Raw genomic sequence first — 52,382 nt, 5'->3', positions numbered from 1 at the left:
TGCGCGACCTCCACGTGGTCGGCCGCCACGGCCAGGAGCAGTGCGGTGCGGCCCCGGCTGTCGCGGGCGTCGACGTCGGCGCCTTCGATCACGGCCTCGCGCACAGCGGCGGCGTCGCCGGTCACGGCGGCTGTGAGCAGCTGTTCCTTGAGCACGCCTGATCCTTTCACGCCGGACCGTACGGCTACCCGCAGGACGCTCGTGACACGTCAGAGGGTGCGGAACTGGCGGCTGGCCGAGATCGCGCCCGAGGTCGTCGTGGTGAACGTACGCATCGACCCCGCGAAGTTCGACAGGTCCCACTCGGCCGGCCCGTGGTACCAGTAGAGGTTGTCGGCCTGGTGCCCGTTGCCGGTGACCGAGGCCACCACGCGCGACCAGTGCTCCACCCCGTCGAAGATGACGGCGTACGGCAGGTAGCGGGAGAACAGCTCCACCCGGTGCTGCTCGGGCACCTCGCCCAGCTCACCGGAGAACAGATACTCGCGGAACCCCAGCGTGTGGGCCAGCGCGGCCGACCCCTTGGCGGTCTTGGCCGGCATGTACTGCCCGCCGACGGCCAGCGCGCCGCCCGCGATGATCACGGCCAGCCCCAGCAGCCCGTACGTGGTGAACCAGGCCAGCGCCACCGTGGCCAGCACGCCCACGCCGATGAGCACCACACCGATCAGGGTCCACCGGGTGCGCTCGGTGTCGGGGCGGCGGGCGAACCAGCCCTGCGTGACCACGTCGCGGTAGAGGGCGTCGCGGACCTCGCCCAGATGGCTGGCGAAGGAGCCCGACAGCTGCGACAGCAGCACGGCGTCACGGCCCTCGAAGATGGCGTCGTAGAGGGCCTGCTCGTACGGCAGCAGCGTGCCGGCCGGCGCTTTGGGCAGCCGTACCAGCATCCAGTCGGGCGCGTCGTAGGTTTGGCGTGGCTGCTCGTCGATCCGCAGGTAGCCGCGGACCGCCAGGTCCACGATGGTCGCCGTCACGTCCACCACGTCGGCCTGTTCGTCCACCAGCGTGCCGATCTGGCCCGGCCGGACCCCGTCGGGCGGGGAGAAGTGCCCGTTCTGCACCGGGTCGATCGCGCCCTTCTCGTGGTCGGCGACCCGGGCGTCGCGGCCGCGCGTCCAGTAGAGCAGGCCCAGGCCGCCGAGCATCAGCACCAGGAGGCCGGCCAGGGCGCCACCGGTGACGGTGTCGAGCGTGAAGGCGCTCGCCAGCGAGAAGCGCCTCTCCAGGATCGGCCCGCCGCCGCTCGCGCCCTTCGGGTAGCCGACGACGACGGTGAGCGCCTGGCCGGCGGCGAGGTTCTCCTGCTCGAAGTCGGCCTCGGTGCCGGTGTGGTTCATGGAGGCCGACGTGCAGCCGATGGCGGAGGTCAGCTCGCCGGCGAAGCACGACAGCGCCTGCACCGGGCCCGGCCCGCTCACCTTGACGGTGGCCTTGGCGACCGGGGTGTCCCAGCCGTTGACCGCGAACCAGCGCAGCTCCTCGACGTCGCCCGAGGCGGTCACGGCGCCCTTGACGTCGTACTCGACGGTGGCCGGGGCCGTCACGGTGAGCACGTCGCCGGTCAGCTTGCCGCCCTTGACGTTGGAGATCTGGTAGAGCCGGTCGTTGTCGTCGTCGTAGCGGGTTCGGGTGAGGAACGTCCGCCTGAGCTCGCCCGTGCCTCCGGTGATCTTCTCGACGACGTGCAGCGTGCCACCCTTGCCGAGGGTCAGGGTGATCTCGTCGCTGATGCCGGCCTCAGCCATGGCGGGCGCGATGGAGGTCAGTGCCAGAACGGCCGCGACCAGTCCGGCCAGCGTGAGCCTGATTCCCGTCATGGCCGCAGATCGTAGCGGTTCGTCCCCTGTTGGGGTGAGTGAGCGACAGGTTCGTGATCAGCCGAGCGTGATGCCGCCGCTCGGCACACGCTCGTCAGGACGCCCCCCGGCGCGGGCCCGAGCAGCGCTGCTTGACGGGCCGCGGTCGGTCGTGGAAGGACGGAGCTGACAGCGCTTCCCTCGCGCCAGGAGACCCGATGAACGAGGCCATCGAAGCGATCAGATCGGGCGACATGCCCACGTTCCGGCGCCTGCTGGCGGAGGATCCCTCGCTGGCGCGCGCCCGGCCCGACGGTCAGCGCACACTCCTCCACACGGCCACCGACTGGCCCGGTCACCTGCCGCACGCCACGGCGACGATCGCCGCGCTGGTGGCGGCGGGCGCCGACGTCGACGCGCCGTTCGCGGGCGATCACGCGGAGACGCCCCTGCACTGGGCGGCCAGCAACGACGACGTGGCCGCCGTCGACGCGCTGCTCGACGCTGGAGCGGACGTCGACGCGCCGGGCGCGATCATCGGCGGTGGCACGCCGCTCGCCGACGCGGTGGCGTTCGGCCAGTGGGCGGCGGCCCGCCGCCTCGTCGAACGCGGCGCCCGCGTCGAGCCCCGGCACGCGGCGGCCCTCGGCCTCGCCGACCAGGTCACGGTCACCGATCAGGAAGAGCTCGACCTCTGCTTCTGGTACGCCTGCCACGGCGGGCGGCGCGAGATCGCCGAGCGGTTGCTGACCCAGGGCGCCACCCTCGACTGGGTGCCGCCCTGGGAGCGGCTCACGCCCCTGGACGCCGCCCAACGTCACGGCTTCACCGACCTGTCGGCCTGGCTGCGCGCCCAGGGCGCCCACTCGGCCACGGCCCTGTAGCCGCAGTTCTGTAGCCACGGCCTGCAGCCACGGCCCTGTCGCAGCGGCCTGGCGGTGGGCCGGGCCTCGGCGACCGCGTCCCCGCCCATGTGGCCGCGACCCGGCGACTCTTGGCCGTGGCGCGCCGAAGCCGGGGAGGTGGCCCCGAGGCGCGGGAGGTCAGCTGGAGATGGCGATGCGGAGGCGGCGGAAGCCCCGGCCCTTGCTCTCGATCTTGGCCACCTTGATGTGGCCGATCTGCTTGGTCGAGGCCACGTGGGTGCCGCCGTCGGCCTGGGTGTCGAGGCCCACGATGTCGATGACGCGGACCTCGGGCACGTCCTCCGGCACCAGGTTGGTCGCGGTGCGGATGATGTCGGGGATGGCGAAGGCCTCCTCGCGGGGCAGGACACGCACGTCGATGCGGCGGTCGGCGAGGATCTCGGCGTTGCAGGCGTCCTCCACCGCCTCCTTGAACCCTGGCGGCACCTCCGGCAGGTTGAAGTCCATGCGGGCGGTGAGGACGTCCATGTTGCCGCCGGTCACCAGCGAGCCGTAGTCGCGGAACACCACGCCGCACAGCACGTGCAGGCCCGAATGGGTGCGCATGAGGGCCGAACGCCGCTCGTCGGCCACCGCCGCCCTGACGGTCGTGCCCACCGGGGGGAGCGGGTCGCCCTCAGCCGGGATCAGGTGGAGATCGTCGCCTTTGCGTACGCCGACGATCCGGGTCTCCACGCCCTGCCAGAGCAGAACTCCGTGATCAGCGGGCTGGCCGCCCCCACCTGGGTAAAATGCCGACCTGGTCAAGACGATCCCGTCGGGTGCCGAGTCGAGGACGACGGCCTCGAAGTCGCGAAGGTTCTGATCGGACAGTTCGAGCCGTCGCGTGCGCCCGTGGAGGTCGATGGTCATGTAGTGCAGCCTAGAACCATCGAGGTGGCCATGCCCGGCTTGGTGCGGCACCCCCTGATCGCACCGGCCGCGGTCATCTTGGCGATTTGTGCGGCTATATCGGGATGTTCCGCCGATCCCGAGAATCCGCCCACCTCGGCCGCACCGGCGAACACATCCGATGCCAACGGGTCCGGGGCGGGACAGGCCGGGCCGTGGCCGGCGCCGGTGATGATGGTGATCGGTGACAGCTTCACCGTGGGCTCCGGCCCGGTGCCCAGTTGGCGGGCCTACGCCTGTGAGGCCGCCCGTCTGCTCGGCTGGCAGCCGGTCATCGCGGGCGCGGGCGGCACCGGCTATCTCAGCAGGGGGCGCGCCGGCCGTACCTTCCAGGAGTCGTTCGAGGCGGAGCTGGCCTGGCGGCCCGCACCGGACGTGCTGGTCATCTCGGGAGGTCACAACGACCTCCGCTGGGCCACGCCGGACGTGCGCCGCGCGGCCGCGAGGCTGGCCGCCACCGCCGGGGCCCGCTGGCCGCACACGAGGATCGTGCTGATGGGCCCGATCTGGCTGGACACGCCCCCGCGCAAGGCCTATCGGATCCGTGACGCCGTGGCCGAGGCCGCGCGGGAGGCGGGGATCGGCTTCCTCGACCCGCTGGAGCGGCGCTGGATCACCGGCGCCCACGAGAAGGTGCTGCTGCCGGACGGCGTGCACCCGACGCGGTCGGGCCATCTGCTCCTGGCCCGATGGCTGGCAGGGGAGCTGAGCGCCTAGCCGGCTGCGACAGGCGTGGCTACGCGGTGGTCACCAGGGCCCGTAGGGGCCGCTGCTGCTGCCGCCGCGGCCCATGCCCTTGACGGCGGGCTTCACGTCGACGATGTAGATGACGGAGGCGATCACCGCGGCGATGGAGAAGATGCTGACGGCGCCGAGCCCGATGAACTGCATGCCACCGACCATCGAGAACGCCAGCAGGAACGACCACGCGCCGGCGCCGGAGAACAGGGTCGCCAGGCCGAGGATGATCAACCAGATGTTCTTCTTCAGCTTGCCCGCGGAGGTGAAGGCGGCCTGCGGCACGCGCAACGCGTGGACCAGCGCGTAGACGGACATGCCGAAGATGCCGACGGAGAGCAGCAGGAAGAGAAGGTTGAGGCCACCGTTGATGAGGTTCATGTGTTCGCTCCGCCCAATGCTCGCGATGAATCGGCTTCAGCCTAACGGGCGTGCCCGTCCGGCGGGCACCCCGGCGACGAAAGGCCCGCCTCCCTCTGGGAGACGGGCCCCGCGTGTCGCCGGTCAGGCCTTGGTCTTGGTGGTGCGGGCCGGCTTCTTGACCGGGGTGGCGACGGGCGGCTCGGCGGCCACCGACACCTCCTCCAGCTCCAGCGCGGCCTCGCCGCTCACCTTGCTGACGGCCTTGCGGCCCCGGGAGGCGAAGTCCTCGTAGACCTCGTTGGCCCGGTGGGTGATCTGGTCGGCGTACTCGCGCGCCTTCTCGGGGAACTCCTTGGCGAAGCCCTCGGCCTTGCCGGCGTAGACGCGGGCCTTCTCCGGCAGGTCCTTGGCGAGGTCGGCGCGCCGCGACTGCAGCCTCTGCAGCTGCTCGGGCAGCTCACGCAGCTTCTCGACGGCGAAGTCGCCGACGCCCGCGACGGCGTAGAACGGCTTGGACTCGGTGAGCTTCTTGACTTCGGTGGTGAGCGGCATGGGTTAACCTTCCTTGGTTTCCTGGTTGACGGTGCCGTTGCCCCCGGAAGCCGCGTAGGGCTCAAGAGCGGCGAGGAATTCCTCCGGCAGCGGCGGCTCGTCGTCCGTCACGGAGTCGCCCCGAGGATGAGCCTTCTGGGAGGTCTGCTCGTCTTCGGGGTGCTTCTCCTTGCGGAACGACTCGTAGATATCGATCAGCACCTGACGTTGTCTCTCGGAGAGGTGCGCGTCGGCCCTGATGGCGGTCACCACGTCACTCGGCGTCTCCCGGTCCTCGATGAGGCCCGCCTGCACGTAGAGCGCCTGTGAGGAGATTTGCAAGCCCTTGGCGATCTGGTTGAGGATCTCCGCGCTCGGCTTGCGCAGCCCCCGCTCGATCTGGCTCAGGTAGGGGTTGGAGACCCCCGCCGCTGACGCGAGCTGGCGCAGGGAGATCTTCGCCTGCTGCCGTTGCTCGCGGATGTACTCGCCGATCGAGCCGACCTTCGGTAGTGCCATAGGGCTTATTCTGCCCCGCACTGCTTGCAATTGCAAACGGTCTGGTTAACACCAGCAAGCGTTAAAGCTGGTAGACCCACAGCAGGGACGCGGACGTGACCAATGTCACGGAGCAGGCCAGCAGCATGTAGCGCAGGCCCGGAGCCAGGTCGGGATCGGGCTTGATCAGGCGGTCCACCCGCGCCATGACGTGGTGGGCGTGCAGGCTGATCATGCCCTGCGGCGTCGGCATGGCGCCTGCCGTACCGAATCTGAGCAGGGCGGTGGCGAGCCGGCGCGGTGAGCAGTAGCGGCGGGCGCGGTCGTCGGCGGCCATCTCGACGAGCAGCTCGACCTGCGACTGGGCGTCGCTCACCACCTTGGACCAGGGCAGAGCCCGGCGCAGCGCGGCGAACGGCAGCAGGACGAGGTCGTGACGCTCGCGTACGTGGGCCGCCTCGTGCGCGAGGACGGCCGTCAGCTCGTCCTCTGACAGGAGCTTGAGCGCGCCCTCGCTGACCACCACCTGCGAGCGCAGGCCGGGCACGCAGTAGGCGGCGGCGCTCGGATGGTCGAGCACCCGCACACCCGGCAGGACCGGGTTGTCGTGGGAGATCAGCGCGAGCAGCGCGCGGTGGCGCCGGCGCGCCCGCAACGCCTGCACGCCCGCGGTGAGCAGCACCACGACGAGCACGGTCAGGCAGGTGATGCCGGCGACCATGGCCAGCAGGTGAGCCAGGTCCCACGGCTCGCCCGGAGCCATGCCCTGGGCGAACGCGAGCAGGCCCGGCAGCACGCCCACCTCGTAGGGCTGGACGGCGTAGGCGAGCATCGCGCCGGTGGTGGCCAGCCCCCAGGTCACGCCGAGGGACTGCCAGAGCAGGATCGCGACCCGGGGGGACCGAGAGGTCCAGCGGGCGGTCGTGAAACGCCAGGCCCCGAGCGCGCACGCCACAGCGAGCGCTGCCAGCGCCGCTGCCGTGATCACTCGTCCTCCAGCTCCGTGAGGGCTCTTCGCAGGATCTCCGCCTCCGGGCCGGACACGGCCTGGGCGAAGCGGGTGAGGGCGGCCGACCGGTCGCCCGTCATGTCCAGTGCTCCCAGCATAAGCTCGGCGACGTACGCGTCGCGGCTCTCCGCCGGAGAGTAGCGCCACGCGCGGCCGTCACGGGTGCGCTGGAGGAAGCCTTTGCGGGTGAGGCGGTCGAGGACGGTCATGACCGTGGTCGGGGCCAGGTCGCGGTCGGCGATGAGCCTGCCGACCTCGCGGGCGGTCAGTGGGGTGTCCTCCGCCCAGAGGATGTCCATGATGCTGCGTTCGAGCTCGCCAAGACCCTTCACACTCTCCAGCGTAGTACTACAACGTGTCGAGCATGCAGCGGGGAGCTGGGAAACCTAGTGGACGGCGGCCCAGGGAAGGGTGATCTCACCCAGGCGCCACCTGGCCACACCGCCGAGCGGCGGGTGCCGGAACACCGGCCACGACCCGCTCAGCGCGCTCACCGACGCCAGCCAGCGCTGCCGCAGCCCGTGAGCGCCGTAGGGGGCGGTGACCGCCCAGGCGTGGTCGAAATCACGCAGGAAGGCGTGGATCCGCTCGCCGGGCACGTTGCGGTGGATGAGCGTCTTGGGCAGCCGGTCGGCCAGGTCCGAGGGCCGTTCGAAGGCGTCGAACCGGGCGGAGAAGGTGATCGTGCGCGGCCCGCCGGGCGACAGGCCCACCCAGACCGCGCGGTGACCCGTCTCGGAGCAGGTGCCCTCCACGAGGGCGCCGCCGGGCGCGAGCCCGCCGCGCAGCACGTCCCACCAGTGCCACGCCTCCGCCTCGCCGTACTGGCGCAGCACGTTGAAGGCGCGCACCAGCGCCGGCGGGCGCGCGACCGGCAGCTCGAAGCCGCCGAGCGCGAAGCTCAGCCCCTCGCGTTCGTACGGCTTCGCCAGCGCGACCCGCTCGGGGTCGATCTCGATGCCCACGACCTCGACGCCGGGCACCACCCGGCGCAGCCGGGTGAAGAGCTCGAGCGTGGTGACGTGGGAGGCGCCGTAGCCGAGGTCCACCACGAGAGGGCGTGAGGCGGCGCGGAGCATCGGGCCGTGCACGGCGGCGATCCACCGGTCGGCCCGCCGCAGCCGGTTGTGCGCGGTCGTGCCCCGGGTGATCGAGCCGGCCGGTCTAACCACTGACGCGGTGCACCTTGTGCTGGGCGGCCTGGGCGCGGGGGCGCATCACCACGCGGTCGATGTTGACGTGGGCGGGCCGGGTCACGCACCAGGCGATGGCGTCGGCCACGTCGTCGGAGGTCAGCGGGTCGGGCACGCCCTCGTAGACGCGGGAGGCGGCCGTGGCGTCGCCGCGGAAGCGGGTGACGGCGAACCCCTCGCTGCGCACCATGCCGGGCGCGATCTCCACGACGCGCACCGGCTCGCCGACCAGTTCCAGCCTGAGCGTGCCGGCCATCGAGGACTGGGCGTGCTTGGCCGCGACGTAGCCGCCCCCGCCCTCGTAGGGGGTGAAGCCGGCGGTCGAGGTCAGCAGCACCAGCACCCCGTCGCCGGAGCCGATCAGCCTGGGCAGCAGCGCCCGGGTCATGCGCAGCGTGCCGAGCACGTTGGTGTCGTACATCCGCTGCCAGTCGTCCACCCGGCTCTCGGCGACCGGCTCCATGCCCAGCGCGCCGCCGGCGTTGTTGACCAGCACGTCGCAGCGGTCGAGCGAGGCAGCGAGCGCGTCGACGGACTCCTGGGAGGTCACGTCGAGCGTGAAAGGCGTGATCGAGGGCACTTCGGCGGCGAGCTTGTCGAGGCGTTCGCGCCGTCTGGCGCCCGCCACCACGTGGTAGCCCTCGGCGGCCAGCCGGCGGGCCGTAGCCTCGCCGATGCCGCTGCTCGCGCCGGTCACCACAGCCGTCTTCGTCATGGCCTCCATCCTGCCAGGCCGTCCCAGAGCCACCCCCGCTGTCACCACATATCGGGAATGTCGAAAAGATCTGCGTAGTTGTAAGTCGCTTGGAGGTGGTGTCGGGTGAGGCGACGACGGGTCGACCGGGTCGCGACCATCAGCATGCACACGTCACCGCTGGAGCAGCCGGGCACCGGCGACGCCGGCGGGATGAACGTGTACATCGTCGAGTCCGCGAAACGGCTCGCCCAGCTGGGCGTCGAGGTGGAGATCTTCACCCGGGCCACGGCCAGGGACCTGCCACCGGTCGCCGAGCTCGCCCCCGGGGTCCTGGTCCGCCACCTGACCGCCGGGCCGTACGAGGAGCTGGACAGGGGCGACATGCCCGGCCAGCTGTGCGCGTTCCTGTCAGGGGTGCTGCGCACCGAGGCCATGTACGACCCCGGACGCTACGACGTCATCCACTCGCACTACTGGCTGTCCGGCCAGGTCGGCTGGCTGGCCAAGGAACGCTGGGGCGTGCCGCTGGTGCACACCATGCACACCATGGCCAAGGTCAAGAACCAGCTGCTCGCCCATGGCGACAAGCCCGAGCCGCAGGCCCGCGTGGTGGGCGAGGAACAGGTCGTGGAGATCGCCGACCGGCTCGTGGCCAACACCACCGACGAGGCCCGCGAGCTCATCGACCTGTACGGCGCCGCCGAGGAGCGCGTCGCGGTCGTGAACCCCGGTGTCAATCTCACCGTTTTCCAGCCCGCTTCACAGACCATCGCCCGGCGACGGCTCCGGCTGCCGAGGGACGCCCGCGTCCTGCTGTTCGTGGGCCGGATCCAGCCGCTGAAGGCGCCCGACGTGCTGCTGCGCGCCGCCTCCCGGATGCTCATCGACGACCCCTCGCTGCGCGGCCGGCTGGTCGTCGCCTGCGTGGGCGGCCCCTCCGGCAACGGCCTGGCCAGGCCGTCCATCCTCACCGAGCTGGCCGCCGAGCTGGGCATCTCCGACGTCGTCCGGCTGGTGCCGCCGGCGCCGCAGGCCGAGCTGGCCGACTGGTACCGCGCCGCCGACGTGACCGTCGTGCCCTCCCACAGCGAGTCGTTCGGCCTGGTGGCCCTGGAGTCCCAGGCCTGCGGCACCCCGGTCGCCGCGGCGGCCGTCGGAGGGTTGCGCACCGCCGTACGGGATGGAGTGTCCGGCGTGCTGGTCGACGGCCACGACTCCGACGCGTGGGCGAGCGTGCTGCGCCGCTTCGTCACCTCGCCCCGCTGGCGCGACAGCCTGTCGACGGGCGCCCGCGCGCACGCGGCCGGCTTCGGCTGGCAGGCCACGTCCGCGCACCTGCTGGAGGTCTACGCCGACGCCGTCGCCCACCTCCGCCCGGTGCCCGTCGCGATCAGCTCGTAGGCTGTAGGTCATGCGCGAAGTCGTCGAAGCCGCGCTCAAGGCCGCGGACGTCTCCTACGACGAGCCGCGACCCGGGGCGTTCCTGGCGAAGCTGCCCGGCCAGCACAAACTGGCCACCATGACCTGGCTGATCGTCGGCGAGCAGGCGCTGCACATCGAGGCGTTCTTCTGCCGCCAGCCCGACGAGAACCACACCGAGTTCTACCGCTGGCTGCTCGGCAAGAACGGCGGCATGTACGCCGTCCACTTCTCGCTCGACGCCGTCGGCGACGTCTACCTGGTCGGCCGGCTGCCGCTCTCGGCCATCACCGAGGACGAGATCGACCGCGTCCTCGGCTGCGTGCTCACCTACTCCGACGAATGGTTCGACCGGGCGCTGGAGCTGGGCTTCGCCTCCTCGATCAGGCGCGAGTGGGAGTGGCGGGTCAAGCGCGGCGAGTCGCTGGCCAACCTCCAGGCGTTCGCGCGCTTCGCCGACCCCGACCGCCCCTGACCGACACGAACCATAGGATTGGGCCCATGGCGACTTTGGTGCTGCTGCGACACGGCGAGAGCGACTGGAACGCGAAGGGCCTGTTCACCGGCTGGGTGGACGTGAGCCTGTCGGCCAAGGGCGAGGACGAGGCCCGCAGGGGCGGCGATTTGCTGGTCGAGGCCGGGGTGCGGCCCGACGTGGTGCACACGAGCCTGCTGACCAGGGCCATCCAGACGGCCCAGCTCGCGCTGGGCGAGGCCGGCCTGGAGTGGCTGCCGGTGCACCGCTCCTGGCGGCTCAACGAGCGCCACTACGGCGCGCTGCAGGGCAAGAACAAGGCGCAGACGCGCGAGGAGTTCGGCGAGGAGCAGTTCATGCTCTGGCGGCGCTCCTACGACGTGCCGCCGCCCCCGATCGCCGACGACGACGAATACTCCCAGGCGGGCGACCCCCGCTACGCCCTGCTGCCCCCGGAGCTGATGCCCCGCACCGAGTGCCTCAAGGACGTCGTCGACCGCATGCTGCCCTACTGGTACGACGCGATCGTCCCCGACCTGGCGGCCGGCCGCACCGTGCTCGTCGCGGCCCACGGCAACTCCCTGCGGGCCCTGGTCAAGCACCTCGACGGCATCGGCGACGAGCAGATCGCCGGGCTCAACATCCCGACGGGCATCCCGCTGCGCTATGACCTCGACGCCGACTACCGCCCGCTGCGGCGGGGCGGCGAGTACCTCGACCCCGAGGCGGCCAGGGCGGCCATCGAGGCGGTGGCCAACCAGGGCCGCTGAGCGGCCTCAGACCCTGTCGGCGGGGCGCGAGCCGGTCACCATGTAGACGACCGACTCCGCGACGTGCACCGCGTGGTCGGCGTAGCGCTCGTAGTAGCGGCCGATCAGCGTGATGTCGATGGCCGGCTCCACCCCGTGCTGCCAGTCCTTGGCCAGGATGTCCTTGAACAGCCGCCGGTGCAGCCGGTCCATGGCGTCGTCGTCCTGGTCGAGCTCCATGGCCGACTCCACGTCCCGGGACGCCACGCAGCTGCCCGCCTTGGTGACCAGGTTCTCGGCGATCTGCCCCATCTGCACGATCGTGGAGCGCATCTCCGGCGGGATCGCCGAGTCGGGGTGCCGCAGCCGCGCGACCTTGGCCACGTGCACCGCCAGGTCGCCCATGCGCTCCAGGTTCGTGGCCATGCGCAGCCCGGTGACGACCATCCGCAGGTCCACCGCCACCGGTTGCTGCCGGGCCATCAGGTCGAAGATGGACGTCTCGATGTCGTCGAAGACCGCGTTCACCACCTCGTCGCGCGAGATGACGCTCTCCGCGAGCTGGAGGTCGGCGTCGAGCAGAGCGGTCGTGGCCCGGGAGATGGCCGAGCGGACAAGTCTGGTCATCTCCACCAGTTTGTCGGTCAGGGAGTCGAGTTCCTCGTGGTACGCGTCGCGCATGCCGCCACCGTATTCGCGGGTCGATGAACGAACTTCGACACCGAGATGAACTTTGCGGGAAAGCCCCCTTCATCCCCTGGTGAGAGGTCTGTCGCCGGCAATCAGCCGCCTACCATCGAAGACATGAGTGAGATGGCCATGAGCTTCGCGGCCCTGGCCGGCTTCGTCGTGGGCGCCCTGGCTGTTCTCGTCTACCGCAACCAGATCGAGGCCCCCCGCCGGGCCGAGACGCCCGCGGAGACCGACCCCGCCGTGCTGCCGCAGGGCATCGCGTCGGTGCTCGCCGTGCTGCCGTCCTCGGCCGTGGTGCTCGACGCCCACGACCGCGTGCTGCGCGCCAGCTCGGCCGCCCGCGCGTTCGGTCTGGTCAAGGGCGACCGGCTGATGGCCGCCGAGCTCCTCGCCCTGGCCCGGCAGGTACGAAGAGACGGCGAGATCCGCGAGACCGAGATCGACGTCGCCGGCCACAAGTTCGGCCAGGAGACCACCAACTTCGCCGTCCGCGTGGCCCCCCTCGGCAGCCACGGCCAGGTGCTGGTGCTCGCCGAGGACCAGACCGAACGCCGCCGCGTCGAGGCCGTGCGGCGTGACTTCGTGGCCAACGTGAGCCACGAGCTGAAGACCCCGGTGGGCGCGCTCAGCCTGCTCGCCGAGACGGTCCAGGACGCCGCCGACGATCCCGAGGCGGTCACCCGCTTCGCCGCCCGCATGCAGCACGAGGCCGCCAGGCTCACCTACCTCGTACAGGATCTGATCACGCTGAGCCGGATCCAGGGCGCAGAGGCCATCCCCACCCCCGGCCAGGTGCCCATCGACGAGGCCGTCCACGACGCCATCGACTACTGCAACACCCGCGCCGGCGCCAAGGACATCACCCTCGTCAGCGGCGGCACCGAGGGCCTGCGCATCTGGGGCGACGAGGAGCTGCTCGTCACCGCGCTGCGCAACCTCATCGACAACGCCATCGCCTACAGCCCCGAGCACACCCGGGTCGTCATCAGCACCAGGCCGGCGGGCGACTCCGTCGAGATCAGCGTCAGCGACCAGGGGATCGGCATCCCCGAGGAGGCGCTGGAGCGCATCTTCGAGCGGTTCTTCCGCGCCGATCCGGCCAGGTCACGCGCCACCGGCGGCACGGGCCTCGGGCTCGCCATCGTCAAGCACGTCGCCGCCGCCCACGCGGGCGAGGTCTCCGTCTGGAGCAAGGAAGGCTCCGGCTCCACCTTCACGCTGCGGCTGCCCGCCTTCGGCGGCACCGCGGTGGCCGTACCACCCTCGATCTCCCTGGAGGCCGCCCCATGACCCGAGTGCTCGTCGTGGAGGACGAGGAGTCCTTCTCCGACGCCCTGTCCTACATGTTGCGCAAGGAGGGCTTCGAGGTCTCGGTCGCCGCGACGGGGCCCGAGGCGCTCGAGACGTTCGACCGCAACGGCGCCGACCTGGTGCTGCTCGACCTCATGCTGCCCGGCCTGCCCGGCACCGAGGTGTGCCGCTCGCTACGCCGGCGTTCCAAGGTGCCCGTCATCATGCTGACCGCCAAGGACAGCGAGATCGACAAGGTCGTGGGCCTCGAACTGGGCGCCGACGACTACGTCACCAAGCCGTTCTCGTCACGCGAGCTGGTCGCCCGCATCCGCGCGGTTCTGCGCCGCCAGGGCGACGCCGTGGAGGAGGTGGAGAGCGCCGTGCTCGCGGCCGGGCCCGTGCGCATGGACGTCGACCGCCACGTCGTGGCCGTGCGGGGCGACCAGGTGCAGCTGCCGCTGAAGGAGTTCGAGCTGCTGGAGGTGCTGCTGCGCAACGCCGGCCGGGTGCTCACGCGCGGCCAGCTCATCGACCGTGTCTGGGGCGCCGACTACGTGGGCGACACCAAGACCCTCGACGTGCACGTCAAACGGCTGCGCGCGAAGATCGAGTCAGACCCGGCCAACCCGCGCTGCATCCTCACCGTGCGGGGGCTCGGCTACAAGTTCGACGCCACCGACGGCTGACGGACACGTGTTCCGGGCGTGGCTCTAGGCCGGGCCCGGAACAAGCGCTTCCGTGTGCCGGTGGGCGTCAGTGCGCGGTTTCCTCGGCGTGCTCGGCCGACGGCGTGGGCGTGGGCGTCGGGGCCGGGGTGGCGCCGGGGGCCGCGGGATACTCCGCGAACTCGCGGCTCCGGGTGACCACAGGCACGTTCATCGACACGCGCCCGGCGTTGGCGAACTGGAGGTCCAGTTTGACGCTCTCGCCGCCTCTGAGGCTCTTGGAGAGGCCCTCCACCATGATCTGGGGCGTCGGCTTGCCCGTGTTGACGAGCTCGTTGACGGGGAGCTGGATGGGCGCCGTCACCTTCACCGTGCCGAGGTCGCCGGCCGAGACCGCCTGCAGGGTGTCGGCCTTGTCCGCGGTGTTGAGGATGTTGAGGTAGACCGGGGCCGAGCCGCGCCACGCGAGCTGCGCGCCGGAGTCGGGGCCCAGGATGAAGGCCTGCGGGATGTGGATGTCGCGGGCGCCGTAAACGCCCGCCTCGATGAGCACGCCGGCCTCGTTGGGGGCGTACGCCTTGTTGGTGTCGGCGTCGAATCCCGCCGAACAGCCGGCGACTACGGGGGCCACCAGGAACGCGGCGGCGGCGACAATCCAACGACGGCTGGTCACGGGCGGGTTCTCCTTGGTTCGCGCGTGCGTGTTCGGGCAGCGCCTACCATATCGACCCGTTTCCATGGTCATATCCGCGCCCCCGCAGGTCATTAGGTATGTCCGCATATGCGATTCATAGAGTTGACCGCTTGTCAACCCCTAATATGCCGCTTTGACCTGCAGTTATGGTGATTTCACTGTTCCGGGAGCCTGTGGATGCGTGGTACTCTGGAGTACAGCGGAAGGGGTACTTGTCACATGACTTTCCAGGTCGGCGACACTGTCGTCTACCCCCACCATGGGGCTGCTCGGATCGAAGCAATCACGAAGCGATCCATCAAGGGTGAGGAAAAGACCTACCTGGTGCTCAAGGTCGACAAGGGCGACCTTACCGTCCAGGTGCCGGCGGAAAACGCGGAACTTGTCGGCGTGCGCGATGTTGTCGGTCAAGAAGGCCTTGAGCGGGTTTTCGATGTCCTTCGCATGCCGCACACGGAGGAGCCGACCAACTGGTCCCGTCGTTACAAGGCAAATCTGGAGAAGCTCGCCTCGGGCGACGTCAACAAGGTCGCCGAAGTCGTTCGGGACCTGTGGCGGAGAGACCGCGAGCGCGGTCTGTCCGCGGGTGAGAAGCGCATGCTCGCGAAGGCGCGGCAGATTCTGGTGAGCGAGCTCGCCCTCGCCGAGAAGACCAATGAGGACAAGGCCGAAGCACTACTCGACGAGGTCCTCAACTCCTGAATACGAACTTTCCACGGGTGGGCGTCGGTGTCGACGTCCACCCGTTCGCTTCCGGTCGTGAGCTCAACCTCGCCGGTCTGCACTGGCCCGGTGAGATCGGTCTCGCGGGCCATTCCGACGGCGACGCCGCCGCCCACGCGGCCTGCGACGCCCTGCTCTCCGCCGCCGGTCTCGGCGATCTGGGCGGCCTGTTCGGCACCGCCGATCCCCGCTGGGCGGGCGCCTCGGGCCTCACGCTCCTCAAGGAGACGGCGCGCCAGGTGCGTGCCGCCGGTTTCGAGATCGGCAACGTGGCGATCCAGGTGATCGGCAACCGGCCGAAGCTCGCGCCACGCCGGGTCGAGGCCGAGCTGGCGCTCGGCGCCGCTCTGGGGGCCTTCGTCAGCCTCAGCGCGACCACCACCGACGGGCTCGGGCTGACCGGGCGCGGCGAGGGGATCGCGGCGATCGCGACCGCGCTCGTGGTCAACCTTCCCGCGTCCTGAGGCGTCCTTTTCAGGGATGCGTTGAGGGTGTCCCGGCGGGTGCCGCCTCCGGCCCGCCAAGCAATGGGGCGACGGTCCGTCACTGGCGCGGTACGGACCGTCGCCTTCCTCATGCGTAGTGTGGTGATTTGTCGGGTACTTCCCTTTAGGCAGCAACGTCTCGGGGGGAGTACACATGATCGGCGCGATTGTCTCCGCCATCATCATCGGCGCCATCGTCGGCGCGCTGGCACGGCTGCTCGTGCCCGGCAAGCAGCACATGTCCATCGGCCTGACGCTGATCGTCGGCATCGTGGCGGCGCTGATCGGCACTCTGATCGCCCATGCGTTCGGCCTGGCCGACACCAGAGGCATCGACTGGATCGAGCACCTGCTTCAGCTGGGGCTGGCGGTGATCGGCGTGGTGCTCGTTGTCCGGATAGGCATCACCCGAGCGGGCAGAACACGACGAACCGATACCTGACCTGCCATTTTATAGGACAGTCGCATAATCGTCTGTTACGGGGTACTGACCTTTCCGTGAAGGTGAACGGCTCACCCTCATGGGGAGGTTTCGTACCATGACAATCCAGTCCATCCTTGGCGCCATCGTTATCGGCGCCGTCGTTGGCGCCATCGGTCGTCTGCTGCTTCCCGGCCGGCAGGCCATCGGGTGGATCCTCACCATCGTCGTCGGCATCGTTGCCGCCCTGCTGGGCACGCTCATCGCACAGGTTATGGGAGTCGAGACGACCTCGGGCATCGACTGGATCGAGCTGGTCATGCAGATCGTTCTCGCGATCGTCGGCGTCGGCCTCGTCGCCGGGCTCAAGCGCGGTAGCGGCACACGAGCCTAGATCCTCCGAGACACCTGGTTCTCACCAAGACACACGAAAGACCCGCCCGGGTGACCGGGCGGGTCTTCGCGCTGCCTCCCTGGGAGCTAGGGCTGCTCATTCCTCCGGAGGGAGCGGCGTGCTGCGGAGGCGGCCGGCGGGCGCGTCGGCCGTCGACCGGTCGGGCCCGTCCGTGTCGTGGATGACCGGGTGGGGAGCGGTGTCCTCCATGTCGCTGCCGCGTAGCCCGCCCTCGGTGGTGTCGGCGGCCTCCGGGCCGTGCTCAGGATCGGCGTCGCCCGTCTCCCCGGCCGGCTCGGTGAGCACGCGTACGGGCTGGGTGTCGACATCTCTGTCGGCCGGGGTGCGCGGGTGCACCAGGACGTCGGTCGGCTTCACCCGATCGCCCCACCGCACCGGGCGGCGCTCCCGTGGCTCCTCGGCCTCCACGGGCCTGTCCTCCGCGGGCCTGTCCTTGTCGTGCTCGTCCCGGGCCGCGTCGGCGGGCGCCGTCGAAGATGGGTCCTCTGTCACGTCGGCGCCGGCCTTCGTCGGCGGGTGCTCTGTCCCGGCGGCGTTGGTCTCCGTGGGCGGGTGTTCTGTCGCGCGGGGGTGGGCCTCCGTGGGCGCGTCCCGCGCCGCGCGGGCGGGCGCCTCCGGGTGCGGATGCCCCGCCTCGGCGGCGGGCGGCGGTGGCAGGTGCTCCGGTGCGTCCCCGTGCTCTGTCATGGCGGAGTGCTCCGGCCCGGCCTTCGCCGCCGCGGTCCCTCCGCCCAGCGGCACGGCGAGCTCGCGGGCCTCGCGGGTCTCGATCTCGGGCGGGCTCTCGGGCGCGTACGCGGCCTCAGGGGAACGTACGGCGGGCTCTGAGGCGTCGCCGATACGCGCGGGCTCCGAGGTGGGCCAACTCGTCACGCGCTCGGAGATGGGCGGAGTCTCGGGAGCCGCCGTGGGGCCGACCACCGGTGTGGGCTCCAGCACCGGCTGGGCCGTGGGGACGAGCGGGGGAGGCGCCTCGGCGCCGCCGCCCCGGTGGAACGGCACCAGATCGTGCTCCGCCGTACGGTCGTCATCGTGCTTGACGGAGCCGCGGCGGTCCTGGACGTGCTTGATGAGCAGTAACCACAGCCACAGGGCGAGAGCCAGCATGACCCACGGCGCGACGGCCACGCCCACGGTGGCCGGTCGGGTCGCGACGTCCAGCCTGAGCGCGGTCGTGACGTCGACCGCGGCGGCGGCCACGATGAGCAGGACCAGCACGGTCGCCGTCTGGACCCGCACCAGCAGCCGGGCCGAGCGCAACAGCAGCAGGCTGATCAGCGCGACCACCAGGAGCGCGTCGAAGGCCGCCGGATAGAGATAGGCGAGGTCGGCGCGGGCCTCGCCCCGGATGGCGAGCGCCCGGAGGTCGTCGAAGGAGAGCGCGCACGCGGCCCCGGTGAGGGCGGCGACGGCGACGCCGGCCAGGGCGATGCCCAGGCGGCGCAGAGTGGTGGGGGGAGTCACGTCCATGGCGGTTCGAGCCTACAGAAGAATGGGGGCCACGACCGATCGAGGAGGAAGAGATGGCCGAGCTGTCCGAGGATGTCCGGGCACTGTTCGACGCCCCCAACTACGCCACGGTGACCAGCCTCAATCCGGACGGCGGACCACAGAACACGGTGGTGTGGGTGCGCACCGACGGTGACGACGTGATCTTCTCCACCGCGGCGGGGCGGCAGAAGCCGCGCAACTACGAGCGCGACCCGCGGACCAGCCTGCTGATCATCGACCCGGCCAATCCCTACAGGTACGCGGAGGTGCGCGGCAGCGTCACGCTGGAGGACGACCCGGAGGGCGACCTGATCCAGGAGCTCTCGCTGAAGTACACCGGAAAGCCGTGGGAGGACAAGCCCGGGGTCAAGCGGCTGATCGTCCGGGTCAAGCCCGAAAGGGTCACCCTGCGCGGGTGATTATCAGGCATGCGAGCGCGGCTGAGGCGTTAGCCTTTGGTACGTGAGCCTGCACATCTACGACACCAGCGCGCGCGCCATCCGCGAATTCGTTCCGGTCGAAGCCGGCCGGGCGTCGATCTACCTGTGTGGGGCGACCGTGCAGGCTCCCCCGCACATCGGGCACATCCGCTCGGGTGTCAATTTCGACGTCCTCCGGCGTTGGCTGACGCGTTCCGGATATGACGTGATGTTCTGCCGCAATGTCACCGACATCGACGACAAGATCATCAGGGTCTCGGCCGCGGAGAGCGTGCCCTGGTTCGTGGTGGCCGAGCGCAACCAGCGAGCCTTCACCTGGGCCTACGACACCCTCGGCTGCCTCCCGCCGACCGTCGAGCCGCGCGCGACCGGCCACGTGCCGGAGATGATCACGCTGATGGAGCGGCTGATCGAGCGGGGCCACGCCTACGCCTCCGGCGGCGACGTCTACTTCGACGTCCGGTCCTACTCCGACCAGTACGGCAAGCTCTCCAACCAGCTGCTGGAGAACATGCGGCCGGCCGCCGACACCGACGACGAGTCGTGCAAGCGCGACCCCCGTGACTTCGCACTGTGGAAGGGCGCCAAGCCCGGCGAGCCCACCTGGCCCACCCCGTGGGGCCCCGGCCGCCCCGGGTGGCACCTGGAGTGCTCGGCGATGGCGACCAAATATCTCGGGCCGACGTTCGACATCCACGGCGGCGGCATCGACCTGATGTTCCCGCACCACGAGAACGAGATCGCGCAGTCCCAGGCGGCGGGCGACGGCTTCGCCCGCTACTGGATGCACAACGGCATGCTCAAGATCGGCGCCGAGAAGATGAGCAAGTCGCTCGGCAATTCCCTGCTGATCCCCGAGATGGTGCAGAAGGTCCGGCCCGTCGAGCTGCGCTACTACCTGGCCGCGCCGCACTACCGTTCCTCGATCGAATACTCCGAAGAGGCGTTGCAGGAGGCCGCGGCTGCCTACCAGCGCATCGAGGGGTTCGTGACGCGGGCCGCCGAGGTCATCCACGACGTCGACGCGCACGCGCCGCTGCCCCAGGCGTTCGCCGACGCCCTCGACGACGATCTCGGCACCCCGCAGGCGCTCGCCGTGGTGCACGAGGTGGTGCGCGAGGGCAACGTCGCCCTGGCCCACGGTGACAAGGAAGCGGTGGCGCGGCTGCTGGCCGAGACGCAGAACATGCTCGACGTGCTCGGTCTCGACCCACGTTCGCCGCAGTGGCGTTCGGCCGGCTCCGACCTGAAGCCGGTGGTCGACACGCTGGTCGCGGTCGCGCTGGAGCAGCGCACGGCCGCCCGTGAGCGTAAGGACTACGCCGCGGCCGACGCCATCAGAGACCGGCTGGCGGCAGCGGGCATCACGGTCGAGGACACCCCGCACGGGGCCCGGTGGGAGCTCACCCGCTAGTCGACCGGGGCGAAGGCACGACGTTCGAGGGTCGCGTACGAACGGCCGAGCACGGCCGCCGGCAGCCTGGTGACCAGCCCGGCGTGGCGCTGGAGATGGCGCCGCTCCTCGGGGGTCGCGAAGCGGGCCCGCCACGGGAGCGCCCAGGTGACGCGCTTCAGCCAGCCGGTTCGCGGCATGCGCCGCTTCGCGCACGCGTAGCATCCGGCGCCCACGTACTCGGCGACCAGGGGCAGTACGTCCCGCTCCTGGTAGCGGAGATGATCTTCGATCTTGCGGCTGAGCACGCGGAGTACGGCCGCGAACGCCGTGACACCGGCGGTGGGAGTGGCCGCGAAGTCGTTCGCGACGGCGCGCAGGTCTTCCAGCAGCGGAACCACGATCGCGTGCTCCGCGAAGTGGGACCGCAGATCGATGGCCTCACCCGCCAGCTCGCCGACGAGCGGCCACAGCACCTCGGCCTCCCAGTCGTGGTGGCGGGCGAGCTCCTCGCTGAGGAGCTTGACGTAGTCGCGGACCGCCATGGCCTGGTCCTTGTCGACCGTCGTGGGGCTCTCGTCGAGCTCCCGGGCGAGGAGGGCCAGCCTGCGAAGATCGTCACGCAGTGCCCGATGAACGACCCGGACACCGGTGAGGTCCGGGAACGGCTCGTCGGCGCGGCGGCGTCCGGCGTCATGCGCACACGCCCTTCGGCGGGAGTCGTCCATTCGCTGGTCCTGCCAGGTCGATGGGGTCGTCCGGCCGATGCTCCGGTGAGTCGCCGGTGTCTGTTCGTGCGGGTGCATGTCTATTCCTGTCCTCCGGTGAGGTGAGCGGTGAGCAGGTTGAGCGCGCCACGCACGGCCCGCTCGAACGGCTCCGCCGTGCCCGCCGACATGGCCAGCACGTAGCCGCCCTGCACCACGGCGGTGATGGCGGTGGCGGCATCCGCGGGAACGAGAGCCTCGGAGAATTCCCCGCGCTCGCGTCCCTCCACGAGCAGTTCCCGGATGCGGTCGTTCAGCCAGGTGAAGGTCTCCTCCAGCGGTGCGCGCAGGGTGGGGCTGGCGACGATGTCGGGGTCGGCGGCCAGCCGGCCGATCCTGCAGCCGCGCAGCACGTCCCGCTCGCGCAGCAGGTAGGCCGCGATGCGCTCGTAGGAGGTGCCGGGCGAGGAAAGGCGTTCGGCAGCCTCGGAGCACAGCTGTTCGGCGCTGCGGCGGATGGCCTGGAGCGCGAGGTCCTGCTTGCCGGTGAAGTGGTGGTACATGCTGCCCTGACCGGCCTCGGCCCGTTGCTGGATGGCCTTGGGGCTGGTGCCGACGTATCCGCGCTCCCAGAGCAACTGCTGCGTGCTCTGGATCAGTCGCTCGGCGGTGTTCATCCCGCTATCGTACCTACTAGTAGGTACAAAAGCCTAATTTGCTATAAAACGGGCGATACTCCCTGGTTTTGAGGCGGTCGGTGATCCGTGATGACCTGCCGCCCGGCCGTGGCGCCGCCCGGCGCGGTCGCGCCGGCCCTCGGCTCGAAGGGCGTGAGGGGGGTGGCGGCCCGAGTACCCTTGATGCCATGGCAGCTGGGGGTAGGGCGTCGGGCAGACCCGCGAAGAAGAAGGGCCCGTCCAAGGGCACCGGAGGTCAGGGACGCCGGGGGCTCGAGGGCAAGGGGTCGACCCCGCCCGCGGAGATGCGCCACTGGTACAAGGACAAGGCGCGCACCGAGCGGGTCGCCCGCGAGGAGCGAGGCGGTCGCCGCCCCGCGCCCACGCGGCAGAGGCGCTCCGAGGACGCCCCCGAGTACATCGGCGGGCGCAACCCCGTGCTGGAGGCGCTGCTCGCCGGCGTGCCCGCCAACGCCCTCTACGTCGCCCAGCGCATCGACAACGACGACCGCGTCCGCGACTCCATCAAGATCGCCACCGAGCGTGGCATCGCCCTCCTGGAGTCCAGCCGCGACAAGCTCGACCGGCTCACCGAGGGCGCCATTCACCAGGGCATCGTCCTGCAGATCCCGGCCTACGACTACGCCCACCCATCCGAGCTCGTCGAGCTGGCCCACGACGCGGCCGAGACGCCGCTCGTCGTGGCCCTCGACGGCGTCACCGACCCCCGCAACCTCGGCGCCATCGCCCGCTCGGCCACCGCCTTCGGCGCCCACGGCCTGCTCATCCCGTCCCGCCGCGCCGCGGGAGTCACCGGAGGCGCCTGGAAGACGTCCGCGGGGACCCTCGCCAACCTCAGGGTGGCGCGCGCCGCCAATCTCACGGCCGCACTCCGCGAATACCGCGATGCCGGGCTGTTCGTCGTGGGCCTCGACGGCGACGGCACCACCGACATCGGTGACGCCGACCTGCTCAACGAGCCGCTGGTCGTCGTCGTGGGCTCCGAGGGCAAGGGGCTGTCGCGGCTGGTGCGGGAGCAGTGCGACGTGCTGGTACGCATTCCGATGCAGGCGGCCGCGGAGTCGTTGAACGCGGGAGTGGCTGCTGGGGTGGCGTTGTACGAGGTCGCTCGTCATAGGCGTCGGTGACCGTCTAGACTGATGGCCGCGCCGACGTAGCTCAATCGGCAGAGCATCTGTCTTGTAAACAGAAGGTCAGGGGTTCGATTCCCCTCGTCGGCTCTACATCAGAAGGCCCCTGAACAGGCGACACGCCGTCAGGGGCTTTCTGTTTATCAGGACAATGTCGAGATCTTGCTAACACCCTTGCTAACACGGTGGCTCCCGATCAGCCGTTGACGGCTTTGGCGAAGACGTCCGCCGCCGTTGCGGTCTGTTCGTGGATGACGTGGGCGTAGACGCGCAGGGTGATGGCCGGATCGGCGTGGCCGAGACGGGCCGCGACGAGTCATCGTGCGGGACGTGTCGGGACTCCCCGGAGACGGCTTGGGACGTCTGCGCGGTTGGTGAGGGTCTGCGGGACGTCCTTCGGTGTGTCGGTACGGGTGGTGGCGCGGCGTTCGAGCATGGAGACCGCGACGAGGAAGGCGCCAGCCGGGTGGCGGCGGTGATCCAGCCCCAGACGGTCGGTGTGGCTTGGGCGAGATTGGCGGCCAGAGACAGGATGATGCCTCTAGTGACAGCGAACTGGAGTCCTCTGGACGCCTGTGGACGGTCTCGAAGTGGCTCGTAAACAGAAGGTTTGCGGTTTAATTCCCCACGTCGGCTCCACCGTTGAAAGCCCCTGACCAGGTGATACGCAGTCAGGGACTTTCGCGTTGCGGAGCGTGTTGGAGGAGGTAGGGAGAAGGCCTCACGATCAAGCCTGTTCCAGGGCTGGGCTCATCTCGTCAGAACAGGACGATCCGGGTGAGCAGCACTTGCTGATTCTTCCGGTCGATCCGATACTCCGCGATGCCGAATCCCTTGGGGATGAGAATCTCCCGCCAGTCGGGATCGGTGCCGACCTGGTCGCTTGCCGTCAGCCATGGGTCCTCGCAAATGGCGACTGTGAGCGCGGCCACAGTCGAGAACACTTCTGCCGAGACCGATGGGTCGGCGAGTGTTTCAGCTACGACCTCCGAAGGTACGACGGGCCATAGGTCATCCTCGCTCACTGAGCGGTCCGCTCCTGTCGGCGACGGAGGATTTGCTCCATGGTCGTGGTCGGCAGAGTCCCGGCTTCGGCTGCTGCTCGGATACGGTCACGGTCCGGATCGGTGTCCAGCATGGCCCGACCCCACCAGGCGTTGAGCACGCCATCCAGTTCGGTGCCCTGATGAGCTTCAAGAAGTTCGGCAAAGAACTGCGCACGGCGGCTGCCGCGCAGCGCGCCGGAGATACCGCCGATCGTCCTCGGCACCTTGGGATGGTCCGGTGTGCCACCGTGGACAGGCTGAGCGCTCATGACACCACCTTTCACGCTGTCAGCCTACGTCTTGATCTCAACTACTCGCAGGATTCTCGTGGGCCAAGGAAGAGTGTGCCCGTGATCGTCTACCAGACGTGTACCGAGCACGAGCGTCCGGATCGCGCATCCAGGATCTGGTGACATTCGACTCCAAATAATAATGATCTTGCTAACACGGATGCTAACAACGGTTTCGGAAACGCATGGATCCGTGTGGACGGCCGAGTTGCGGGACGAGGCCCTGGTCGAGGCGCAGCGCCCCTCCATAGACGGGCATGGGCGGACGCGAAATCGCCTGTAACCAGAAGGTCAAGGGGTTCGATTCCCCTCGTCGGCTCTGCAGGTAGAAGGCTCTTTCCCGTGATCGGGAGAGCCCTTTGGATCTCGTACAGCAGGGCTGCACAGCACCCGGTACTAACCGAAGATGTCCTGCCCGTCGCGGCCTGAGGGGTCCATGCTGAGCAGGCTTTCATGAAGACTTTGTACGGCTCTGCCGGTGAGTTCGCCTGCTGGCGTGGTTTCCATGAGGCGCCAGCCAGGGGTGTCCTCGGGCGCCTCATGGTCGCGGCCGTAGGCAGTGAGGCTGTATAGGAGACCGAACGCCGTTTCATAGGCGGCGACCTGGGCGACCCGGGCAAGGTCGGTGAGGTCCGCGCCGTGGGCGAGCAGTCGCGCGGCTGCGGGGATGTCTTCCAGGGCGTCTGGCGCGGCCCAGCTATTGATCAAGTCTGGCCATATGTGCCGCAGTGCCAGGAAGCGAGCTAGTTGGGGTATGTCCTCTGAGGTCTCCGAAAGAGCCCGCCCTTGAGGATCATCGGCACCCAGCGTCGCGAAAAGGTTCTGCAAGGTGTGCGCCGCAGCACGATCGTCTTCGTTCATCTCGTTATCTCAGCATGGCACGCAATGAGAAAGGCCCTGAGGCGATTCCGAGGGCCTTTCCCCATCCATGTCGGTTAGGGCGCGTTTTTCAAGCTTGCATTGAGGCGAGCAGGAGCGTTAAGCGGGTCTCTGGGATCTGGGTGTAGACGTTCATGGTCACGCTGCTGTGAAGGCCTGAGGACGCGCATGGCCACACGCGGGTGGACGTCGAGGGCGGCCAGAAGCGAGGCGCAGGTGTGCCGGGTGTCGTGGACACGGATGCGCGGGACATCGGCGTTCTTGCAGTGGGAGTTGAGGGCGCGGTTCAGGTCGCAAGCCGTAGCCGCATTGATCACGATGACCTAGGCTGTCCGCCGTGCCACGACGAACGTTTCGAAAAATCGATGGGGAACGGATCGAGGGCGTGATCCGGCCGGTGTTCATCCGCAATGGCGGCCGATACTTCCTGACCGATCTGGTGATCTATGCCGATGGCGCCATCGACGCCTGGGGGCTGACGGATCTGGATGGGCTGCGACGGCATTTGGAGACCGGCTGGGTCGCGACGTCGCTGAAGCCGGGGGCATGGGCGTCCGCTCATCAACTTGCGTCCTGGAAGCTGGTGGAGCCGTCGATGTCCGTGACGGCGGACGACCTGCTGGGCCAGGTAGCCGATGCGATCGAGCAGCTCAACGGGCGCCCGGACTCCTCACAGCGGTGCTGGCTGGCGATCGAGAAGTACATGGACACGAGGTCGGAGGAGGATCGGCGTGCGCTGCGGGAGGCGTACTCGGCCATCCCGGAGATCGATCGAATCTATGTTCTGGGGGACATGGATCGCAAAGACGTCCCGCTTCGGGTCTTGATCACTGAACTCGGTGAGACTCTGCCGGTGCAGTGGCAGCCATACGACCCGGAGGTGGTGACCGAAGACGACCGAGCAGAGGCGATTCGCTACTTCGAGGAAGCTCTCAGTTATCGGAGGACTGCGCGGCCTGCTCCGCCCGACGACCTCGAGTCTGTGGAAGCAAGCGCGATCACTCTGTACCAGACGGTATTTCCGCAGGGCTGGCCGGAAGATCCGGGCATCCTGGTCCTGCGTAACGAGTATCCGGCCGACATCGAGGTCGGGGGTGTGACCTATCCGACGGTCACTCATGCCTATTGGGCCCTGTCCACGGCGGACCGGGCGGCGCGAGAGCGGATCATGAGGGCCGAGCGCCCTTACGACGCTGAAACCCTCGCCAAGGAGACCGACCGCGTCGACGGTTGGGCAAGCGTCCGGGCGGCCGTCATGATGCGATTGCTGCGCGCCAAGTTCACCCAGCACCCGGCCCTCGCCGACATCTTGGCCGGCACGGGGAGCGCCCGTATCCACTACACCGGCATGGGGTCGCACTATTGGCATGCGGCAGGGGAGCGGGGCCGTAACTGGACGGGCCGCCTGCTGGAACTGGTCAGAGCTGAACTCCATGCCGAACGACTTGGACTCGTGATGGATGACTAAGTCCGCAAGCAGGACTCGCAAGATGCTGAATCGGTAGTCGGCGATGAGCTGAGGCCGAATCCTTGGGGATGAGGATCTCCCGCCAGTCGGCATCGTCGCTTGCCGTCGGCCATGAGGTCGTCGCGAATCCTCGACGATGCGCGGTCACAGTCGAGGACACTTCCGCCGAGACCGATGGGTCGGCGAGTGTTTCAGCCACGATCTCCGAAGGTACGACGGGCCATTGGCACCCTCCAGCAGGTGTCCGAAGCCGCAGCACGGCTCACCGAGCCAGATGGTTGTGGTCTGCCTCGAAACTGCGGGCATTCAAGTGAACCCATTCTGAGCTTCAGGCAGCGTCGGCCGGTGACGCATGAGTCCGGTGTTCGCCTGAAGACGTAGACGAACGGATCGCCACGTCAACACCGTGACCGCCAAGGGTCGAGGTGCTGTTCTGGTGTGCGGTCGGCGGCGCCGATTCGGAGACGGCGTAGTCATTACCTACGTGGGCCCCGGGCTCATGACGTCCTGGCCCGGCTGAGGGGCGGGCGGTGGGCCCAGGTGGCCCAGCGCCAGAGCCACTCGATGGGGCCCTGACGGTAACGGCGCAGCCAAAGGGTGCCGAACAGCCACTGGGCCGTGAGGATGGCTCCCGCGGTCCAGTACGCCGCCGTCAAAGACTGGCCGATCGGCAGGCCGAGGATACGACTGGCCGCCAGAACGAGGAGGGTGGCGGTCAGATAGTTGGTCAGTGCCATCCGGCCCAGCGGCGCGAAGACGAACCGCAGCGCCGGTCGGAGCGGCGTTCTGAGCAGGACCAGCAGGCCGCACACGTACACACCGACGAGCAGCAGATCGGCAAGGCTCGACATGGACGACAGGTACGCCGTGGCCCCCACGGCCCACATGCCGGCCTCTGCCCACAGGGCAGAGGCCAGTCCCGCCGCGAAGGCGAGGCCCAGCAGGAACGGCCCTCGGGCGGATCGCTCGATCTGCTCGATCACCCCGTAGCGGACCAGCGCCGACCCCAGCAGGAAGAGCCCGGCGATCAGCAGGGGCCCGCCCCCGCCGAAGATCAGCGCCGCCGGGATGAGTACGGCGGCGAGGCCGGCCATGGCCCACCGCGGCAGCCAGGTCGAGGGCAGCAGCACCAGCATGCCGACGACGGCGTAGTCGGCCAGGACCTCGCCCGGCCACAGCAGCATGTGCACAAGTCCGATCGCGAGCAGCGCCCCAAGTCGGCGCAGCAGGACCAGGCGTGGGCGGGGGACGCGGCTTGCGGCGGAGTCCAGCAGCAGCGCGAACCCGATGCCGAACAGCAGGGAGAAGATCGGCAGCCCGAGCCAGGGGTCCCAGTCGCCCATGGGCTGCTCCACGACAGCGGAGCCGCCGGTGGCCATGAGCTGGATGTTGGCGAGCAGAATCTCGCACAGCGCGAACCCGCGCAGCACGTCGAGCGCGATGATCCGGGGCCGGCCCGAGGAGAGCGCGGCGGTCTGGGGCCGGCCCGAGGAGAGCGCGGCGGTCTGGGGCCGGCCCGAGGAGAGCGCGGCGGTCTGGGGCCGGCCCGAGGAGAGCGCGGCGGTCTGGGGCTGGCCGGACGCGGGCGCGGCGGTCTGAGGGGAGGAGGAGACGGTGGGCCCGTCGTGCGGGAGACGGTGGCCGGGATGGCCGGCGGGCCCCTTGGGAGGCGATTCCTGGGGGAGTTCTTCGCGTGGCATGGGGCCTCATCCTGCAGAGCCGCCCAGGAGGATGGCACCGGTCGAAAGCAGGGTCCGCAGCGCCGGAGATCATACTTTCGGCCGGTTCATCGGCGAGGGCGACCGTCGGGCCCGTCGCGTACCCGATGGTGCGGGAGACGAGGAGTGGAAGAGCGTCACGAGGAGCGCGATCAATGCCGTGAGGTACGTCTCCGCGGATCGAGCATGATCGGCAGACTTCGTACAGCGACCGCTGCGACCATCGAAAGATCAGCGGGGTTCAGGCGACCTTCGGTAGTGTCGGTGTCCTGCCGATGGCTGGTTTCAAGGAGATCATCGCCGCGATGACGACCCCGTGTGATGACGCGCCGCTTGCCTGTTTCCCGCTGCCCCGGATCGGGACCGGGGTGGACATCCATCCGTTCGCGGCGGGACGGCCCATGCGCCTCGCGGGTTTGGACTGGCCGGACGAACCGGTGGGTCTTGCCGGGGAGCCGGATGGTGATGTCGTCGTTCATGCCGCGTGCAACGCGCTGCTGACAGCGGCGGACCTCGGCGACTTGGGCGCCCACTTCGACACATCCACCCCGGAATGGGAGGGTGCCGCTCCGACCGTGTTGTTGGCCGAGACCGCCCGGCTGGTCAGCAACGCCGGATTCAGGATCGGCAACGTGTCGATCCAGTTGATCGGTGAACACCCCAGACTGGGTCCTCGCCGGGTGGAAGCCCAGAAGGTCCTTACGGCCGCGCTCGGCGCACCGGTGTTCCTCGGCGCCGCCACTCCGGAGGGGCTGGGCTGGATCGGCCGTGGCGACGGCCTCGCGGCCATCGCCAACGCCCTGATCGTCGAGGTGCCGAGCGTCAACGGCGGCTGATGTCGGCGGCGCGTGCTGGTCGCCGTCCAGCAGGTGCCCCTTCATGGCCGGACGCGGTCGGGTGTCGTGGCGGCCGCGTTCGATGAGCACCAGGGCCGTCGCGATGAAGCCCTCCATGAGGGAACGCAGGATCGGATGGTTCGAACGCTCGTAGCGCGCTATGAGCGCACCCACGAAGGCCGCGAAGGCGGCCAGGTCGATCTCGCATTCGTCGTTCTTCATGGGACCGAGACCCGTCGGCGACCCCGTCTCGGGGGCGAGCGCCTCCGCTGATCGCATGAACAGGCCGGCGACTCCGTTCGACGGGTTCCAGAGGACTTGATCGCCGACCTGGAAATACTGGCTCATGCTCTCCCCGTCCGGTGGTTCTTCGGTCTGGAGGCGCCGTGCGTCCCGGCGGGTGAAGGGGGCTGCTCGGTCGGAGGTGCCGGGCAGCCCGCTCGTGAGGCACATTCGGGGGGGTCAGCCGAAGCGTTCGGCCGTCCAGGCCTCCCAGGAGGACTGCTCGTCGCGGCCGGTGAAGTTCTGGTGGCTGAGTACGAGGGCGTCGCCGCGGTCGGTGCCGGAGTGGATGAACCGGTAGAGGCCCTCGCCGGTCCGGACGCCCAGGTTGACGGGCAGGTTGGCGTAGAAGACGACCCCGGCCGAGCCGTCCGGGAGGCGGACGTCGTCGCCCTCGGCCACGTCGGGCGTGACGCCCAGTGAGTCCGTGACCGTCTTCCAGACGGCGTCCGGGCCGCCCGCCCCAGGCCGGACGACCGTGGTGACCGACGGGGCGCGGCCGGGGAAGTGCGTGAGGTAGTGCTTGAGCGTCTCCAGGTAGATGGGCCAGCCGGCCCGCAGCGCCTCGAACTCGCTCTCCCAGTCGTCGCCGAGGATGCCGCTCTGCACGACCCGCAGCACGGTCGTGCCGCCGCCGCGTCCCTCGATGAGGTATTCGGTGGCCATGAACTGACCGTCGGGGGCCTCCGCACCGCGGATCGCGAGGCGGGTGCCCGGCTCGTGGGCGGTGATCGTGGCCTGCTCGGTCTGGCCCATCATGGTCAGGTCGGCCGGCTCGCCCACGGCGGTGCCCAGCTCGGTGTGTCCCATGAACCAGGAGTCGATGCCCGGCCCGGTCGCTATCGCGTCCCAGACCTGCTCGGGGGCGGCGTTGAGCTCGATCTCCAAGCTCATGCTGAACGGGTGCGTCATCGGTTTTCCTTCGTGCTCGGGTGGACGGCGACGACGATCCGGTGGTCGCGGCCCTGCTCGGCGGACTCGTCGTGATACTTGGAGACCAGGGCCGTGACGGCTCCGGCGAGCTCCTGGGCGAACGCGGCCCGGTCGGCGGCCGAGGCGAAGCGCACCTCGCCGTCGATCGCGAAGGTCGCCAGGTGCTTGCGCGCCCGGGTGGCGCCGGTGATGAGCGCCCCGACGTCGCGGACCAGCCGGGCCGCGACGGCCAGCAGCCAGCTCGCCGACAGCTGGTCGGGGGAGCGGGCCGGGTCGGGCTCGACCGACGCCAGCGCGGCCGGGGAGATCACGTAGGAGGTGGCGGTGGCACGCAGGATGCGCTCGTTGACGTTGCCCTTGCGGCGCTCCTCGATCATCTCGACGAGCCCGTGCGCCTCCAGCGTCTTCAGGTGGTAGTTGACCTTCTGCCGGGGCAGGCCGACCTTGGCGGCCAGCATGGTCGCGGAGGCGGGCTCGCTCAGCTCGGCCAGCAGCCGGGCCCGGATGGGGTCCAGTGAGATCTCGGCGGCTGCCGGGTCCTCGATCACGGCGATGTCCTGCATGTCTCGCACGGTATTACCGACAAATAATTTTGTCAAGAAAGTCCTAGTTGCCGGTAGCGCTGTCCCCCGGCCGCGACGGTTCGCTCACGGGTGCCTGCGACGCGAACCGCAGGATAGCCTCCTCGACCAGGCGCTCCGCGGACTCCCGGCGCTCCCAGCCGCGCGCGTTCGCCGACTTTCCGGGCTCCAGGTCCTTGTAGACGCCGAAGAAGTGTCCGATCTCGGCTCTGACGTGCACGGGCACGTCGTCCATGTCCCGGTAGTGGTCGAAGCGGAGATCATCCACGGGCACGCAGAGGATCTTGGCGTCCGGGCCCCGCTCGTCGAGCATCCAGAAGACCGCGATCGGGCGGGCTCGGATCACGCATCCGGGGAACGTCGGCGCCTCGCCGAGCACCAGTGCGTCCAGTGGGTCGCCGTCCTCGGCCAGGGTGTCGGGCAGGAAACCGTAGTCGTATGGGTAGGCGGTGGCGGTGAACAGCAGCCGGTCCAGCCGGATCCGCTGCTTCACGGTGTCCATCTCGTACTTGTTCCGCGAGCCTTTCGGTGTCTCCACGATGACGTCGAACCGCATCTCGCCATCTCCCCAGACCTTCGGCGTCCGTCTCGACCCCACTGCTCGGAGCCGGGGCGGATAAACCCCTGCCGACCTGGGCTCAGGTCCGTGAAAGATCTCCACGGGCATGGGATTCTCCGGTCACTCCCCGGTAAGCGGACCCTCGGGGGACGCGAGATGCGAGGACGCGCACGGGAATGGCGCGCTGTCGACGACCTGCTCCGGACGGTCGAGGGCGGCGGAGGCGGGACGCTGCTGGTGGACGGCGAGCCCGGAGCCGGCCGGACCCGGCTGCTCGCCGAAGCCGCCGCCGCCGCGTCGGAGCGGGGCATCGGCGTGGCCCGCGCCGGACCGCAGGAGCTGGGCGAGCTGGTCCCGTGCGGCGTCCTGTTCGAGGCGCTGGACCTGCCGCTACCGCCTGATCAAGCCGAGCAAGACGAGCCGTTCGCCCTGCTCGACGCGCGGGCGCGGACGCTGGAACGCCTGCGGGCCGGTTTCGAGGAACGGGCCGCGACACCGATGCTGGCGGTGCTCGACGACCTGCACCGGGCGGATCCGGCGACGCTGATGGCGCTGCGCGCGCTCCACCGCCTGCTCGCTCCGCGACCGGTCGGCTGGCTGCTGAGCCGCTCGACCGCCGCGGACGAGGGCCGGAGCGCCACCCTGTTCGACCTGCTGGAGCAGGAAGGAGCGGCCAGGGTGGCCCTCTCCCCGCTCTCCCCGGACGCGGTGACCGAGCTGCTTCGGGACCTGCTGGGAGTGTCGTTCGGCCCGGCGCCGCCGGCCATCGTGGCCGCCGCCGGTGGCAGTCCGCTGCTCATCACCGAACTCGTCGCCGGCCTCCGCGAGGAAGGTCACCTGCGGGTCACCGGCGACCGGGGCGTCCTGCCGTCCGCGCACGTTCCCGACCGGGTCCGTACGGTGGTGCGACGCTGGATCGACGCGCTGAGCCCGGACGCCCGAAATCTGATCGAGACGGCGGCCGTGCTCGGCCGGGCGTTCTCTCCCGAGCAGGTCGCGTCGCTGCTCGGCGTCACACCGGCCGCGCTGCTCCCGTCGGTGGAGGAGGCCATGGCATCGGGCCTCCTGGCGGTCACGGCGCATGGTCTCGCGTTCCGCCACGAGCTGGTGAGGCACGTCGTCACCACCTGGATCCCCCGACCGGTACGGCACGCGCTCCTGGACCAGATCGGCACGCTCATGTGCCCCGAACCGGCGACCCGGTCACAGGCCGTGCCCCGTCCCGGCCACACCGTCGCCTTCATCGACACGGCCATCGGGGCGGGCCGGTTGCGCGAGGCCGAGCAGATGGTCAGGGGGCGCCTCAACGGCCACGGCTCGGCGCAGGGCGTGGCCGAGTTGCGCTGCGCGCTGTCGGACATCATGTACCTGACCGGCAGGATCGACGAGGCCGTCCGGGAGGCCGAGAGGGCGCTGGCCGTACCCGAGCTTCCCGCTCATGTGCGCGAGCGGGCGACCCTGGCGCGTCTGTACGCCATGACCGGCCTGTCGCAGGACGGAGGGGCGGCGCGGGCGTACGCGAACCAGGTGCTCGAAGGGGGCCTTCGGCACGGCACGGCCGCCACGGTCGGAGCCCTGATCGTGCTCGCGGCGTCCGAATGGGACAAGGGGCGGCTCTCCCGCGCGTTGCGGCTCGCCGGAGACGCCCGTCGCCTGGCCGACGCGAACGAGACGGCGGCGCACCACTACGAGTCCCGTCTCGTCTCCGTCGCGATGCTCACGGAGGTTCACCGACTCGACGAGGCGGCGGCGATCCTGCGGGAGGCGCGCGACGAGATGTCCGCCCGTGGCCACCTGGCCTGGGCCGCGGAGGCCGCCGCGCTGCAGGCCCGGATCGACCTGGTCGCGGGCCGGCTGGCCGGCGCCGTCACCGAGGCGGAGCGGGCGCTGGATCTCGCCACCGCGCTGCGCACGCCCCTTTCCATGGCGGCGGCGGGGTCGGTGCTCGCCACCGTCGCGCTGCGGCGTGGCGATCTGCGGGCGGCGGCGCGGTACGTCACCGCCATGCCCGGCGGGGCTCTCGACGGCCGTGCCCGCCACGCTCTGCTGTCGGCGCGGGTCGCGGAGGTGCGCGACGGCCCGTCGAGCGCGATGACCCTGCTCACCAGGTTCCCCGGCCCGCTCGGGTGGCACCGCTCGATGCTCATGACGGAACCCACGGCGAGCGCCTGGCTGGTACGCGTCGCCCTCGCCGTGGACGACCGCGCGGCGGCCGCGGCCGTGGTCGCCGCCGCGGAGGCCCTCAGCCGTGCCAACCCGGAGTTCCCGGCGCTGGTCGCCGCGGCCGCGCATGCCCGGGGGCTGCTCGACGGCGACCGCGTCGCCCTCGCCCAGGCCGCCGAGCAAGCGGAGGACGTATGGGCACGGGCCTCGGCCGCGGAGGACCTCGGCGTGCTGCTCGTCGCGGCCGGACGGCGTGAGGAGGCCGTCGGCAGCCTGGACCGCGCGCTCGCGATCTACCACGACACCGGGTCGCTCAGGGACTCGGCGCGGGTCCGGCAGAGGCTGCGTGGCGTGGGCGTGTGCCACCGGCACTGGAGCTACGCCGACCGGCCGGTCTCCGGCTGGGACAGCCTGACCGAGACCGAACGCGACGTCTCGTTGCTCGTCGCGGACGGATGGACGAACCGGCAGGTGGCGGAGCAGATGTTCATCAGCGTGCACACGGTCGCGTTCCACCTGAGGCACGTCTACCGCAAACTGCACATCAACTCCCGGGTCGAGCTGGCCCGGCTCGCGGTGACGCAGGGGCGGATCGACCCCGAGCCGCCGTCGGCCGCGATACCCGGCTGAACCGCCGCCGTTTCGGACAAGTGCCGGGACCGGTACTACCCATCTGGGGGATGTGGCGGTGAAAGCCTCGGAGAAGTCTCAAAGCGTGGGCACCGAAGTCCATCGAAGGAGGCTGTCATGGCACTGCTCGTAACGCGCCGCAGGGGCGGCGAGACGCTTCCCTCCCGCGAGTTCGAGGACGTGTACGACCGGCTGGGCCAGCTCATGAGCGCGGCCCTGGGAGAGACCGAGGGCGGAGTCATGGGCCCGTGGATTCCCATGGCGGACGTCTCGGAGACCGAGAACTCGTTCGTCGTCGAGGTCGACGTTCCAGGCGTGAGCAAGGACCAGATCGACGTCCAGCTCTCCGAACGTGAGCTGATCGTCAGCGGGCAGATCGAGGAGCGCGAGCACGAGCGCAGGCACCGCAAGACGCGCAGGACCGGCAGGTTCGAGCTGCGCACCCTGCTCCCGGGCGACGTCGATGACGAACGGGTCGACGCGCGCCTGCACGACGGCGTGCTGACCCTCACCATCCCCAAGGCGGAGGCCGCCAAGCCCCGGCACATCGAGATCTCCGCCTGAGGGCGGCAGAGGAGGAGCCATGTCCGTCGCCGGGTCTGGTCCCGTCACCGCCAACCGGGTGCCGATAGCCAGTTACAGGACGTACGAGGAAGCGCAGAGGGCCGTCGACCACCTGTCGGACCAGCAGTTCCCGGTGAAGGGGACGCTGATCGTGGGAGCGGGTCTGCATCTGGTGGAGCAGGTGGTCGCGCGCATGACGTACCTGCGCGCGATCGGGATGGGCGCCGCGGGCGGAGCCTGGTTCGGGCTGCTCATCGGCCTGTTCCTGGGGATCTTCGCGCCCACCGTCGGCTCCATGGCCGGTCTGGTGCTGTGGGGGCTGGTGTGGGGCATCGTCGCCGGAGCGATCTACGGCCTGATCTCGCACGCCCTGCAGGGCGGCCGGCGGGACTTCGTCTCGCGGAGCAGCCTGGTCGCCGACAAGTACGAGGTTCTCGTCGAGTCCGAGCACGCGGCCAGAGCCCATGAAGTGCTCGGCAAGTTGAGCGGCTAGCGAAGACAGCGGCTAGCGAAGACGAGCGGCCGGTGAGACGAGGGGCCGGGCCGCCAAGGGGGAGTGAGCAATGGCGAAAGCAGTCGGCATCGATCTCGGCACCACCAACTCGGTGATCGCCGCCACGGAGGACGGTGAGCCCAAGGTCATTCCCAACGCGGAGGGCTCCCGGACGACGCCGTCAGTGGTGGCGTTCACCGACCAGGGCGAGCGGCTGGTCGGCCAGCTCGCCCGCCGTCAGGCCATCCTCAACCCGAAGGGGACCATCTACTCCGCCAAGCGTTTCATCGGCCGCCGGTACGACGAGGTTTCGAGCGAACTCAACGCCGTCTCCTTCGACGTGGTGGAGGGGCCGGACGGGGCCGTCCGCTTCCAGGTCGGCGACAAGCAGTACGCGCCGGAGGAGGTCTCGGCCCTCGTGCTGCGCAAGCTCGCCTCCGACGCGGCCAAGTACCTCGGCGAGAAGGTGACCGAGGCGGTCATCACCGTCCCCGCGTACTTCAACGACGCCCAGCGCCAGGCGACCAAGGACGCGGGGCGCATCGCCGGGCTGGAGGTCCTCCGGATCATCAACGAGCCGACCGCCGCCGCGCTGGCCTACGGGCTGGAGAAGAAGGGGAACGAGACCGTGCTGGTCTTCGACCTGGGCGGTGGCACGTTCGACGTCAGCATCCTGGACATCGGTGAGGGGGTCATCGAGGTCCGCTCCACGTCCGGCGACGGGCATCTCGGCGGCGACGACTTCGACCGCAGGATCGTCGACCACCTGGCCGACGAGTTCCAGCGCGAACAGGGCATCGACCTGCGGCGCGACCCGCAGGCCCTGCAACGCCTCTTCGAGGCGGCGGAGAAGGCCAAGACGGAGCTGTCCGCGGTGACCCAGACCACGATCAGCCTGCCGTTCATCACGGCCGACGCCTCGGGGCCGAAGCACCTCAACGCCACGCTCATGCGGTCCACGTTCGAGCAGATCACCGCCGACCTGGTCGAACGCTGCGTCCACCCCGTCGAGCAGGCGATGGAGGACGCCAAGCTCCGGCCGGCCGACATCGACGAGGTGATCCTCGTCGGCGGGTCCACCCGGATGCCGGCCGTGCAGAGCCTCGTGCGCAGGCTCACCGGCGGCAAGGACCCCAACATGACGGTGAACCCGGACGAGGTGGTGGCCATCGGCGCCGCCGCTCAGGCGGGCATCATCAAGGGCGAGGTCGAGGACGTCGTGCTGCTCGACGTCACGCCCCTCTCGCTGGGCGTCGAGACCCTCGGCGGCCTCATGACCAAGGTCATCGAACGCAACACCACGATCCCGGCCCGCCGGGCCGAGACCTTCAGCACGGCCGAGGACGACCAGAACGCCGTCGACATCGTGATCCTGCAAGGGGAGCGGGACCGCGCGGCCGACAACCGGGTGCTCGGTCGCTTCCGGCTGGAGAACATCCGCCCGGCGCCGCGTGGCACGCCGCAGATCGAGGTCACGTTCGACATCGACGCCAACGGCATCCTCAACGTGACCGCCCGCGACAAGGACACCGGCGCGGAGCAGCGGATCACCATCAGCGAGAGCTCCAACCTGGACAAGTCGGAGATCGAGCGGATGGTCGCGGACGCCGAGCAGCACCGCAGCGAGGACGTCCGGCTCCGGGAGGCGGTCGACGCGCGCAACGAGCTCGACTCGGTCGCCTACCAGGTGGAACGCCGGCTGCGGGAGCTTGGCGACACGGTGGCCGTGCACGAGAAGGCGCGGGCCGAGCAGCTCGTCGCGGACGCCCGGCAGGCGATCAAGGAGGAGGCGCCGATCGACCGGCTGCGCTCCCTCAGCGGCGAGCTCCAACAGGTGTACCACGGCCTCGGGGCCACGGCCGCCGGCCCGCGGGAGGGGGCTCAACCGGGTGCCGCGCCGGGCGGCGACGACGTGATCGACGCCGAGTTCACCTCCTCCGACTCCGAGACCTGACGTGACATGAACGGTCACGAGGACAGACCGGGAACCGCCGGCCGGCCGGGCGGCGGCCCTGAGCGGCGCGCGCGGCCCGAGGAAGAGCCCCGGGAAGCCGCGACCGCCCGGCCTGAGGACGTTCGGACGGAGGACGCCCTAAGTGAGGGCGCCCGGAGTGAGGGCGCCCGGAGTGAGGGCGCCGGGCCTGAGGGCGTCGGGCCTGAGGACGTCCGGACGGAGACGGATGCCAAGGTCGCGGAGCTGGAGGACCGGTGGCTGCGCGCCGTCGCCGATTTGGACAACCTCCGCAAGCGCTTCTCCCGTGACGCCGAGCGGCTGCGGGCCGAGGAGCAGGACAGGGTCGCCGCCGAGTGGCTGCCCGTGCTGGACAATCTGGAGCTCGCGCTGAGCCACGCGGCCGGTGACGAGGAGGGTGGCGCGGCTCCGATCATGGACGGGATCCGCGCGGTGCGTGACCAGGCCGTCGCCGTGCTGGCCCGCCTCGGCTACACCCGGCACGACGAGACCGGCGTGCCGTTCGATCCGGCCCATCACGACGCGATGGCCACCATCGCGCGGCCGGACGTCGAGCCGGGCACCGTCGTGCAGGTGGTGCGGCCCGGTTACGGCGACGGCCGGCGGCAGTTGCGCCCCGCGGTCGTGGTGGTCGCGAAAAAGGCGGACTGATGGCCCCACGGCGGGATTTCTACGAGGTGCTGGGCGTGGGCCGGAACGCCGACCAGGACGAGATCCAGCGGGCCTACCGCAAGCTCGTGCGCGCCCACCATCCCGACGTCAACAAGGATCCCGGGGCTGAGGACACGTTCAAGGAGGTCTCCGAGGCGTACTCCGTGCTGTCCGATCCCGAGACGCGCCGCCGGTACGACGCGTTCGGGCACGACTTCCGCCAGGTGCCGCCCGATGTGGATCCCGAGCAGTGGGCGCGCGCCCGGGCGGGAGCGGGCGCGCGGGCGGGCGCCGGCGGGCCGCGACGCTCGGCCCGCGCCGAGGACTTCGGCTTCGGCGGGGCGGAGGGGGTCGACGTCGACCTGGAGGATCTGCTCGGCGGCATGTTCGGCGGACGCGGCCGGCGGCGCTGGGGGCCGGTGCCCGGAGCCGACCAGGAGGCGGAGCTGCCGCTCACGGTGGAGGAGGCCTATCGCGGCGGGCGGCGCGCGATCACGCTGTCCGGCGGGCGGCGGCTGGACGTCACGATCCCGGCCGGGGTCACCAACGGTCAGCGCATCAGGCTCGCCGGCCAGGGCGGTCAGGGCACCGAGGGAGGCAGGCCGGGCGACCTCTACCTGATCGTGCGGATCGCCGACCATGCCCGCTACCGCGTGGAGGGCCGCGACATCCACACCCCCCTGCCGCTCGCGCCGTGGGAGGCGGCGCTGGGCGCCACGGTGGCCGTCGACACGCCGGGCGGCGAGGCCAAGGTGAAGGTGCCTCCGGGCTCCTCGACCGGCCGCCGCCTGCGGCTTCGCGGGCGCGGCATGCCCAACCCGCGCGGCGCCGCCGGTGACCTCTTCGCCGAGGTGCGGATCATGGTGCCGCAGCGGCCCACCGACGAGGAGCGGCGCCTGTTCGAGCAGCTCGCCGCCGCGTCACGGTTCGACCCGAGGAGGCGTTCATGACCTACGCGCTCGTCCGGCCGGTACGGCTGGACCTGAACTCCTACGCGCGTGCCACCGGGCTGCACCCGGAGATCGTGCGCCGCCTGGTGGCGCTGGGTCTGCTCGAACCGGTCCGGGACGCCAGGGGAGAGCTGTGCTTCTCTCCCACGCAGGTGGCGGTGGCCGCGCGGATCCGGAGGCTGCACGACGGCCTGTCGATCAACTACGCCGCGATCGGCCTGGTGATCGACCTGCTCGACCGCATCGACAGGCTGGAGGCCGCCCTGCGGAACGCCGCACCACGACACTAGGGGGATTTGCAGTGGATCCGAACCGGTTGACGCAGAAGTCCCAGGAGGCGCTGCACGACGCCCAGACCAAGGCCCTGCGCTACGGGCACACCGAGGTCGACGGCGAGCACCTCCTGCTGGCCCTGCTCGAACAGCAGGAAGGGCTCGCCTCCCGGCTGATCGAGCAGACGGGAGCCGACCTGAAGGGTCTCCGCACCGAGCTGGAGGGGGAGCTGTCACGCCGGCCCCGGGTCAGCGGTCCGGGCGCCGAACCCGGCCAGGTCTTCATCACCCAGCGCCTGTCCCGGCTGCTCGACACCGCGGACCGGGAGGCGAAACGGCTCAAGGACGAGTACGTCTCGGTCGAGCACCTGCTGCTGGCCCTGATCGAGGAGGGGGACGGGACCGCGGCGGGACGACTGCTGCACGGTCAGGGGCTGACCAGGGACCGGTTCCTGCAGGCGCTCACCGCCGTCCGCGGCCACCAGCGGGTCACCTCGGCCATGCCCGAGGTGGCCTACGAGGCTCTGGAGAAGTACGGGCGCGACCTGGTCGCCGAGGCCCGCGCGGACAAGCTGGACCCGGTCGTCGGGCGCGACACCGAGATCCGGCGGGTGATCCAGATCCTCTCCCGCAAGACCAAGAACAACCCGGTGCTGATCGGCGATCCCGGCGTCGGCAAGACCGCCATCGTCGAAGGGCTCGCCCAGCGGATCGTCCGCGGTGACGTTCCCGAGGGGCTCCGGGACAAGACCATCTTCAGTCTGGACATGGGCTCGCTGGTGGCCGGCGCGAAGTACCGCGGGGAGTTCGAGGAGCGGCTGAAGGCCGTGCTGAACGAGGTGAAGGCGGCGGCGGGACAGATCCTGCTGTTCGTCGACGAGCTGCACACGGTGGTCGGAGCGGGCGCGGCCGAGGGGGCCATGGACGCCGGCAACATGCTCAAGCCGATGCTCGCGCGCGGCGAGCTGCACATGATCGGCGCGACCACGATCCAGGAGTACCGCCAGCACATCGAGAAGGACGCGGCCCTGGAGCGCAGGTTCCAGCCGGTGCTCGTCGAGGAGCCGTCGGTCGAGGACGCCATCTCGATCCTGCGGGGGCTGCGCGAGCGGCTGGAGGTCTTCCACGGCGTCAAGATCCAGGACAGCGCGCTCGTCGCCGCGGTGACGCTGAGCCACCGCTACATCGCCGACCGGTTCCTCCCGGACAAGGCGATCGACCTGGTCGACGAGGCGTGCGCGATGATCCGGACCGAGATCGACTCCATGCCCGCCGAGCTGGACGAGCTGACCCGGCGCGTACGGCGGCTGGAGATCGAGGAGGCCGCGCTGGCCAAGGAGGAGGATCCCGCGAGCCAGGCCCGGCTCGCCGACCTGCGCAAGGAGCTGACCGGCCTGCGCGCCGAGGCCGACGCGATGCGGGCGCAGTGGGAGGCCGAGCGTTCGGCCCTGCGCAAGGTGCAGGTCCTGCGGGAGGAGCTGGAGCACGTACGCAGGGAGGCCGAGCAGGCCGAACGCGCCTATGACCTCAACCGGGCCGCCGAGCTGCGCCACGGCAGGCTGCCCGAGCTGGAACGCCGGCTCCGGGCCGAGGAGGAACGGCTGGGCACCCGGCAGCACGGGCACCGGTTGCTGCGCGAGGTGGTGACCGAGGAGGAGATCGCGGCCATCGTCTCCCGCTGGACCGGCATCCCGGTGAGCCGCCTGCAGGAGGGCGAGCGGGAGAAGCTGCTGCGGCTGGACCAGATCCTGCACGAGCGGGTCATCGGGCAGGACGAGGCCGTGCGGCTCGTGGCCGACGCCGTCATCCGGGCCCGCTCCGGCATCAAGGATCCCCGGCGCCCGATCGGCTCGTTCCTCTTCCTCGGCCCGACCGGGGTGGGCAAGACCGAGCTGGCCAAGGCTCTCGCGGCGGCGCTGTTCGACACCGAGGAGAACATGGTCCGCATCGACATGAGCGAGTACCAGGAGCGCCACACGGTCAGCCGCCTCATGGGCGCCCCGCCCGGCTACATCGGCTACGAGGAGGGCGGTCAGCTCACCGAGGCGGTGCGGCGCAAGCCGTACTCGGTGGTGCTGTTCGACGAGATCGAGAAGGCGCACGCGGACGTGTTCAACACGCTGCTGCAGGTCCTCGACGACGGGCGGCTGACCGACGCGCAGGGCCGTACGGTCGACTTCCGCAACACGGTGGTCATCATGACCTCGAACATCGGCTCGCAGTACCTCCTCGACGAGGTCACCCCCGATGGCGAGATCAAGCCCGAGGGGCGCGAGCTGGTGATGGGCGAGCTGCGCCGGCACTTCAGGCCGGAGTTCCTCAACCGGGTCGACGACATCGTCCTGTTCAAGCCGCTGACGGAGGCCGAGATCGAGCGGATCGTCGAGCTGATGTTCACCGACATCCGGAAGCGGCTGGCGGACCGGCGGCTGACCCTGGAGGTCACCGACGAGGCGCGCCGCCTCATCGCCACCGAGGGGTACGACCCGGTCTACGGCGCCCGGCCGCTGCGCCGCTTCATCTCCCGCGAGGTCGAGACCAGGATCGGGCGCGCTCTGCTCGCCGGTGATGTCCCGGACGGATCGGTCATCACGGTCGACGCCGACCAGGGCGAGCTGAGCGTCGTCTTCCACGAGCCGGAGAGCTGAGCTCGCCACGCGGCCTTCCCCTGGCCGTCTCCGGCGAGGTCAGGCGAGGTCAGGCGATGTCGGCCGTGCCGCCCAGGCCGCGCACCGCCGTGTAGTAGGTGTCGGCCGTTCTGCGGCAGATGACGCCCTTGTATGACTGGAGTCCCGAGTACTTGCGGCACACGTCGTACATGTCGTCCTTGAAGTTCTGGTCGATGTCGCCGCGTACGTCCTCGTTGAACCGGCCCTGGCGCTTGTAGTTGCGGTAACCGAAGTCGTGACGCTGGCAGGAAGGCAGGAAGTTGAACCCCTCAGGCTTGTCCGGCGCCCACGAGCAGCCGTCGGAGGACCAGTCGATCTGGTCGGCCCACGGCCGCGTGCTCCGGTTGGTGAGGAAGGTCTCGATGGAGACGCCGAACAGGAAGTCGTCGGTCTGCTGCCGGAGCTCGGTCTCCGTCAGCGTCTCCAGCACCGCCGAATCCGCGTGGGCCGGAATGGCGACGGCTAAGCCGGCGACCGTCATCACCATGGCGGCGATGACCCTCGCTGAACCGTTTCTCATGGGCACGGACATTCCTTTCACGACAGTTCTCGGGGGGTGATCCGGCCGGTGGGAGGAGCTGCTCACAGGTCGGTGGCGATGATCCGCTCGATGTTCCGCTCGGCCAGCGCCGTTATGGTGACGAACGGGTTGACGCTGGTGTTGCCGGGGATCAGCGAGCCGTCGATGACGTACAGGCCGGGGTAGGCGGTGAGGCGGCCGTAGTTGTCGGTGGCCTTGTTCAGCACCGCGCCGCCGAGCGGGTGGTAGGTGAGGTGGTCGCCCCAGATCTTGTACGCGCCGAAGAGGTCGGACCGGTAGACCGTCCCCTCCTTGGAGTTGATCTTGTCGAAGATCGTCTTGGCCATGGTGATGGCCGGCTGCTTCCAGGCGGTCTGCCAGTCGAGGTCGACCCGGCCCTGCGCCGCGTTCCAGGTGAACTGGGCGCGGTTCGGATTCCTGGTGATCGACAGGTAGAACGAGGCGAACGTCTCGATGCCGGTGGGCAGCGGCGCGACCTCGGCGAACGCGCCGCCCGCGGCCCAGTTGTCGATGCCGGAGCAGGGAATGGTCGACTGGAGACTGCCGGTCGGGTCCCACAGGTGGTTGGCCCGGCCGCACATCACGTTGCCGTTGTCGCCCCAGCCCTTGCCGATCTCGCCGTTCAGGTTGGGCAGCGCGCCGGTGGCCTTCAGCTTGACCAGCAGCTTGCTGGTGCCGACGCTGCCGGCGGCGAAGAACACCCGGTCCGCGGTCACGGTCTTGGTGGCCGTGGTGTCGCCGCTGGTGTTGAGCTGGGCGATGACGACCGTGTAGCCGCCGCCCGATGCCGGAGCGACCGAGGTGACCTGGTGCAGGGCCGAGACGGTGACCCGGCCGGTGGCCCTGGCCTGGGCGAGGTAGGTCTTCTGCAGGGACTTCTTGCCGTGGTTGTTGCCGTAGAGGATCTCGCCGGCCAGCGCCGACTTGGTGACGGTGCCGGCCGCCTCCTGCTTCATGTAGTCCCAGTCGTACACGTCGGGCACGAAGACGAACGGGAAGCCGGAGCGCTGGGCGTGCTTGCGGCCGACACGGGAGTACTGGTAGCAGGCCGTGGTGTCGAACCAGGCCGGGTCGATGGAGCCGACGCCGAGCCCGGCGTTGGCGCGCGGGTAGTAGACGTTGTACATCTCGTCGGCGTTCACCGACGGGAGAATGGCGGCGAAGTTCTCGCGCTTGGGCGTGACCGCCATGCCGCCGTTGACCAGCGAGCCGCCGCCGACCCCACGGCCCTGGTAGACCGTGATGCCGCTGAAGTCCTCGGCGTCCAGGATGCCGGTGTAGCGGGAGATGTCCCGGTCGATCGGGAAACCGAGGAAGTAGTTCAGGGGCGCCTTGGTCCGGGTGCGCAACCAGTAGGAGCGGTGGTCCGGCTCCAGCGTGTTGCAGAAGATCTTGCCGTCGGAGCCGGGCGTGTCCCAGGCCATGCCCATCTCGATCAGGTGCACGTGGACGCCGGCCTGGGCCAGGCGCAGGGCGGCGACGGAGCCGCCGTACCCGGTGCCGATCACCAGGGCGGGGACGCGCGCCCCGTCGGCGATCGGACCGGCGGCGGCCCTGGCCGGGGTGGCGCGGCCCGACAGAGCCGCGAGCCCCAGGACGGAGCCGGTGCCGGCGATGAACCCACGACGCGAGACGCTGTTGGAGCCAGGGACGGTGCCGCTCATCGGTCCTCACTCTCCTAAGACATGACGGGTTCTACCTGGAGGGCAGCTTGCAGGCGGTGTCGAGGCCGAGTACGTGGTTGAGCCGGCCGAACGCCAGCCAGGAGCCGATGCTCATGCTCAGCTCGACGATCTCGACCTGGCTGTAGCAGGCGGTCATCCGGGCCCAGAACTCGTCGTCGAGGCCGTGGTGGTCCAGCGCGTACCGCTCGGCGTACTCGGCGGCCAGCCTCGTGCGGTCGTCGAACGCGGAGGTGGTGCGCCAGTCGGTCACCGCGTCGGCGAACTCCTCCTCGACCCGCTGCCCGTCCCGTTCGGTCCGCCAGTCGAGGCAGAAGGCGCACCCGTTGATCTGCGCGATCCGCAGCCGCGCCGCCTCGAACTCGCGCAGGCCGAGGGTCGTGTGGGTGTAGACCGACAGGGAGAACTTCGAGGCGGCGAGGCCGATGCCGGGGACCATTTCCCCCCACACGTACGCGATCGGGTCCTGGCCCTCGGGGACGTCGATGTTCACGCGTGCTTCCTTCCGAGCCTGCCGACGGCGGGGCGCAGGGGGACGTCGAGCGCGTCGTAGAGCCCTGGTTCCGCGTCCACGAGCCAGTCGATGGCGTTCACCAGCCGGCCCGCCGCGGTGGCGTTGCCGCCCGCCGCCCGGTTGCCGTCCTCGTCGGTGGCCTCGACCGTGACCTCGATGCGCGGGCGGCCCTCGATGATCACTCGGTGCGCCCCGTCGCCGTCGGGCGGCGTCGGCCAGTCGGGCGCGCAGGACGGGTGGATGCGGGTGACGTGCTCGATCACGATGCGGGGCTCGCCCTCGACGACGCCCTGCACCTCGAAGCGCACCGCGCCCTGGGTGCCGGCCTCGAACTCGCCCATCGACAGGGTGCTCACCGTGGAGTCGAGCGGGCGCCGGTCGAGGGTCTCGCGGATCTCGTCGAGCTCGACGCCGAGGGCCCTGGCCATCAGGCGCACCTGGCCGCCCCACACCATGGTCGGGACCGTCGGCGCGAGCATCGGCGGCTCGTAGTCCATCGGCTGGCCCATGCCGACCAGGTAGCGGACCGAGTCGGGCTGGTCGTAGGCGGAGTAGTCGAAGATCTCCTGGCAGCGGATCACGTCCACGGTGGCGCCGAGCCCGCTGATCAGCAGCGGCAGCACGTCGTTGCCCCAGCCGGGGTCCACGCCGGAGACGAACAGCGAGCCGCCGCCGTCGGCGATCGCGTCGAGCACCTGGTCGCGCAGCTCGGGCGGGGCGCCGCGATGGTCGTAGAGGGCGTACAGGGCGGGGGTGACGACGACGGCGCCGGCGCGGATGGCCCGGACGACGTCGGCCAGGGCCTCGTCGGGACGGATGTCACCGGACGCGGCGTACACCACGGCGCGAGGACCGGTGGCCAGCACCGCGTCGACGTCGCCGGTGGCCGCGACTCCCAGATCGTGGCCGAGGCCGCCGAGCTCGCCGGCGTCGCGGCCTGTCTTGCCGGGGTCGTGCACGAGTACGGCGGTGAGTTCCAGCGCCGGATGGGCCTCGACGGCGCGGATGGCGGCGCGGCCGACGTTGCCGGTGCCCCAAACGATCGTGGTGACCATGGGCGGAGCGTAACAAGCGCTTGGTTAGGTGTATAGCGTGTCCTCCCAGACTTGCTCACAAGCGGGGGTTTGCGAAGTTTGCGGTGCTCTACCACGCGAAGATCAACCCGGCTATTCTCGCCACTGCAGGTTGACCCTGTCTCCACCAGGCTCTACGGACGCAATCTCGTATCGGAGCAGAGATGAACGATCGTCGCCCGACCGAAGCAGGCCACTCGGGAAGGCAGAGCCTTCCCTCCTGGAGTGAGCCCGCGTCTTCGTTGTCCGGCCGCGGGATGTCGGAAGACGAGAGTGTCCAGGTCACGATCGGCTCGAACGGGCTGGTCGAGCGCATCCAGATGGATCCCCGTGTGATGCGCGGAGGACCGGAAGAGGTCGCCGGGCTCGCCCGTGACGCGATGCGAAACGCCCAGCAGGACTGGTTCCGCCAGCTCGCCCAGGCGAAGTCCGCGCACGCGTCGGAGGCGCGGAAGGTCGAGAAGCGCCTGTAGAAGACCGGACGGGACCGCGCGAGATCCGAGCAGCCGATGCGGGAGCTCCAGGGAGTGCTCGGCAGGCGCCGAGAGAGCAGTAGGTGATCGACCTGGCGACCGCTGTCGCTGTCCGGCCCGAGGATAGAGAGCGTTGAATGTCCGCAGACTCTGAGCAGATGAAGATCACCCCTAAGTCCCTCCGCCATGCGTCGACGGAAATCGCCGAGGCGGCCAGTGGCATCACTCGTGACCTCGCGGATGCCTATGGCATAGGAGACCCTGCCGTCACGGAGAATCTCTCGGCCCATGAGGAACTCCTCACCAAGGAGTCCTTGCGCCCATCTGTCAAGGCAGAGATTCCGCTGCTGACCAAGGCCAGGAAGAAGCTGTCCCTGCAGGTGATGTACGGCTCGGACGGGCTCAAACGGATGGCCGACAACATCGATCTCGTAGAAGACGAGAACTTCGCCGCATTGTTCGAGGGCGCCAGGAAGGCGCTCGAGCGGTCCGATTGGCGACCATGATGTACAACCTCAGGGATTACCCAGACCTGTACGACGCAGTCGTCCACTGGACGGCTAAGAAAGCGATGAACTTCCGCTTCCCGGCCGATAACGAATCTGATCGGCGTGTGGCGGGTGAATACTGGCGCGGGGTCGTCGACCTGATCAAACTGTCACATGCGAATAACAAGCGCGAAACCCTTGAAGAGGTTCTCGGCTCGATACGGAAGGCGAACGAGGGGCCGGCGGTCGAAGCGTTTCTGGACTACTGGGATTCGGTCCCCCACCGAAACGCGGGTAGGCTCGCCCTCCAAGTCAGAATGTTCGCGGACCTGCTGACGGATACCGGCGAAGCCATAAAAGAGTACAAGCGGTTAGCTTTGGAGAGCCTGTACGCGCTCAAGCAGGCACTGGACGACGCCAACAAGCATGCCTGGGCGTCTTTGGCTGCCCGGTGTCACTGATATGGCAGACCGGGAGCGACGGGCCAGAGAACTCATTCAAGAATTCGATATGATCATCACGCCTGAGCGAGCGAAGCTCCTGAATATGCTGAACCAGCGGTGGGGCGATTACCGCACTGCGACCGAAGGCACTGCGGAGGGGATCGCCAGAGACATTCCCGAAGGGCTCCGTTTCAGCGAGTGACTGGTCCTCGGGCCGCATTGGGCCCTGGGCGCCGGCCTAGGCAGCCCATCGAGGTGGTGCTCACCGTGGAGTCGAGAGGCGCCGGTCGAGCATCTTCTCGAGTTCGACACCGCGGCACCCATCATCAGGCACTGTCCTCGCCCCTGCGGATTGATTCGTCCTCCACCAGGCTGACGGACGCGTTCTCGTATCGGGTGGAGATGAGGGATCCTCGCCTTCGAGGTTCGCTACCCTTCCGCAGGAAGATCGACCCGGCTATTCTCGCTCTGCAGGTTGACCCTGTCCCCACCAGGCCTATGGACGCATACTCATATCGGAGCCAAGATGAACGATCGCCGTCCGACCGAAGCGAGCCACTCGGGAAGGCGAGACTTTCCCGGCCGGCGTGAGTCCGCGCCTTCGTTGTCCGGTCATGGGGTGTCGGAAGACAAGAGCGTCTCGGTCGCGATCGGCGGGGACGGGCTGGTCGAGCGCATCACGATAGATCCGCGCGTGTTACGCGGAGGCTCCGAGGCGGTCGCCGAACTGGCTCGTGACGCGATGCGACGTGCCCAGGAGGACTGGTTCCGCCACTTCGCCCAGGCAGAGGCGCCCGCGCGTGCGGAGGAGGCGCGGAAAGTCCAGGAGCGTCTGCGGCAAAGGTTGGACGAGCTCGAAGTGAAATACGAGCAGCGGTTGCGGGAGCTTCAGGGCACGTTCAACAGGTCGCCGAAACACGACTAGTTCATCAATCTAGTGAACCCGACCACTGGCATGCCGACTACCGAGTGAGGAGAGCGCCGGATGTCCGCCGAATTCAAGGAAATGCAAATATCGCCCTCAAGCCTTCGTTCCGCATCCCTGAGCATCGGCTTCGTGGTGGATGACATAAAGGAGGACACTTACGCCCCTCTCAAGGGGGCTATGCCCCCTGAGTATGGTGGGGTCACTTATGCCCATAAAATGCCCATCGCCGGAGTTCTTAGTCATGCGCTCCGTGGGTTGACGGATGACATGGGAGGGGCACTGGAAAACCTCATCGCGCAGGCGGAGTATGCCTCGGACGGGCTCAAGCGAATGGTCGACAACCGCGATCTCGCCGAGGACGCCAACTTCGCGGAGGTGTTCAAGGACCTCGAGAAGGCTTTTGACTGGGAGAACGGGCAGCCGTAGTGATCAGGATAGAAGATTTTCCTGAGTTGGAAAACATGCTCGCTGAGTGGATAGACGCGGGATACATATTTGACTTCAAATGGCCGGTGGATGACGAGGATAAGTGGTTGAGCGCGGCCGACTACTGGAGGCCGGAGAACCACTACGGTGTGCGCAAAATGGCGGGGATCGGTGACGAGCCCACCCATATTGACGAAGCCGTGGACGGCGTACGCCGAGACAACCACGGAGTGGCGATCGACGCTTTCCTGGAATACTGGAAGTCCACTCCCCGTCGCAACGCCAATGAGATCTACCAGACGTACGTACGATTCTACGAGTCGACGAGATGGGTGGGCGGGGCTCTGGTCGCCTACAAGCTATACGCTCTAGAGTCCCTGAAGGCGCTCAAGGAAGCATTGGACGAGAACGAGAGTCGGGCCTCTTGGTTTCCCTGGGTCGGGCCTAGCGATGACGAGATATACATCGCCGCAGGCAATCTTGCTCGGGAGTTCGATTACAAGATCATGCAAAGGGGCGAAAAGCTCCAGGATGACTTGGGGCAAGAGCTGGGCGAGGTCCTTTCGAAGAAAGGCATTCTGCAGCAGATCGCCAAGCCCGACACCGAAGGTCTCGGCTTCGGCGATTGACTGATCATCACCACGCGAGTCGCGTGATCGGCGGCAGGTGATGTTCGGGGTCCGTGATCGGTCAGGCGGGGTCGGTGGGGTGGGAGGCGTGCTGGCCGGGGGTGTGGCCGTACTCCTTGGCGAAGGCGGCGATGAAGGCCGACGGCGTGGCGTAGCCGACGCGGTGCGCGACCTCGGTCACCGGTCGGGTCTTCAGCAGCACCCGTGAGGTGCGCAGCCGTAGCTTGGTGCGCCACCGCGAGTAGGGCATGCCGAACTCTCGGAGGAAGTCGCGCTGCAGCGTCTTGACGCTGACGTGCAGGCGTTCGGCCCACTCGTCGAGGCGGACCTGGGCGCCGGGGTCGTGCGACAGGGCGCGGGCGACCGCCATGGCGAAGCCGGTGCCGGTCGCGTGGTGGCGCACGTAGTCGCGGGTGGAGGCGCCGAGGCCGGCCAGGATCCGTTCGCGGGCGGCGAGCGCGTCGTGCTCGTCGTATCCCGGGGCGGCGATCGCCTCGACGAGCCGCGCCGCCTCGTCGTCGATGGACACCGCGCCCGCTCGTAGCCCGACGAGCGCCGGCGGCACCTGACGCAGGCAGATTCGGTAGACGGTCTGCCGGTCGGCGGCGCGTACGTCATGGGTCACGGCGCGCTGCGCCCAGAAGGACTCGCCCGGCCCGACGAACCGCGCGTCGGCCCCACACCTGGTCGAAAGGACGCCGTCGGGAGACCAGTAGAGCTGGTGCAGGAAGTCCTGCCGGGTCTCGCCGAACTCGAGGACGGCGGCGGAGTGGTACTTGAGCACCAGGATGCCGTCGAGCCTTCCGAGGCCGTAGCCGTACTCCTCGCACCGCAGCGGGTCCGTCCGGTGGTGACTTCCCGTCGACATTGGCTGTCCTCCCAGCGACATCACCAAAAACTTAGGGAAGGGTAACCTAAGTACATCTCGCTGATGAGATCAGCCCCCTCCTGACCTGCGACTCCCCTGAAGGAACGAACCACCATGTCCTCACGACAGCCCAGACGCCTGGCCGCCCTGGCGCTCACGTTCGCCCTGGTGACCGGTTGCGGTTCCACCGGCTCCGGCGAGGAATCCGGTGGGAAGGCCGAGGCCGGCGTCACCGAGACCCGGGTCTTCACCGCCGACAACGGCGACGTCACGATCCCCGCCAAGCCGCAGCGCGTCGTGGCGACCGGTTACTCGGTGCCGGTGCTCATCGAGGTCGAGGCCCCGCTGGTCGGCGTCTCCAGCTGGCAGCGCGGGCTCGCGATGATGACCGACGAGGATCGCGCGACGTACGACTCCCTCACCAAGATCGCAGGAGAGACGGCCGCCGAGACCAACTACGAGGCCGTCGCCCAGGCCAAGCCGGACCTGATCGTCATCGGCGTGCCCAAGCCGGCGCTCGCCGACATCGACATGGACCGCCTCAAGTCCATCGCTCCCGTCGTCGCCATCGGGCCGAGCACCCCCGACGCGTGGCGCGAGCTGTCGCGACGCCAGTCCGACGCGGCGGGCGCGCTCGGCTCCTTCGAGACCGCCAAGACCGAGTACGAGAAGAAGGCGGCCGAGCTGGCCGAGAAGTACAGGACGGCCCTGGCCGGCCTGAATTTCGGCCACGTGGGCGCCTACGGCGACGTCGCCAAGGGGACGTTCCAGCGGGAGTTCGCCAGGTCGTGGGGCACCAACATCGCCGGGGACGTCGGCGTCACCTACTACGGCGAGGTCAAGGAGAAGGGCGGCAACGCCCGCGACGTCTCGGAGTATCCCTCGATCGAGGAACTGCCCGACAGCCTCGGCGAGGCCGACGCCATCACCTACACGGTGGAGCCCGACGGCTCGGTCAGCGAGCAGGTCCAGTACGTGCTCGACTCCAAGCTGTGGAAGAACCTGCCCGCGGTCAAGGCCGGCAAGGTCTTCCCGCTGCGCTACACCGAGGCGGCGACGTACTCCTCGGCGCTCAAGACGCTGGACGCGATCGACCAGGCGCTCGCGCCGGTGCTCGCGAAATGAGCGGTGCGAGCACGAGCGGTACGAGGATGAGCGGTGCGACCACGAGCGGTGCGACCACGAGCGGTGTGAGCACGAGCGGTGCGAGCACGAGCCCCGCAAGGATGAGCATCGACCGGCACGACCCGGGCGAACGGGTGGCGGCCCATCACCGCGACGGCAAGGGCACCACCCGGATCGGCTACCCCATCGGAGTCCGCGAAGTCTCGGTCCTCGCGCGGCGGCACGTGACACCGCGCATGCTGCGCCTGACGCTCGGCGGGCCGGAGCTCGACGGGTTCCACACCTACCAGGCCGACGACCACGTCAAGCTGGTGTTCCCCGACCCCGACGGCACCCGCCGGGTCCCGGTGCCCAACGACGAGCTGTCCCTCGACTGGCCCAAGCCGTCGCCCGCCTCGCGCAAGTACACCGTGCGGCGCTTCGACGCCGACGCCGGCGAGCTCGACCTGGACTTCGTGCTCCACGACGGCGGACTCGCCTCGACCTGGGCGACCGCCGCCGAGGTGGGCGACCGGATCGTGATCGCCGGCCCGCCCGGAGCCAAGGCCTTCGCGCACACCTACGGCCACTACGTCTTCGCGGTCGACGCGACCGCGCTCCCGGCGGTCGCCCGCTGGCTGGAGGAGTCGCCGGTCGACGTGTCGGCCGAGGTCGTGATCGAGACCGACGACGCCGCCGAGCACGGCTACCCGCTGGCCCCGCGCGACGGGGTGCGGGTCACCTGGCTCGTCCGCGAGGGCACGCGCTCCTCGCTGGCCGAGACCGTACAGGGGGTGAGCCTGCCCGAGCGGCCGGCCTTCCTGTTCGCGGCCGGTGAGGCGGGTGACATCAAACCGCTGCGCTCGTGGAGCAGGGGAAGGCTCGACTCGCTCTTCACCGGCTACTGGAAGCGTGGAGTGGCCGGGCTTGAGGACTGACGCGCCGATGCAGGCCGCGATCCTCGTCGGGTCCGCCGTGCTGCTCGTCGCCGTGGCCGGCGCCAGCGTGAGCGTCGGCGCGCACGCGGTCCCGCCGGCGGAGATCTGGCGAGCGTTCGCCGACTTCGCCGGCACCGACGACCACCTGATCGTCCGCGACGTGCGCGTGCCGCGGACGGTCCTCGGCATCTGCGTGGGCGCCGCCCTCGGCGCCTCGGGCACCCTGATCCAGACGCTGACGCGCAACCCGCTGGCCGAGCCCGGCGTTCTCGGCGTGACCGCGGGCGCCGGATTCGCGATCACCCTGGGCGGCGTGCTCGGCCTCGCCGGGTCGCAGCCGGCCCAACTGCTGCTCGCGGCCCTCGGCTCGGCGCTCGCCGCGCTCGTGGTCTACGCCGTCGGCCGGACCGCGCCGCTGCGGCTGGTGCTGGCCGGCGTCGCCCTCAGCTCCGTGCTCGCCGGCCTCTCGCTCGGCCTGCGGCTCATGCTGCCCGACGTGTTCGACAAGTTCAGGTTCTGGACCGTCGGGTCGCTGGCCGGCCGTGAGCAGGTCTCCCTCACCCTCCCGCTGGTCGCGATCGCCGTCGCGCTGGTCGCCGCCCTGCTGGTGACCCGGCCGCTGAACGCCATGGTGCTGGGGGAGCAGGTCGCCCACGCGCTCGGCGGTCACACCGGCCGGACCCGGGTCGGCGTGCTGGTGATCGTCACCCTGCTCGCCGGAGCCGCCACGGCCGTGGCCGGGCCGATCGCCTTCGTCGGCCTCATGGTCCCGCACCTGGCCCG

At 69.6% G+C, this 52,382-nt stretch carries 60 protein-coding genes, 1 tRNA gene and 1 pseudogene (2 of these 62 running past the window's edge); 34 read left to right on the top strand and 28 right to left on the bottom strand.

The genetic code is table 11. From position 1 onward, the window contains the following. Window positions 1-155: the 5' end (the start) of an ankyrin repeat domain-containing protein gene (locus tag IEY82_RS13240; RefSeq protein ID WP_225263222.1), read on the bottom strand. The gene continues 445 nt to the left of window position 1, outside the view; the window shows 155 of its 600 coding nt (coding positions 1-155); its start codon is at window positions 153-155; the stop codon falls past the left edge of the window. Between the two features lie 54 nt (window positions 156-209). Beyond that, window positions 210-1,820 (bottom strand): DUF2207 domain-containing protein, encoded by a 1,611-nt coding sequence (locus IEY82_RS13235; RefSeq protein WP_189124378.1) that lies wholly within the window; start codon window positions 1,818-1,820, stop codon window positions 210-212. A 197-nt stretch (window positions 1,821-2,017) separates the two neighbouring features. Between IEY82_RS13235 and IEY82_RS13230 the strand changes: the two genes are divergently transcribed. Further along, window positions 2,018-2,683, top strand: coding sequence for an ankyrin repeat domain-containing protein (locus IEY82_RS13230; RefSeq protein WP_189124377.1), 666 nt, complete (start codon window positions 2,018-2,020; stop codon window positions 2,681-2,683). 159 nt (window positions 2,684-2,842) lie between these two features. Here IEY82_RS13230 and IEY82_RS13225 read toward each other — a convergent pair whose 3' ends face one another. Then, window positions 2,843-3,577, bottom strand: coding sequence for an alanyl-tRNA editing protein (locus IEY82_RS13225; protein WP_189124376.1), 735 nt, complete (start codon window positions 3,575-3,577; stop codon window positions 2,843-2,845). Between the two features lie 210 nt (window positions 3,578-3,787). On the opposite strand from IEY82_RS13225, the gene IEY82_RS13220 reads away from it, so the two are divergent. Beyond that, a complete protein-coding gene (locus tag IEY82_RS13220; protein WP_189124375.1) occupies window positions 3,788-4,333 on the top strand; it encodes an SGNH/GDSL hydrolase family protein in 546 nt (181 codons plus the stop codon). A 30-nt stretch (window positions 4,334-4,363) separates the two neighbouring features. On the opposite strand, the gene IEY82_RS13215 is transcribed toward IEY82_RS13220, so the two are convergent. From IEY82_RS13215 to IEY82_RS13185, 7 genes are all read right to left on the bottom strand, one after another. Further along, window positions 4,364-4,735 carry a DUF2516 family protein gene (locus tag IEY82_RS13215; RefSeq protein ID WP_189124374.1) on the bottom strand — a complete coding sequence of 124 codons (372 nt, stop codon included), beginning with the start codon at window positions 4,733-4,735 and terminating at the stop codon, window positions 4,364-4,366. Between the two features lie 123 nt (window positions 4,736-4,858). After that, window positions 4,859-5,269, bottom strand: a complete 411-nt coding sequence (locus tag IEY82_RS13210; RefSeq protein ID WP_189124373.1) for a hypothetical protein — start codon at window positions 5,267-5,269, stop codon at window positions 4,859-4,861. Between the two features lie 3 nt (window positions 5,270-5,272). Beyond that, window positions 5,273-5,767: a helix-turn-helix domain-containing protein gene (locus tag IEY82_RS13205; protein WP_189124372.1), complete on the bottom strand. Its 495-nt coding sequence runs from the start codon at window positions 5,765-5,767 to the stop codon at window positions 5,273-5,275. 61 nt (window positions 5,768-5,828) lie between these two features. Beyond that, on the bottom strand, window positions 5,829-6,734 hold the full coding sequence (locus IEY82_RS13200) for a M56 family metallopeptidase (RefSeq protein ID WP_189124371.1): 906 nt from the start codon (window positions 6,732-6,734) through the stop codon (window positions 5,829-5,831). Further along, on the bottom strand, window positions 6,731-7,087 hold the full coding sequence (locus IEY82_RS13195; protein ID WP_189124370.1) for a BlaI/MecI/CopY family transcriptional regulator: 357 nt from the start codon (window positions 7,085-7,087) through the stop codon (window positions 6,731-6,733). The genes IEY82_RS13200 and IEY82_RS13195 overlap by 4 nt, the downstream gene beginning before the upstream one ends. A gap of 54 nt (window positions 7,088-7,141) precedes the next feature. Next, complete coding sequence (locus IEY82_RS13190) at window positions 7,142-7,927, bottom strand: class I SAM-dependent methyltransferase (RefSeq protein ID WP_189124369.1); 786 nt, start codon at window positions 7,925-7,927, stop codon at window positions 7,142-7,144. Further along, the gene (locus IEY82_RS13185; protein ID WP_189124368.1) at window positions 7,920-8,663 is read right to left on the bottom strand and encodes an SDR family NAD(P)-dependent oxidoreductase; all 744 of its coding nucleotides are present in this window, start codon (window positions 8,661-8,663) and stop codon (window positions 7,920-7,922) included. Before IEY82_RS13185 ends, IEY82_RS13190 begins: the two co-directional genes overlap by 8 nt. Before the next feature lie 105 nt (window positions 8,664-8,768). On the opposite strand from IEY82_RS13185, the gene mshA reads away from it, so the two are divergent. From mshA to IEY82_RS13170, 3 genes are read left to right on the top strand one after another with little or no spacing between them, the layout of a single operon-like run. Continuing rightward, window positions 8,769-10,046 (top strand): D-inositol-3-phosphate glycosyltransferase, encoded by a 1,278-nt coding sequence (mshA, locus tag IEY82_RS13180; protein WP_225263220.1) that lies wholly within the window; start codon window positions 8,769-8,771, stop codon window positions 10,044-10,046. Window positions 10,047-10,056: 10 nt separating this feature from the next. Beyond that, window positions 10,057-10,539 (top strand): type III secretion system chaperone family protein, encoded by a 483-nt coding sequence (locus IEY82_RS13175; RefSeq protein WP_189124367.1) that lies wholly within the window; start codon window positions 10,057-10,059, stop codon window positions 10,537-10,539. Window positions 10,540-10,565: 26 nt separating this feature from the next. Continuing rightward, window positions 10,566-11,309, top strand: coding sequence for a phosphoglyceromutase (locus IEY82_RS13170; protein WP_189124366.1), 744 nt, complete (start codon window positions 10,566-10,568; stop codon window positions 11,307-11,309). 6 nt (window positions 11,310-11,315) lie between these two features. On the opposite strand, the gene phoU is transcribed toward IEY82_RS13170, so the two are convergent. Beyond that, complete coding sequence (phoU, locus tag IEY82_RS13165) at window positions 11,316-11,969, bottom strand: phosphate signaling complex protein PhoU (RefSeq protein ID WP_189124365.1); 654 nt, start codon at window positions 11,967-11,969, stop codon at window positions 11,316-11,318. A 132-nt stretch (window positions 11,970-12,101) separates the two neighbouring features. Here phoU and IEY82_RS13160 point away from each other — a divergent pair, with 132 nt between their 5' ends. Then, complete coding sequence (locus tag IEY82_RS13160) at window positions 12,102-13,271, top strand: sensor histidine kinase (RefSeq protein WP_189124561.1); 1,170 nt, start codon at window positions 12,102-12,104, stop codon at window positions 13,269-13,271. Next, window positions 13,268-13,960: a response regulator gene (locus IEY82_RS13155; protein ID WP_189124364.1), complete on the top strand. Its 693-nt coding sequence runs from the start codon at window positions 13,268-13,270 to the stop codon at window positions 13,958-13,960. Before IEY82_RS13160 ends, IEY82_RS13155 begins: the two co-directional genes overlap by 4 nt. A 67-nt stretch (window positions 13,961-14,027) precedes the next feature. Here the strand turns inward: IEY82_RS13155 and IEY82_RS13150 are convergent, their stop codons facing one another. Beyond that, a complete protein-coding gene (locus tag IEY82_RS13150) occupies window positions 14,028-14,612 on the bottom strand; it encodes a copper chaperone PCu(A)C domain-containing protein (RefSeq protein ID WP_225263217.1) in 585 nt (194 codons plus the stop codon). Between the two features lie 240 nt (window positions 14,613-14,852). On the opposite strand from IEY82_RS13150, the gene IEY82_RS13145 reads away from it, so the two are divergent. From IEY82_RS13145 to IEY82_RS13130, 4 genes are all read left to right on the top strand, one after another. Next, entirely contained in the window at window positions 14,853-15,335 is a 483-nt protein-coding gene (locus IEY82_RS13145; RefSeq protein WP_043624891.1) for a CarD family transcriptional regulator, read from the top strand. A gap of 17 nt (window positions 15,336-15,352) precedes the next feature. Further along, complete coding sequence (gene ispF, locus IEY82_RS13140) at window positions 15,353-15,820, top strand: 2-C-methyl-D-erythritol 2,4-cyclodiphosphate synthase (protein WP_189124363.1); 468 nt, start codon at window positions 15,353-15,355, stop codon at window positions 15,818-15,820. 175 nt (window positions 15,821-15,995) lie between these two features. Beyond that, window positions 15,996-16,283 (top strand): GlsB/YeaQ/YmgE family stress response membrane protein, encoded by a 288-nt coding sequence (locus IEY82_RS13135; protein ID WP_189124362.1) that lies wholly within the window; start codon window positions 15,996-15,998, stop codon window positions 16,281-16,283. Between the two features lie 97 nt (window positions 16,284-16,380). Further along, window positions 16,381-16,656 carry a GlsB/YeaQ/YmgE family stress response membrane protein gene (locus IEY82_RS13130; RefSeq protein ID WP_189124361.1) on the top strand — a complete coding sequence of 92 codons (276 nt, stop codon included), beginning with the start codon at window positions 16,381-16,383 and terminating at the stop codon, window positions 16,654-16,656. Window positions 16,657-16,752: 96 nt separating this feature from the next. On the opposite strand, the gene IEY82_RS13125 is transcribed toward IEY82_RS13130, so the two are convergent. Further along, window positions 16,753-18,147: a DUF2637 domain-containing protein gene (locus IEY82_RS13125; protein ID WP_189124360.1), complete on the bottom strand. Its 1,395-nt coding sequence runs from the start codon at window positions 18,145-18,147 to the stop codon at window positions 16,753-16,755. Window positions 18,148-18,200: 53 nt separating this feature from the next. On the opposite strand from IEY82_RS13125, the gene IEY82_RS13120 reads away from it, so the two are divergent. Together IEY82_RS13120 and cysS are read left to right on the top strand one after the other, a co-directional pair. Next, window positions 18,201-18,587, top strand: a complete 387-nt coding sequence (locus IEY82_RS13120) for a PPOX class F420-dependent oxidoreductase (RefSeq protein ID WP_189124359.1) — start codon at window positions 18,201-18,203, stop codon at window positions 18,585-18,587. A 43-nt stretch (window positions 18,588-18,630) separates the two neighbouring features. After that, the gene (cysS, locus tag IEY82_RS13115) at window positions 18,631-20,022 is read left to right on the top strand and encodes a cysteine--tRNA ligase (RefSeq protein WP_189124358.1); all 1,392 of its coding nucleotides are present in this window, start codon (window positions 18,631-18,633) and stop codon (window positions 20,020-20,022) included. Here the strand turns inward: cysS and IEY82_RS13110 are convergent. Both IEY82_RS13110 and IEY82_RS13105 read right to left on the bottom strand, forming a co-directional pair. Beyond that, window positions 20,019-20,729 carry a hemerythrin domain-containing protein gene (locus IEY82_RS13110; protein WP_189124357.1) on the bottom strand — a complete coding sequence of 237 codons (711 nt, stop codon included), beginning with the start codon at window positions 20,727-20,729 and terminating at the stop codon, window positions 20,019-20,021. The two genes, cysS and IEY82_RS13110, sit on opposite strands and share 4 nt — an antisense overlap. A gap of 80 nt (window positions 20,730-20,809) precedes the next feature. Further along, window positions 20,810-21,385, bottom strand: a complete 576-nt coding sequence (locus IEY82_RS13105; RefSeq protein WP_189124356.1) for a TetR/AcrR family transcriptional regulator — start codon at window positions 21,383-21,385, stop codon at window positions 20,810-20,812. A gap of 188 nt (window positions 21,386-21,573) precedes the next feature. On the opposite strand from IEY82_RS13105, the gene rlmB reads away from it, so the two are divergent. Both rlmB and IEY82_RS13095 read left to right on the top strand, forming a co-directional pair. Then, window positions 21,574-22,533 carry a 23S rRNA (guanosine(2251)-2'-O)-methyltransferase RlmB gene (gene rlmB, locus IEY82_RS13100; protein WP_189124355.1) on the top strand — a complete coding sequence of 320 codons (960 nt, stop codon included), beginning with the start codon at window positions 21,574-21,576 and terminating at the stop codon, window positions 22,531-22,533. 20 nt (window positions 22,534-22,553) lie between these two features. Then, window positions 22,554-22,626: transfer RNA gene (locus IEY82_RS13095), tRNA-Thr, on the top strand. A gap of 668 nt (window positions 22,627-23,294) precedes the next feature. Here the strand turns inward: IEY82_RS13095 and IEY82_RS13090 are convergent. From IEY82_RS13090 to IEY82_RS13080, 3 genes are all read right to left on the bottom strand, one after another. Beyond that, the gene (locus IEY82_RS13090) at window positions 23,295-23,561 is read right to left on the bottom strand and encodes a hypothetical protein (RefSeq protein WP_189124354.1); all 267 of its coding nucleotides are present in this window, start codon (window positions 23,559-23,561) and stop codon (window positions 23,295-23,297) included. Next, complete coding sequence (locus IEY82_RS13085) at window positions 23,558-23,851, bottom strand: hypothetical protein (protein WP_189124353.1); 294 nt, start codon at window positions 23,849-23,851, stop codon at window positions 23,558-23,560. The genes IEY82_RS13090 and IEY82_RS13085 overlap by 4 nt, the downstream gene beginning before the upstream one ends. Window positions 23,852-24,268: 417 nt before the next feature. Further along, a complete protein-coding gene (locus IEY82_RS13080; protein ID WP_189124352.1) occupies window positions 24,269-24,733 on the bottom strand; it encodes a hypothetical protein in 465 nt (154 codons plus the stop codon). Between the two features lie 355 nt (window positions 24,734-25,088). On the opposite strand from IEY82_RS13080, the gene IEY82_RS13075 reads away from it, so the two are divergent. Then, window positions 25,089-26,219, top strand: a complete 1,131-nt coding sequence (locus IEY82_RS13075) for an NADAR family protein (protein WP_225263216.1) — start codon at window positions 25,089-25,091, stop codon at window positions 26,217-26,219. Window positions 26,220-26,716: 497 nt separating this feature from the next. Here IEY82_RS13075 and IEY82_RS13070 read toward each other — a convergent pair whose 3' ends face one another. After that, a complete protein-coding gene (locus IEY82_RS13070) occupies window positions 26,717-27,919 on the bottom strand; it encodes a DUF418 domain-containing protein (protein ID WP_189124351.1) in 1,203 nt (400 codons plus the stop codon). 323 nt (window positions 27,920-28,242) lie between these two features. On the opposite strand from IEY82_RS13070, the gene ispF (IEY82_RS13065) reads away from it, so the two are divergent. Further along, window positions 28,243-28,773, top strand: a complete 531-nt coding sequence (gene ispF / locus IEY82_RS13065; protein ID WP_189124558.1) for a 2-C-methyl-D-erythritol 2,4-cyclodiphosphate synthase — start codon at window positions 28,243-28,245, stop codon at window positions 28,771-28,773. A 42-nt stretch (window positions 28,774-28,815) separates the two neighbouring features. On the opposite strand, the pseudogene IEY82_RS40310 reads toward ispF (IEY82_RS13065), so the two are convergent. The 4 genes and pseudogenes from IEY82_RS40310 to IEY82_RS13050 form a co-directional block, all read right to left on the bottom strand. Then, a pseudogene (locus IEY82_RS40310) lies at window positions 28,816-29,121 on the bottom strand (DUF6086 family protein); the annotation flags it as partial. A gap of 114 nt (window positions 29,122-29,235) precedes the next feature. Further along, window positions 29,236-29,967 carry an SRPBCC family protein gene (locus tag IEY82_RS13060; protein ID WP_189124350.1) on the bottom strand — a complete coding sequence of 244 codons (732 nt, stop codon included), beginning with the start codon at window positions 29,965-29,967 and terminating at the stop codon, window positions 29,236-29,238. Further along, the gene (locus IEY82_RS13055; RefSeq protein ID WP_189124349.1) at window positions 29,964-30,551 is read right to left on the bottom strand and encodes an ArsR/SmtB family transcription factor; all 588 of its coding nucleotides are present in this window, start codon (window positions 30,549-30,551) and stop codon (window positions 29,964-29,966) included. The genes IEY82_RS13060 and IEY82_RS13055 overlap by 4 nt, the downstream gene beginning before the upstream one ends. A gap of 43 nt (window positions 30,552-30,594) precedes the next feature. Then, the gene (locus IEY82_RS13050; RefSeq protein ID WP_189124348.1) at window positions 30,595-31,125 is read right to left on the bottom strand and encodes an inorganic diphosphatase; all 531 of its coding nucleotides are present in this window, start codon (window positions 31,123-31,125) and stop codon (window positions 30,595-30,597) included. 159 nt (window positions 31,126-31,284) lie between these two features. On the opposite strand from IEY82_RS13050, the gene IEY82_RS13045 reads away from it, so the two are divergent. The 8 genes from IEY82_RS13045 to clpB all read left to right on the top strand — a co-directional run bounded on the left by IEY82_RS13045 (window position 31,285) and on the right by clpB (window position 41,471). Continuing rightward, window positions 31,285-33,921 carry an AAA family ATPase gene (locus tag IEY82_RS13045; protein WP_189124347.1) on the top strand — a complete coding sequence of 879 codons (2,637 nt, stop codon included), beginning with the start codon at window positions 31,285-31,287 and terminating at the stop codon, window positions 33,919-33,921. 117 nt (window positions 33,922-34,038) lie between these two features. Continuing rightward, complete coding sequence (locus IEY82_RS13040) at window positions 34,039-34,485, top strand: Hsp20/alpha crystallin family protein (protein WP_189124346.1); 447 nt, start codon at window positions 34,039-34,041, stop codon at window positions 34,483-34,485. A 19-nt stretch (window positions 34,486-34,504) separates the two neighbouring features. After that, the gene (locus IEY82_RS13035; protein WP_189124345.1) at window positions 34,505-34,978 is read left to right on the top strand and encodes a YflT domain-containing protein; all 474 of its coding nucleotides are present in this window, start codon (window positions 34,505-34,507) and stop codon (window positions 34,976-34,978) included. 70 nt (window positions 34,979-35,048) lie between these two features. Beyond that, entirely contained in the window at window positions 35,049-36,932 is a 1,884-nt protein-coding gene (gene dnaK, locus IEY82_RS13030) for a molecular chaperone DnaK (protein WP_189124344.1), read from the top strand. A gap of 6 nt (window positions 36,933-36,938) precedes the next feature. After that, window positions 36,939-37,601 carry a nucleotide exchange factor GrpE gene (locus tag IEY82_RS13025; protein WP_189124343.1) on the top strand — a complete coding sequence of 221 codons (663 nt, stop codon included), beginning with the start codon at window positions 36,939-36,941 and terminating at the stop codon, window positions 37,599-37,601. Beyond that, a complete protein-coding gene (locus tag IEY82_RS13020) occupies window positions 37,601-38,551 on the top strand; it encodes a DnaJ C-terminal domain-containing protein (protein WP_189124342.1) in 951 nt (316 codons plus the stop codon). Before IEY82_RS13025 ends, IEY82_RS13020 begins: the two co-directional genes overlap by 1 nt. After that, window positions 38,548-38,841 carry a chaperone modulator CbpM gene (locus tag IEY82_RS13015; RefSeq protein WP_189124341.1) on the top strand — a complete coding sequence of 98 codons (294 nt, stop codon included), beginning with the start codon at window positions 38,548-38,550 and terminating at the stop codon, window positions 38,839-38,841. The genes IEY82_RS13020 and IEY82_RS13015 overlap by 4 nt, the downstream gene beginning before the upstream one ends. 11 nt (window positions 38,842-38,852) lie before the next feature. Further along, on the top strand, window positions 38,853-41,471 hold the full coding sequence (gene clpB, locus IEY82_RS13010) for an ATP-dependent chaperone ClpB (protein ID WP_189124340.1): 2,619 nt from the start codon (window positions 38,853-38,855) through the stop codon (window positions 41,469-41,471). A 49-nt stretch (window positions 41,472-41,520) separates the two neighbouring features. On the opposite strand, the gene IEY82_RS13005 is transcribed toward clpB, so the two are convergent. From IEY82_RS13005 to IEY82_RS12990, 4 genes are all read right to left on the bottom strand, one after another. Beyond that, window positions 41,521-42,012, bottom strand: coding sequence for a phospholipase (locus IEY82_RS13005; protein ID WP_225263212.1), 492 nt, complete (start codon window positions 42,010-42,012; stop codon window positions 41,521-41,523). A gap of 62 nt (window positions 42,013-42,074) precedes the next feature. After that, window positions 42,075-43,697 (bottom strand): GMC oxidoreductase, encoded by a 1,623-nt coding sequence (locus IEY82_RS13000; protein ID WP_189124339.1) that lies wholly within the window; start codon window positions 43,695-43,697, stop codon window positions 42,075-42,077. A 31-nt stretch (window positions 43,698-43,728) separates the two neighbouring features. After that, entirely contained in the window at window positions 43,729-44,208 is a 480-nt protein-coding gene (locus IEY82_RS12995; RefSeq protein ID WP_189124338.1) for a carboxymuconolactone decarboxylase family protein, read from the bottom strand. Then, window positions 44,205-45,284 (bottom strand): NAD(P)H-dependent amine dehydrogenase family protein, encoded by a 1,080-nt coding sequence (locus IEY82_RS12990; protein ID WP_189124337.1) that lies wholly within the window; start codon window positions 45,282-45,284, stop codon window positions 44,205-44,207. Before IEY82_RS12990 ends, IEY82_RS12995 begins: the two co-directional genes overlap by 4 nt. 182 nt (window positions 45,285-45,466) lie before the next feature. Between IEY82_RS12990 and IEY82_RS12985 the strand changes: the two genes are divergently transcribed. The 6 genes from IEY82_RS12985 (at window position 45,467) to IEY82_RS12960 (ending at window position 48,689) form a co-directional block, all read left to right on the top strand. After that, entirely contained in the window at window positions 45,467-45,775 is a 309-nt protein-coding gene (locus IEY82_RS12985; protein WP_504783680.1) for a YbaB/EbfC family nucleoid-associated protein, read from the top strand. A gap of 158 nt (window positions 45,776-45,933) precedes the next feature. Beyond that, a complete protein-coding gene (locus tag IEY82_RS12980) occupies window positions 45,934-46,281 on the top strand; it encodes a hypothetical protein (protein WP_189124335.1) in 348 nt (115 codons plus the stop codon). Next, window positions 46,278-46,724, top strand: coding sequence for a hypothetical protein (locus IEY82_RS12975; protein WP_189124334.1), 447 nt, complete (start codon window positions 46,278-46,280; stop codon window positions 46,722-46,724). Before IEY82_RS12980 ends, IEY82_RS12975 begins: the two co-directional genes overlap by 4 nt. Before the next feature lie 508 nt (window positions 46,725-47,232). Further along, window positions 47,233-47,631: a YbaB/EbfC family nucleoid-associated protein gene (locus IEY82_RS12970; protein WP_189124333.1), complete on the top strand. Its 399-nt coding sequence runs from the start codon at window positions 47,233-47,235 to the stop codon at window positions 47,629-47,631. A gap of 60 nt (window positions 47,632-47,691) precedes the next feature. Further along, on the top strand, window positions 47,692-48,060 hold the full coding sequence (locus IEY82_RS12965) for a hypothetical protein (RefSeq protein WP_189124332.1): 369 nt from the start codon (window positions 47,692-47,694) through the stop codon (window positions 48,058-48,060). Beyond that, a complete protein-coding gene (locus tag IEY82_RS12960; protein WP_189124331.1) occupies window positions 48,060-48,689 on the top strand; it encodes a hypothetical protein in 630 nt (209 codons plus the stop codon). The genes IEY82_RS12965 and IEY82_RS12960 overlap by 1 nt, the downstream gene beginning before the upstream one ends. A 61-nt stretch (window positions 48,690-48,750) precedes the next feature. Here IEY82_RS12960 and IEY82_RS12955 read toward each other — a convergent pair whose 3' ends face one another. Beyond that, window positions 48,751-49,557 carry a helix-turn-helix transcriptional regulator gene (locus tag IEY82_RS12955; protein WP_225263211.1) on the bottom strand — a complete coding sequence of 269 codons (807 nt, stop codon included), beginning with the start codon at window positions 49,555-49,557 and terminating at the stop codon, window positions 48,751-48,753. Between the two features lie 114 nt (window positions 49,558-49,671). Between IEY82_RS12955 and IEY82_RS12950 the strand changes: the two genes are divergently transcribed. The 3 genes from IEY82_RS12950 to IEY82_RS12940 all read left to right on the top strand — a co-directional run. After that, window positions 49,672-50,682 (top strand): ABC transporter substrate-binding protein, encoded by a 1,011-nt coding sequence (locus IEY82_RS12950; RefSeq protein ID WP_189124329.1) that lies wholly within the window; start codon window positions 49,672-49,674, stop codon window positions 50,680-50,682. A 101-nt stretch (window positions 50,683-50,783) separates the two neighbouring features. Continuing rightward, on the top strand, window positions 50,784-51,599 hold the full coding sequence (locus IEY82_RS12945; protein ID WP_189124328.1) for a siderophore-interacting protein: 816 nt from the start codon (window positions 50,784-50,786) through the stop codon (window positions 51,597-51,599). Next, on the top strand, window positions 51,589-52,382 hold the 5' portion of the coding sequence (locus IEY82_RS12940) for a FecCD family ABC transporter permease (RefSeq protein WP_225263209.1). The gene runs 196 nt beyond the window's last position; the window shows 794 of its 990 coding nt (coding positions 1-794); the start codon lies at window positions 51,589-51,591; its stop codon lies beyond the right edge, outside the window. The genes IEY82_RS12945 and IEY82_RS12940 overlap by 11 nt, the downstream gene beginning before the upstream one ends.

It is taken from the genome of Nonomuraea cavernae (assembly GCF_014646355.1).
GTDB lineage: Bacteria > Actinomycetota > Actinomycetes > Streptosporangiales > Streptosporangiaceae > Nonomuraea > Nonomuraea cavernae.
Note: the sequence above shows the minus strand (reverse complement) of the source record. Positions and strands in the feature narration are given on the sequence as shown.

What these genes read in the sequence shown, in the direction of transcription:
- IEY82_RS13235 (WP_189124378.1), bottom strand. Translation starts at nt 1,820, where the DNA reads ATGACGGGAATCAGGCTCACGCTGGCCGGACTGGTCGCGGCCGTTCTG.
- IEY82_RS13230 (WP_189124377.1), top strand. Translation starts at nt 2,018, where the DNA reads ATGAACGAGGCCATCGAAGCGATCAGATCGGGCGACATGCCCACGTTC.
- IEY82_RS13225 (WP_189124376.1), bottom strand. Translation starts at nt 3,577, where the DNA reads ATGACCATCGACCTCCACGGGCGCACGCGACGGCTCGAACTGTCCGAT.
- IEY82_RS13220 (WP_189124375.1), top strand. Translation starts at nt 3,788, where the DNA reads ATGATGGTGATCGGTGACAGCTTCACCGTGGGCTCCGGCCCGGTGCCC.
- IEY82_RS13215 (WP_189124374.1), bottom strand. Translation starts at nt 4,735, where the DNA reads ATGAACCTCATCAACGGTGGCCTCAACCTTCTCTTCCTGCTGCTCTCC.
- IEY82_RS13210 (WP_189124373.1), bottom strand. Translation starts at nt 5,269, where the DNA reads ATGCCGCTCACCACCGAAGTCAAGAAGCTCACCGAGTCCAAGCCGTTC.
- IEY82_RS13205 (WP_189124372.1), bottom strand. Translation starts at nt 5,767, where the DNA reads ATGGCACTACCGAAGGTCGGCTCGATCGGCGAGTACATCCGCGAGCAA.
- IEY82_RS13185 (WP_189124368.1), bottom strand. Translation starts at nt 8,663, where the DNA reads ATGACGAAGACGGCTGTGGTGACCGGCGCGAGCAGCGGCATCGGCGAG.
- IEY82_RS13175 (WP_189124367.1), top strand. Translation starts at nt 10,057, where the DNA reads ATGCGCGAAGTCGTCGAAGCCGCGCTCAAGGCCGCGGACGTCTCCTAC.
- IEY82_RS13170 (WP_189124366.1), top strand. Translation starts at nt 10,566, where the DNA reads ATGGCGACTTTGGTGCTGCTGCGACACGGCGAGAGCGACTGGAACGCG.
- phoU (WP_189124365.1), bottom strand. Translation starts at nt 11,969, where the DNA reads ATGCGCGACGCGTACCACGAGGAACTCGACTCCCTGACCGACAAACTG.
- IEY82_RS13160 (WP_189124561.1), top strand. Translation starts at nt 12,102, where the DNA reads ATGGCCATGAGCTTCGCGGCCCTGGCCGGCTTCGTCGTGGGCGCCCTG.
- IEY82_RS13155 (WP_189124364.1), top strand. Translation starts at nt 13,268, where the DNA reads ATGACCCGAGTGCTCGTCGTGGAGGACGAGGAGTCCTTCTCCGACGCC.
- IEY82_RS13145 (WP_043624891.1), top strand. Translation starts at nt 14,853, where the DNA reads ATGACTTTCCAGGTCGGCGACACTGTCGTCTACCCCCACCATGGGGCT.
- IEY82_RS13135 (WP_189124362.1), top strand. Translation starts at nt 15,996, where the DNA reads ATGATCGGCGCGATTGTCTCCGCCATCATCATCGGCGCCATCGTCGGC.
- IEY82_RS13130 (WP_189124361.1), top strand. Translation starts at nt 16,381, where the DNA reads ATGACAATCCAGTCCATCCTTGGCGCCATCGTTATCGGCGCCGTCGTT.
- IEY82_RS13125 (WP_189124360.1), bottom strand. Translation starts at nt 18,147, where the DNA reads ATGGACGTGACTCCCCCCACCACTCTGCGCCGCCTGGGCATCGCCCTG.
- IEY82_RS13120 (WP_189124359.1), top strand. Translation starts at nt 18,201, where the DNA reads ATGGCCGAGCTGTCCGAGGATGTCCGGGCACTGTTCGACGCCCCCAAC.
- IEY82_RS13110 (WP_189124357.1), bottom strand. Translation starts at nt 20,729, where the DNA reads ATGGACGACTCCCGCCGAAGGGCGTGTGCGCATGACGCCGGACGCCGC.
- IEY82_RS13105 (WP_189124356.1), bottom strand. Translation starts at nt 21,385, where the DNA reads ATGAACACCGCCGAGCGACTGATCCAGAGCACGCAGCAGTTGCTCTGG.
- rlmB (WP_189124355.1), top strand. Translation starts at nt 21,574, where the DNA reads ATGGCAGCTGGGGGTAGGGCGTCGGGCAGACCCGCGAAGAAGAAGGGC.
- IEY82_RS13085 (WP_189124353.1), bottom strand. Translation starts at nt 23,851, where the DNA reads ATGAGCGCTCAGCCTGTCCACGGTGGCACACCGGACCATCCCAAGGTG.
- IEY82_RS13080 (WP_189124352.1), bottom strand. Translation starts at nt 24,733, where the DNA reads ATGAACGAAGACGATCGTGCTGCGGCGCACACCTTGCAGAACCTTTTC.
- IEY82_RS13070 (WP_189124351.1), bottom strand. Translation starts at nt 27,919, where the DNA reads ATGCCACGCGAAGAACTCCCCCAGGAATCGCCTCCCAAGGGGCCCGCC.
- ispF (WP_189124558.1), top strand. Translation starts at nt 28,243, where the DNA reads ATGACGACCCCGTGTGATGACGCGCCGCTTGCCTGTTTCCCGCTGCCC.
- IEY82_RS13060 (WP_189124350.1), bottom strand. Translation starts at nt 29,967, where the DNA reads ATGACGCACCCGTTCAGCATGAGCTTGGAGATCGAGCTCAACGCCGCC.
- IEY82_RS13055 (WP_189124349.1), bottom strand. Translation starts at nt 30,551, where the DNA reads ATGCAGGACATCGCCGTGATCGAGGACCCGGCAGCCGCCGAGATCTCA.
- IEY82_RS13050 (WP_189124348.1), bottom strand. Translation starts at nt 31,125, where the DNA reads ATGCGGTTCGACGTCATCGTGGAGACACCGAAAGGCTCGCGGAACAAG.
- IEY82_RS13045 (WP_189124347.1), top strand. Translation starts at nt 31,285, where the DNA reads ATGCGAGGACGCGCACGGGAATGGCGCGCTGTCGACGACCTGCTCCGG.
- IEY82_RS13040 (WP_189124346.1), top strand. Translation starts at nt 34,039, where the DNA reads ATGGCACTGCTCGTAACGCGCCGCAGGGGCGGCGAGACGCTTCCCTCC.
- IEY82_RS13035 (WP_189124345.1), top strand. Translation starts at nt 34,505, where the DNA reads ATGTCCGTCGCCGGGTCTGGTCCCGTCACCGCCAACCGGGTGCCGATA.
- dnaK (WP_189124344.1), top strand. Translation starts at nt 35,049, where the DNA reads ATGGCGAAAGCAGTCGGCATCGATCTCGGCACCACCAACTCGGTGATC.
- IEY82_RS13025 (WP_189124343.1), top strand. Translation starts at nt 36,939, where the DNA reads ATGAACGGTCACGAGGACAGACCGGGAACCGCCGGCCGGCCGGGCGGC.
- IEY82_RS13020 (WP_189124342.1), top strand. Translation starts at nt 37,601, where the DNA reads ATGGCCCCACGGCGGGATTTCTACGAGGTGCTGGGCGTGGGCCGGAAC.
- IEY82_RS13015 (WP_189124341.1), top strand. Translation starts at nt 38,548, where the DNA reads ATGACCTACGCGCTCGTCCGGCCGGTACGGCTGGACCTGAACTCCTAC.
- IEY82_RS13005 (WP_225263212.1), bottom strand. Translation starts at nt 42,012, where the DNA reads ATGAGAAACGGTTCAGCGAGGGTCATCGCCGCCATGGTGATGACGGTC.
- IEY82_RS13000 (WP_189124339.1), bottom strand. Translation starts at nt 43,697, where the DNA reads ATGAGCGGCACCGTCCCTGGCTCCAACAGCGTCTCGCGTCGTGGGTTC.
- IEY82_RS12990 (WP_189124337.1), bottom strand. Translation starts at nt 45,284, where the DNA reads ATGGTCACCACGATCGTTTGGGGCACCGGCAACGTCGGCCGCGCCGCC.
- IEY82_RS12985 (WP_504783680.1), top strand. Translation starts at nt 45,467, where the DNA reads ATGAACGATCGTCGCCCGACCGAAGCAGGCCACTCGGGAAGGCAGAGC.
- IEY82_RS12980 (WP_189124335.1), top strand. Translation starts at nt 45,934, where the DNA reads ATGAAGATCACCCCTAAGTCCCTCCGCCATGCGTCGACGGAAATCGCC.
- IEY82_RS12975 (WP_189124334.1), top strand. Translation starts at nt 46,278, where the DNA reads ATGATGTACAACCTCAGGGATTACCCAGACCTGTACGACGCAGTCGTC.
- IEY82_RS12970 (WP_189124333.1), top strand. Translation starts at nt 47,233, where the DNA reads ATGAACGATCGCCGTCCGACCGAAGCGAGCCACTCGGGAAGGCGAGAC.
- IEY82_RS12965 (WP_189124332.1), top strand. Translation starts at nt 47,692, where the DNA reads ATGTCCGCCGAATTCAAGGAAATGCAAATATCGCCCTCAAGCCTTCGT.
- IEY82_RS12955 (WP_225263211.1), bottom strand. Translation starts at nt 49,557, where the DNA reads ATGTCGACGGGAAGTCACCACCGGACGGACCCGCTGCGGTGCGAGGAG.
- IEY82_RS12950 (WP_189124329.1), top strand. Translation starts at nt 49,672, where the DNA reads ATGTCCTCACGACAGCCCAGACGCCTGGCCGCCCTGGCGCTCACGTTC.
- IEY82_RS12945 (WP_189124328.1), top strand. Translation starts at nt 50,784, where the DNA reads ATGAGCATCGACCGGCACGACCCGGGCGAACGGGTGGCGGCCCATCAC.